Below are 57,671 nucleotides of genomic sequence, written 5' to 3' on the forward strand. Positions count from 1 at the left end.
ACGTCCACGGCCGGATGTGCACCGCTCTCAGGTGGAGGCCTGATCTTCATGGCACGTCTGTTGTACCGACTCGGCGCCGGCGCCCACCGTCGCCGGCGCCTCGTCCTCGCGCTCTGGCTGGTCGTCCTGGCCCTCGGGGGCATCGGCGCCGTGACGCTGTCCGGACCCACGTCGGACACGTTCACGATCTCCGGCCAGGAGTCCAGCGACGCCCTCGCGGTGATCGAGCGCGACTTCGGCAGCGCGGCCGGCTCGGGCGCCAGCGCCCAGGTCGTCGTCCAGGCACCCGACGGGCAGACGCTGACCACCGGCGAGAACGCCGCCACCGTCACCACCCTCGTGGACTCCCTCGGCGGACTCACCGGTGTCACCTCGGCGACGAACCCCCTGGATGCGGCGAACCCGACGGTGAACGCCGACCAGACCACCGGGTACAGCACCGTCACCTACTCCACCGCCCCGGAGGACGTCACGCCGGAGCAGAAGGACCAGCTGCTCGACGCGGTGGACACCGCCCGGGACGCCGGGCTGACCGTGGAGATCGACGGCACGGCGTACAGCGCCGAGCCCCACACCCCCATCGGCGAGGTCGTCGGGGTCGTCCTGGCCCTGGTCGTGCTCACCTTCACGTTCGGGTCCCTGCTCGTCGCCGGGATGAACCTGGTGACCGCGCTCGTCGGGGTCGGCGTCGGCGTCGTGGGCATCACGATCGCCAGCGGCTTCACCGACCTGAGCTCCACCACTTCGGTGCTGGCGATCATGCTCGGCCTGGCCGTCGGCATCGACTACGCCCTGTTCATCATCACCAGGTTCCGCCAGGAGCTCCGGCGCACAGGTGACGTGGCGACCTCCGTGGCGACCGCGGTGGGCACGGCCGGCTCGGCCGTCGTCGTCGCCGGACTCACCGTCGTCATCGCCCTGGCCGGGCTGTCGGTCGTGGGCATCTCGTTCCTCACCGAGATGGGCCTGGGTGCCGCGTTCACCATCGTGGTCGCCGTGCTCGTCTCGCTCACCCTGGTGCCGGCCGTCCTCGGGTTCCTCGGCCGACGCGCACTGCCGGTCAAGGAGCGGGCGGCCTTCGACCACGCCGACAGCGGATCCCTCACCGGGACACCGACCGAGACCGACCCCATCGACACCTCCGCGGCAACGTCGACCGGACGGCTCGACCGGTGGGTCCACACCACCACCCGGCATCGCGTGCCGACGCTGGTCGTGGGAGTCGCGGCCCTCGGCGTGCTGGCCATCCCCGCGTTGTCCATGCAGACCACGCTCGTGGTCAGCCCCGAGGACGGCACCACCCAGGCAGCCGCGCAGGACCTGCTCGCCGACGGGTTCGGCCCGGGCTTCAACGGCCCGTTGACCGTCCTGTTTACCGGTGCCGACGCGGCGGCCGCGCTGACGGAGATCAGCCCGGCGGTCACCGCCCTGGACGACGTCGTCACCGTCACGGCGCCGGTCCCCGATGCCACCGGTGACGCAGCCCTGATGACGATCATCCCGGCGTCCGGACCCACGAGTGAGGCCACGGAGCAGCTGGTCGGCGATGTCCGGGCGCTGTTCGACAGCTCCACCAGCGGCGTGGAGACCTACGTGACCGGCACGACCGCGGTCAGCGTGGACGTGTCGGCCGGGTTGGACGACGCGTTGCCGGTCTACCTGGCTCTCGTGGTCGGCCTCGCCTTCGTGTTGCTGGTGCTGGTCTTCCGGTCGCTGCTCGTGCCGCTCGTGGGCGTGCTGGGCTTCCTGCTGACCGTCATCGCCGCCCTGGGTGCGACCGTGGCCGTCTTCCAGTGGGGTTGGCTGGCTGGCCTCATCGGGTTGTCGACGACCGGACCGATCGTGGCCATCGCCCCGATCCTGATGATCGGCATCCTGTTCGGCCTGGCCATGGACTACCAGGTCTTCCTGGTGTCCCGGATGCACGAGGCGCACGGGAGGGGTTCATCGGCCCTGGAGGCGGTGCACCTGGGCTTCAAGGGCGCGGCGAGCGTCGTCGTCGCGGCCGCCGCCATCATGTTCGCCGTGTTCGCCGGCTTCATCCCCGGTGGTGAGGCGGTCATCAAGTCCATCGGCTTCGCCCTCGCCATCGGTGTCCTCATCGACGCCTTCGTCGTCCGGCTGGTCCTCGTGCCCGCCGCGCTGGCGCTGCTGGGAGAGCGCGCCTGGTGGCTCCCCCGCTGGCTGCAGTGGCTGCCGCACCTCGACGTCGAGGGCACGTCGGTGGCCGACACCCCGGCAGCCGCGTCCGACGACCACGACGCCGAGCACCCGGCGGTCCCGGCCGGCGTCTGACGCGCAGGCACGAGGACGGCCCCGGGCACCGGCCCGGGGCCGTCCTCGTGTCGGTCAGGCGTTGTCGTCGCCGACGACCGGGACCACCGCGTCCAGCTGCTGGGCCAGGCCGGCGATGCACACGTCCACCTCGAAGCCCCACTGCCCCGGGTCGATGCCCGGCTCGTCGATCGCAGCCAGCCGGCGGAGCGCCGGGAAGTCGTCGGCCGCCTGCCGCAGCACCGCGACCTGGGCCCGGCTCGCGGACACCCCCGGGTCCCGCGAACCGGTCCCGGTCGCCTCCCGGAGAGCGTCCCTCCCCGATGCGGTGGCCTGGGAGGAGATCGACCGGAGGCACCGGGCGACGGTCCGCACCGGGAAGCCGCTGTCCAGGAGCACCTGGATGAGGTCGTCCACCGGGCGCAGCGTGGCACCCAGCGACGCATGCTGGAGGTGGAAGTGCGGCGCCAACGGACCCATCTGCAGCACGGCAGCACGCACACCGTCCGCGTAGACCCGGACGGCCTCCTGCCAGGTGCCGGCGCGGGCGACGTCCAACCGGGCCATCACCTCCGCGAAGACGTCGGCGGCGACCAGCTCCAGCAGCCCGTCGCGGTCGCTGACGTGGTAGTTCAGGGTCTTGCGGTCCACGCCGAGGGCGTCGGCGACCACCTGCATGGTGAGTGTCTCGGCCGGGATGGCGCGTGCTGCCGCGACGATGCGAGCCCGGTCGACGAGCGGTGGTCGACCGCGTCGGCGGGGTTCGTCGGTCACGCCGCACCCCCCGGTCGGTCCAGCGCGGCCCGGCGGGCGGCGACCTGCTCGGCGAGGACGGTGAGCACGCCGGGACCGGCCCCGGTGGGCGACGGGGAGACTTCGGGCTCGTGGTCGACCGGCCCGCCGTGTCCCAGCGCAGCCAGGGCACCGTCGACATCCCGCCGGTCCACCACCCGGCCGGCCACGCCGACCCGGCCCAGCAGGGTCAGAGCCGTGAGGTCGCGCAGTCCCGCGCCGAGTGCGTCCAGCTCAGCGGCCTGAGCGTCCGTGAGGTCGTCGTCGTCGGGGACCAGTTGCCGGCGGGTGAGCACGGCGGTGCGCTGCACCTCGAGCCCTCGCTCCCGGTCCGAGGAATTGCCCTCCACCGACGTGCTGAGCACCGCGGCCGTTGCGGCCACGGCGTCGCTCACCCGCTCGGACAGCGGTCGACCCCGGACACCGGGGATCACGGCGAAGCCCAGGACGACCCCGATGAGCACGGCGATCAGGGAGAGGACGACGTACTCGACCAACGTGGCTGCGGGATCGAGGTCACGCAGAGACGAGTTCAGCCCGACGCTCATGCACAGCAGACCGGCGTAGCCGATGACCGGGCGGGCGGTGAGGTACCAGAGGGCGACGACCAACGAGACCAGCGCCACCGGGAGGAGGACGCCCTCGGGGACCAGGAAGACGATGCCCACGGCCAGGACCACACCGACGACGAGTCCGGTGATCCGGGGACGGGCCTTGGCCAGCGTCGCCGTCCAGCTCGTCTGCAGGATGCCGAAGGTGGTCAGCAACAGCGTCGGCACGAGGGGGTCGCCAGCATCCAGTCGGGTGGACAGCAGGAGCGCGAGCAGCACGCCCACGGCCGTCCGGGCGGCGTGCCGCAGCTGGATCGACCGGAAGCCCACGCCGGCGCCGAGCGCGATCTGGGCGCGTGCGCCGCGGGTGACCTCGTCGGAGAGCTCGACGCGCGTGTCGTCCCGGCCGCGCGTCGCCGCCTCGGCGGTGTCCAACGCAGCCCTGCACTCCTCCACCAACCGGGACAACGCCTGGGGCAGTGCGTACTCGTCGGACGATGAGGCGGAGGGCACGTCGGCGCCCCCTGTCGCGGGCTCCTTGGCCCGGACGGCCTCGGACAGGCGGCCCACCCGCTCGGTCAGGTCGGTGCCGGCCCGGTCGAACGCCGCACGTCCGGCGGCCGGGACGGTGCCTGCCAGAGCGTCCAGTGACCGTCGGGCGAGCCGGTAGCGGACCGCTCCCCCGAGCACGTCCATGGTCCAGCGACGCGGGTCGGCCAACCAGCTGTCCAAGGCTGCGGTGACATCGGGCTCGGAGTCGTCCAGCACGGCGGCAACCGCCGTCCGGGTGGCCTTGCCCGGATCGCCGATCCCCATGAGGAGCCGCAGCACGACGGCGACGACCAGGCCGGCGAGGGCGCCGATCACCAGCTGCGTCAGGGTCACGGCTCCGGTCAGCGGGATGCTGTAGGCCATCAGAGGCAGCATCCCGACACCCAGACCCGCCGTCCGGAAGCGCGGTCCCCGCAGCGGCAGCAACGCCGCCACGACGACCAGCACGACGATGACGGCGATGGCGGCCGGTCGGGAGACCTCGGCCAGCGCGCGGGGAGCGACGGCGGCCACCACGAGCAGCGGGGCGAAGAGCGCCATGCTGCGCAGGTCGGACCACAGCGGACCCGTCGCGCAGATCAACAGCCCGAACAGGGCGACGAAGGCACCGATGAGAGCGGCCGGCCCCGCCCCGGTCAGCGTGCCCAGCACCATGGCCGGGGCCAGAGCCATGATCAGCAGCACCAGCAGCTGGGGGCTCCCCTTCGGCGCGGCGCCGGTCGTCTGGACGGGCGTGGTCACGACGTCTCCCCCTGTGCGATCACGTGGACATGGTGGACCAGACGGCGGACTGCCGTCGGCTCAGCCGGTGAATCGGGCGAGCTCGGGCCGGAGGACCTCGACCCAGGCGGCGTAGCCGGCGCCGTTGAGGTGGATGCGGTCGGCGGACAGGTCCTGCCGGAGATCCCCGGCGTCGTCCACGAGCGCGTGGGTCAGGTCGAGGAACGTCACGTGGGTCGTCTCCTCGGCCAGGGCGCGGTAGGCGCGGTTGAGCACCCCGATGTCGGCCCGGTACCGGTGGGTGCGCGGCATGACGCTCTGCAGCACGACCGGCGTCCCCGGCGCACGGTCCTCGATCGCCGCCAGGAGCGCACGGACGTTGGCGACGATGTCCTGCAGTGCGACGCCGATGGTCAGGTCGTTGGTCCCGATCAGCAGAAACACGGCCACCGGATCGTGCACCGCCGTGTCCACCCGGGCGAGCAGGTCGGCGGAGGTGTCACCGCTGATCCCCCGGTTCAGCACCGGGCGCCCCGCGAACCACTCCTCCCAGACCCCGAGCTGGGTGATGCTGTCGCCGAGCATGACGACGTGACCGGCGGGTGTGGGCAGCTGCGCGAACTGCGAGGCGCGCATTGCCTTCGACGGGCCCACCAAGCGCTCGGTCAGCGCTCGCGCGATCGGGGTCACGGCCCTGCGGATGCGTCCGGGGCGGAAGCCCGGGGTCTGGTCGGGCACGGGGAGGTCCTCCTGGTCGGTGGGTGGGCGAGATGCTGTTGAGCCGGCCGGGGTGCACGGAACACCCCGGCCGGCTCACCCCGTGAGGATGGACGGGCCTCCGCGCCGGGGCGGTCAGCGCGTCGCGGTCACCTCGACCCCGGAGAAGAAGCTCCGCTCGCTCGAGCGGAGCTCGGTGCGCTCGCCGGTCACGGCGAACGAGCCGGTCAGCGGGAGGTCCTCCGAGGACGTCCCGACGAACACCTCGGTACGACCGGGGTCGACCGAGAAGCCGCCCTGGGCGTTGGTGTGGCCGAGCTGACTGGCCGCGAGCGAGAAGACCACCCGTCGACTCTCACCGGGCTGCAGCTCGACCCGGGAGAACCCGGCCAGCGTCTGGGCGGCGCGGGTCACGCCACTCGTCCGGATGCCCAGGTAGAGCTGCACGACCTCGGCACCGGACCGCGCACCCGTGTTGGTCACGGTGGCGGCGACCGTCGTCCCGCCCGTGGTGTCGATCGACTCCGCACCGATCTCGAGGTCGGTGAGGTCGAAGGTCGTGTAGCTCAGCCCGTGGCCGAAGGGGTACAGCGGGGTGGCCGGGCCGTCGATGTAGTGCTGACCGAACGGCGTGTGGCTGCGGTACCCGCTCGCGCTGCGCTGGTGGTGGAAGACGGGCAGCTGCCCCTGGTGCCGGGGCAGCGTGAAGGGCAGCTTCCCGCCGGGGTTGAGCTCGCCGACCAGGACCCGACTCATCGCCACCAGCCCGCCGACCCCGTTGTAGGAGGCCGACACGATCGCCCGGGCGTCGAGCAGGGCCGGGGGCAGCACGTAGGGGCGCCCCTGCACGAGCACCACGACCGTGGGCTTCCCCAGCGCGGTGACGGCGTCGACCAGCCGCCGCTGCACCTCGGGCAGCTCGATGCTCAGCGAGTCGCTCGCCTCGCCCTCGGTGCGGTCACCGACGAACCAGGCACTGGCACCACCCACGGCCAGGACGACCACGTCGGCCGCGCGGGCCGCGGACACCGCCCGCTCGAATGCCTCCTCGCCGAGGTCGGCCACGATGCCGGTCCCCGCCTCGGCGACCACGGTGAGGCCGCGGTCGCCGAGCTCCTCGGCCAGTCCGCGGACGCCGTAGTGGTCCCGGACCCACTCCTCCTGGGTCAGCGGCTTGGCGGTCGAGGTGTCGGCCGTCGGGAGGTAGTCCTCCATGCCGACCATGTTGTTGAAGCCGCCCTGGGCCATGAACAGGCCCACAGACCGGGCTGCCGGGAACGAGTAGGCGCCGTACTGCAGCGCGGCGGCGTCGGCGTGCGGGCCCACGACGGCCACGGAACCCGCGTCGGGGCCCAGCGGGAGGAGGCCGTCGTTCTTCAGCAGGGTGACCGAGCGGTCGGCCATCTCCTGCGCCAGCTCGCGCCCCTCGGCAGCGACGGCAGCGAGGTCGATGGACTCCTGCGCGTAGGGCTGCTCGAAGAGGCCGAGCTCGAACTTCGCGGTGAGCAGCCGCAGGACCGAGGGGTCCAGCAGGTCCTCGGCGATCCGGCCGGCGTGCACCTCGGCCGCGAGCGTCGACCCGTAGGACCACGGGGAGGGCAGCTCGAGGTCCAGGCCGGCTTCGAGACCGAGCCGGGCGGCCTCGGCGGCATCGACCGCGGCCAGCGCCCGGTCCACGACGTGCTGGAAGGAGATGTAGTCCGAGGAGACGTATCCCTGGAACTCGAGGGTGGTGCGGAGGAGATCGGTCAGCAGCTCGCGGGAGATGGCGGCCGGCACGCCGTCGACCTCGGAGTAGGTGTTCATGACCGAGCGCAGACCGCCCAGCTGGATGGCCGCCTCGAAGGGCAGCGCGAAGACGTCGCGGATGCGCCGGGAGCCCGCCTCGACGTTGGCCGAGTTGAGACCTCCCTCGGAGGCGCCGTAGCCCAGGAAGTGCTTGCCGGTGGCCACCACGCCGTCGGACAGACCGGCGCCCTGCAGGCCGGTCACGTACGCGGTGCCGAAGGCCGCGACGAGGTAGGGGTCCTCGCCGTAGGTCTCGTGCACCCGGCCCCAGCGAGGCTCCAGCGAGACGTCGAAGACCGGCCCGAGTGCCTGGCTCATCCCCAGCCGGCGCATCTGCTGCCGGACCACGTCGCCCATCTGCTGGCTCAGCTCGGGGCTCCACGTGGCCGCGACCCCCGACTGGGTCGGGAAGACGACGTGCCCGGGTGCCTGCAGGCCGGCGATGGCCTCGTTGTGGAAGACCGCCGGCACGCCGAGCCGGGTGTTCTCGACCAGGTGGCGCTGGATCAGGTTGATCTCGTCGGCGATGCGCTGCGGCGTCGTCCCACCGGTCGACGTCAGCGGGGCCACCTGGCCGATGCCGTGACCCAGCACCTGCTCGACGGTGTCGGCGCGGAGGCCGTCAGGGCCGAGCACGGACGGCGGCATGATGCAGGTCAACTGCTGCGCCTTCTCCTCGACGGTCATCTCCTCGAGCAGCGCCTGGGCGCGCTCGTGCGCGGACAGCGAGGCGTCTCGGAAGCGGGTCAGGTCGGACATTCGGGACTCCTTCGTCGCGGCGGGCTCAATTTCCCCCGTGCGTGGAAAAGTACGGCCCGTGCCAGGATCGTGCAAGGTCCTGCACCCGCGGGTCGCCGTCCCACCGAACGCCCGACACCCGCCGCCTACGATGCTCGGGGCGTCGGCAGCTGTCCGACCGCGGTGCCCAGGACCGCATGATCGAGACGAGGTCCGGTGGCTGCTCAGCACGGGGAAGGCACCCCGCGGACCGCGGGTGACGGCACCCCCCGTCGAGGCCGTGGTCGCCCCCCGCGGGTGTCCCGCGCCTCGATCATCGAAGCCGCCCGCGGCGTACCGGCCGAGGACCTGTCGGTCCAGGCGGTCGCCACCCGGCTGGGCGTGGACCGGTCCACCATCACCTACCACTTCGCCGACCGGGACGAGCTCTTCGCGACGCTCGCCTCCGTCGTCCTGGGCTCCGAGCTCGCCGCCCTGACCCCGCCGACGAGCGACCGGTGGCAGGACTGGGTGGCGAGCTACGCCACCGGCGTCTACGACGCCCTGGTCCGGCACTCGGCCGTCGCCGTCTACGTGCGCATGCCCCTGGGCATCGACGCCGCGTCGCTGACCCCGGTGGAGAGCCTGGTGCAGAAGCTGGCCGCGGCCGGGTTCCCCGACGAGACCATCGGGCACGCGGTGGCGTACATCAGCGAGGTCGTGCACGCCGTCGCCCAGAACCAGGTCCTGGTCGCCCGCGGGCGGCACCCGCAGGAGGCAGAGCTCACCCGGTACCTCGACGGCCAGGGCGAGGACGTCGCCCCCGGCCTGCGCCGACTGGCCCGAGGCGACCTCCTGGGTCGCCCGGACCACGTGGACTTCGCCATCCGCGCCCTCGTGGCCGGCCTGGAAGCGCAGCTCTCACACCGGTCCTGACGCCCGTCGGGGACGACGACGGCAGCGAGCAGGCGCGGTCGGGGAGTGGCCGTCGCACGGGCGGACCGGACGAGTCTCCCGGCGTGCCCCTTGCTGTCCAGGTGAGACATCCCCTACTTTCCCCACACGCGTGGGAAAAGAGTGGAGCAGGCCGTCCAGGCCCGGACTCCCGGTCCTCCCCCGCCCCTCAGAGCCCTCGGACACCGGAGTTCACCCCTGATGGACGTCACCGCCCCCACTACAGCCCTCGCCCCGCCGCCCCCCGCCCGGACGCCGCGCGGGTACGTGCCCACGTTCGCGCTGTCGGGTTTCGGCATCTACGTCGCCGTCCTGGCACCGCTGTACGGCGGCCTGTCGGTCAAGGTCCAGGACCTGGTCGGCCTCGACCAGGCCCCCCAGCTGCTGGGCCTGCTCACCGGGTCCGGAGCGCTGTTCTCCCTGGTCGTCCAGCCACTGGCCGGCCGGCTCTCGGACCGGTCGATGTCCCGGTTCGGCATCCGCCGACCGTTCATCCTGGGCGGCGTCCTGGGCATGGTGCTGTCGCTGGTCGTCTGCGGCCTGGCACCCAACTTCCCCCTGCTGCTGGTCGCCTGGTGCGCCGGGCAGCTGTTCATCAACCTCGCGCTGGCCGCCCAGCACGCCACGCTGGCCGACCAGGTGCCCGAGGAGAAGCGGGGCGGGGTCTCCGGCATCGTCGGCGCCGCCACGCCGGCAGCGATCCTGGGCGGGTCGCTGTTCCTGGCCATCGCGCCCAACGACTTCCTCCGGTTCGCCCTCCCGGCACTGTTCGCCCTCGTCGTCACGATCATGTTCGTCCTCGTGCTCAAGGACCCGGTCCGCAAAGAGCGACCGACCACGACCCTGGGCCTGCGCACGCTGCTCACCTCGTTCGTCTTCAGCCCGAAGAAGAACCCCGACTTCGCCTGGGCCTGGCTCAGCAAGCTGCTGATCCTGCTCGGGTACGGCAGCGTCGCCACCTACCTGACCCTCTTCCTCGGATCCAGCTACGGGATGACCACCGACGAACAGCTGAGCTTCAACGCCAAGGCCCAGATCTTCGGGGTGGGGACGCTGATCGTCTTCAGCCTCGCCGGCGGGTTCATCTCCGACCGCGTCGGTCGACGCCGGCCGTTCGTGGTGGCGTCCGGGCTGGCCATCGCCGTGGGTGTGGTCCTGGTGGGCATCTCCCCGGTGTTCGGTCAGAGCGGAGGCCTGACGATGATCATCGTGGCCCAGGTCGTGATGGGCATGGGTGCCGGCACGTTCTTCGCCGTGGACCAGGCGCTGTGCATCTCCCTGCTGCCCGACCCGGAGGAGATGGCGAAGGACCTGGGCATCCTGAACCTCGCCCAGGTGCTGGCCAGCGCGGTCTCTCCCGTGCTCGCCGGGCTGGTCTTCATCCCGCTGGGCGGCCTGCTCTTCGGCGCCGGCTACGTCACCTGGTTCATGGTCGCTGCGGGCATCGCGGTCCTCGGCTCCGCGGCGGTCCTGAAGGTCAATGCCCGCTGACCCCTGCCGGGCCGGCTCCGAGAGTTGACGGCGCCCGGACTCGGACATAGTTTCCCGGTCGGGAAAGAGACCGCGGCGCACCTGCGTCCGTGACCGGCGACGCAGCAGGAGGGGACGACGGTGCTCCGAACGTCTTTCGATCGTGACTGGTACGTGGCGAGCGAGGGGGGCCAGCGAGCTGGTCGCGTGGGCCCGCTGACCCTGCCGCACGACGCGATGCTCACCGAGGAGCGGGACCCCGAGACCAGTAACGGCGGCAACACGGGCTTCTACCCGGGAGGCGTCTACCGCTACTCCAAGACGTTCCACGCCCCCGCCGACTGGGCCCACATGAGCGTGGTGCTCGAGTTCGAGGGGGTGTACCAGAACTCGCAGGTGTTCCTGAACGGTGTCCGGGTCGGAGGACGCCCGTCGGGCTACGCCCTCTTCCACGTCCCGCTGGACGAGCACCTGCGGCTCGGGGAGGACAACACCGTCGAGGTCCTCGCCGACAACAGCTCCGAGCCCAACAGCCGCTGGTACACCGGCAGCGGCATCTACCGGCCGGTCCACCTGTTGGTCTCCGAGCAGGTGCACATCACCCCGACCGGTCTCCGGCTCTCGACCGTCGACCTGACGGGCACGACCGCCGTGGTCGCCGTCGTCACGACCGTCGTGAACCAGGGCGCGGACGTGGCGGCGGTGACCGTCTCGGCGCAGCTGGCCCGGCCCGACGGGGCGGTGCTCGCACCGGAGACCAGCGACGTCGTCGTCCCCCCGGGCGAGGAGCGCGTTGTTCGGCAGCAGGTGGTCGTCGGCGACGCGGACCTGTGGTCACCGACCACCCCCCAGCTGCACACCGCGACCGTGACGATCCTGGACGGACCCGAGGTGCAGGACGTCGCCAGCGACGAGTTCGGCATCCGCACCGTCACCGCCGACGCCCGGCACGGTCTGCGGATCAACGGGGTACCGGTCAAGCTCCGCGGGTCGGCGGTGCACCACGACGCGGGTGTCATCGGGGCCCACACCCTGGACGCCGCCGAGGACCGTCGCATCCGGCTGATGAAGGAAGCCGGCTACAACGCGGTGCGCAGCGCACACAACCCGGCTTCGCGGGCACTGCTGCGGGCCTGCGACCGGCACGGCTTCCTGGTCATGGACGAGCTCACCGACGCCTGGTTCCGACCGAAGGTGACGCACGACTACAGCGAGCTCTTCGTGCAGTGGTGGCAGCGCGACCTCGAGGCCCTCGTCGCCAACGCGCACAACCACCCGTCCGTGATCATGTACTCCATCGGCAACGAGATCGCCGAGACCTCGACCCGACTGGGCATCGACACCAACCGCATGCTGGCGCGGGCGACCCGCGAGCTAGACCCCACCCGCTTGGTCACCAACGGCATCAACGGCTTCCTCAACCTGATCGCGCCGCAGGACGACGAGAAGGTCGCGGCCAAGACCGCCGCGGCCAAGAACAGCGACGAGAACCCCAACCGCAACCTCATCCGCGTGCTCAACCTGCTGCTGGGCGTGCTGGACGCGATGCTCGACCGGATCGTCCGACTGCCCGCCGTCGACCGGCGCACCCGGGATACCTTCTCCGACCTGGACGTGGCCGGCTACAACTACATGGTCGGGCGTTACGAGCTCGACGGGCGACTGCACCCCCACCGGGTGATCGTGGGGAGCGAGACCCGGGCCGCCCTGACCGCGGACGTCTGGCCCGAGGTCGAGTTCCGTCCCCACGTGATCGGTGACTTCAGCTGGACCGGCTGGGACTACATCGGCGAGGCCGGTCTTGCCGCCAAGGTCTACGGGACGAAGAAGCGGCAGATCTACTACCCCTACCCGGCTTTGCTGGCCGGCGAGCCGGTCATCGACATCACCGGCTTCCGGCAGACCCAGGCCTACCTCAACGAGATCGCCTGGCACCTCTCGTCGGGACCGCACATCGCGGTGGAGCCGGTCACCCGGTCCGGCGAGGTCAGCGTGAAGAAGGGCTGGCGCGCCACGGACTCGGTGGCCAGCTGGAGCTGGGCCGGCTGCGAGGGCCAGGACGCCGTGGTCGAGGTCTACACCGATGCGCCGAAGGTCGAGCTCTTCCTGAACGGCACCTCCGTCGGACAGGCCGACGGTGGGCGGGACGGGACCCACCTGACCCGCTTTCGGCTCCCCTACCAGCCCGGGGAGCTGCTGGCCGTCGCCAGCACGAAGGCGGGCGCCGAGGTCGGACGCCGGGTGCTGCGGACCGCGGGCGACGAGCTGGTGCTCACCGCCGTCCCGGAGACCACCTCACTGCGGGCGGATGGCGCGGATCTGGTCTACCTCCCCGTGCTGCTGACCGACGCCGCCGGGGAGCTGAAGCCCGGGGCCGACCGCAGCGTGACGGTCACCGTCGAGGGTCCGGCCACCCTGCTGGGCCTCGGGAGCGGCGAACCGATCACCGAGGAGGGGTTCGCCTCCGACACCCACCGGACCTACTTCGGGAGGGCACTGGCCGTCCTGCGCTCGACGCACGAGAGCGGTGAGGTCGCGGTGACGGTGTCCGCTCCCGGGTGCGCACCGGTGATGGTGCACCTCGACGCCGTGGCTGCACCCGGAGCCTGAGGCGGGCCGGGGCATGGCTTTCCCGCCGGGGAAAGCTATGCTCCGGCTGCCGGAGAGCCCGACACAGCAGCTGGGAGCCGCACGTGACGACCGACCAGGGAACCGCGTCGAGCAGCAAGGGGCGACGTCGCGGCGGGCCGCTGCGCATCGACCGGATCAAGATCGTAGAAGCCGCCCGCCGGCTGGACCCACAGGTCATGACGATGCAGGCGGTCGCCGACGAGCTCGGGGTGGACCGCAAGGCGCTGAACTACCACGTCACCGACCGGGAGGGTCTCCTCCGCCTCGTCGCCGCCGACGTCTTCGAGTCCGGCTTCTCGGCCCTCTTCACATCAGCGCTGGCCCGCGCCGACCAGCGGATCCCCGAGGCCTGGCAGTCCGGTCTGCACGCCTGGGCGGTGGCCGTGCGGGACAGCATGGTCTCCACCGGCGTGCTGGCCGCCTACTACGAGATCGACGGCACCACCCTCGCCGTCTTCGAGCCCGTGGAGATGGTCCTGCAGCGGATGCTCGACGCCGGCTTCGACCTCACGACTGCTGGGCGGGGTCTCATCACCATCACCCGGACGGCCATGGGACTGGGCCGCGATGCCGTGCTCGCACAGCAGTCCGGCGAGCACCCGCAGTTCCGAGAGGTCAGCCGGGTGCTCTCCCGCGCGACCGGTGACGACGAGTACCCGGCGCTGCGGGGCATGGCAGCCGCCGGACTGAACTCCCCTGCCGACGCGACAGCACAGTTCGACTTCGAGGTCGGCCTGGTGCTCGACGCACTTGGTCGCCTGGCGCCCTAGCGCACTCGAGGATCGCCGCCGCCGCGGTCCTTGACGCAGGTCACACCCCGCTCTATCTTTCCCGCACGGGAAACACTTTCCCCTGCGGGAAACGAGCTGAGGCTCGCCGCACCCCAGGCCGGAGCGCCTGTCGGACAGAGGAGTCCAGGGATGTCGGAGCACACCAGTGCGGGGACGACGGCCACAGCCGAGGACCCATCGCCCGAGACCATCGCGCCGCGGTCCCCCAAGGGCTACGTGCCCACAGCAGCGCTGGCGGGTTTCGGCCTCTACACCGCCCTGCTGACGCCGATCTTCGGCGGTCTCTCGGTCAAGATCCAGGACATGGTCGGGCTCGCCGACGCCCCGGCCCTGCTGGGGATCGTCACCGGCGCGGGTGCGGTCGTGTCCTCGGTGGTGCAGCCGATCGCCGGACGGCTGTCCGACCGGTCGACATCGCGGTTCGGCATGCGCCGACCGTTCATCCTCTTCGGGGCCATCGGGGTCTTCTTCGCCCTCATCGGGGTCGCTCTGGCGTCGAACTTCGTCACGCTGCTCCTGGCCTGGTGCCTGACCCAGGCTGCGGCGAACTTCGCCCTGGCCGCCAACCACACGACCCTGGCCGATCAGGTGCCCGAGGCACGCCGAGGAGGCGTCAGCGGGATCATCGGGGCGACGACTCCGGCCGCCATCCTCGGCGGCGCGCTGGTGCTCGCCGTGGCACCCAACGACTTCCTCCGGTTCGTGCTCCCGGCCGCCTTCGGTCTCCTCACGTCGATCATCTTCGTCATCGTCCTGAAGGACCGGGTCAGGACCGAGCCGCCGACCACCCCCCTCGGGATCAAGCAGATCTTCGGTTCGTTCCTCTTCGACCCGCGCAAGGCCCCCGACTTCGGCTGGGCCTGGCTCAGCAAGGCGCTCATCCTGCTCGGCTACGGAGGTGTCTCCACCTACCTGACGCTGTTCCTCGGCTCCTCCTTCGGCATGGACACCGACGAGCAGCTGCAGTTCAACGCCATCGCGCAGGTCGTCGGCATCGCGACCCTCGTCGTCTTCAGCGTCGTCGGGGGCTACCTCTCGGACAAGCTCGGTCGCCGCAAGCCCTTCGTCCTGGCCTCCGGGCTCGTCATCGCCGCCGGCGTGCTCCTGTCTGCTGCTTCCCCTTCCTTCGGCGGGGGCGGGCTGGCCGTGCTACTGGTCGCGCAGGCGGTCATCGGCGCCGGCGCCGGGACGTTCTTCGCGGTGGACCAGGCGCTCTGCATCTCGTTGCTGCCCAATCCCGAGGAGATGGGCAAGGACCTGGGCATCCTCAACCTGGCCGGCACGATCCCGGGTTCCATCGCCCCCCTGCTCGCCGGGGTGCTGTTCATCCCGCTGGGCAACGCGCTCTTCGGCGGGGGTTACACCCTCTGGTTCAGCATCGCCGCAGCCATCGCCGTGATCGGCTCCCTGCTGGTGCTCAAGATCAAGGCTGGTCGCTGACCGGCCCGCCGGTCACCAGTCCACGACGTACGACGACGAAGGGCCCACCCATGAGCGCAGCGACCACCCGCTTCCCGTACCAGGACCCGCAGCTGACCACGGACCAGCGGGTCGAGGACCTGCTGGCACGCATGTCCGTGGCGGACAAGTGCGCGCTGATGTTCCACCCGATCCTCCCCTTCGGTGACTTCGACGCCCCGGGCATCTTCGGCCTGCCCTCGGGACGGGTGCTCATCGACCGGGGGATCACCCACTTCAACCTGCTGCAGGCCCCGTCTGCCCGAGAGATCGCCCAGTGGACGAACGCCGTCCAGGAGGAGGTCCGGCGCACCCCGCTGCAGATCCCGGTGACGTTCTCGACCGACCCTCGGCACGCCTTCAGCGACAACCCCGCCACCTCCCTGCTCGCCGGCCCGTTCTCCCAGTGGCCCGAGATGCTCGGGTTCGGCGCGCTGGACGACCCGGAGCTCGTCGAGCGGTTCGCCGACACCGTTCGCCGCGAGTACCTCGCCGTCGGGATCCGGACCGCCCTCCACCCGCAGGTCGACATCGCCACCGAGCCCCGCTGGTCACGCGCCAGCACGACCTTCGGATCGAGCGCCGACGTCGTCGGCCGACTGGGTGCGGCCTACGTGCGCGGACTCCAGGGCGCCGAGGTCGGCGCGGCGTCCGTCTCGGGCATGGCCAAGCACTTCCCCGGTGGTGGGCCCCAGAAGGACGGCGAGGACCCGCACTTCTCCTACGGCCGGGAGCAGGTCTACCCCGGCGGCAACTTCGACTACCACCTCGAGCCGTTCCGCAAGCTGATCGCCGCCGGCGTCTCGCAGATGATGCCGTACTACGGCATGCCGGTCGGCACGGAGTTCGAAGAGGTCGGGTTCAACTTCAACAAGGTCGTGCTCACCGACATCCTGCGGGACCAGCTGGGCTTCCAGGGGATCATCTGCACCGACTGGGGCATCGTCTCGCGCCAGTTCTGGGGGGTCGAGGACCTCACCGAGGACGAGCGGATGGTCAAGTCCATCGACGCCGGGGTCGACCAGTTCGGCGGGGAGACCGAACCCGCCCGCCTCGAGCGCCTCGTGCAGGACGGGCATGTGACCGAGGCGCGGCTGGACCAGTCCGTACGGCGGCTCCTGCGGGAGAAGTTCCGGCTCGGGCTCTTCGACGACCCGTTCGTGGACGTCGAGGCCGCCGCGACGATCGTCGGATCGCCCGAGGCGCGACGCCAGGGTGTCGAGACCCAGGCGCACGCCCAGACGCTGCTCACGAACCACGACGGAGCGGCCCGCCTGCCGCTGGCGCCGAACACCCGGGTCTACGCAGAGGGCATCGACGCCGTGGTGCTGCGGCGCTGGGCGACGGTCGTCGCCACGCCCGAGGAGGCCGACGTCGCGGTCCTGCGGACGGTCGCGCCGTGGGAGAACCGTGGCAAGCCCGGCGAGCTGGAGAACTTCTTCCACGCCGGCTCGCTGGACTTCCACCCTGGAGAGCTCGCGCACATCCGCGAGATCGCAGCGGTGGTGCCCACCGTCGTCGACGTGTACCTCGACCGGCCGGCGATCGTCGCGCCGTTCGTCGACGACGTCGCCACGCTGATCGTGAACTTCGGTTCGCACGACGAGGCCTTCGTGCGGGTCCTGTTCGGTGAGCTCGAGCCCCGGGGGCGGCTCCCCTTCGAGCTGCCCTCCTCGATGGCTGCCGTCGAGGCCGGTCACTCCGACGTCCCCGACGACACCCAGGACCCGACGTTCGCCGTCGGCTCCGGCCTGCGGTACGTCGACTGGGCCCCTGCCACGCCGCCGCACCGCGACCCCGCTGCTGCCGAGCAGGCCTCCACCACCCGGTGGGACCTGGACCGCTCCCCCGTCGGCGACGTGCTCGCCGATCCCGAGAGCCACGAGGTCATCGCCCGCCACATCCCCGAACTGGTGAGCAACCCGATGGTCTCCATGGCCCACTCCTTGTCGGTCAACGCCCTGCTGGGCATGGCCGCCGCCTCGGTCGACGAGGCCGTCCTGGCCGATTTGCGCCGCGACCTCTCTGCTCTCCCCCCTGTCGATCGGAGCACCTCGTGAGTGGACACACCGGACCTGACGTCGTGGTCGTCGATGACGGGGTCGTCGCCGGACGGGGCGGGGAGATCCCCGTCCGGGACTACCGCCCGGCGTCACCGGCCGCCCGCACCGCCCTGCTGTGGGTGCACGGCGGAGGGTTCACCAGCGGAGGTCTGGACCAGCAGGAGTCCGACGCGCCGGCCCGCTTCCTCGCCGCTGCCGGCACCCCGGTGCGCACCGTGGACTACCGGCTGGCCCCGCGGGCGCTGCCCTGGCGGGACCCCGACCTCACCCCGCACCCCGGCCGCTACCCCGCCGGCCTGGACGACGTCGTCGACGTGGCCAGGGCACTGATCGAGGCCAGTGGTGGTCCCATCGCGATCGGCGGCGGGAGCGCCGGCGCCAACCTCGCCGCCGCCACCGTCCTGCGGCTCCGGGACGAGGGTCTGCCCCTCCCCCGCTCCGCGGTCCTCGCGTACGGCACCTTCCACGCGGTCCTCCCCGAGGACGAGCAGGTCGAGTCCGAGCTCAGCGGCATCCTCGCCAAGTGGGCCTTCAACCCGACGATGACCCGGCGGATGAACCTCAACTACGTCGGCGAACCGGGCGCGCTCGCACCCGGCTACCCGTTCCCCGGCGGGGCCGACCTCCGCGACTTCCCACCCACCCTCCTCGTCGACGCCCGCAACGACCGGCTGCGGAAGTCGGGCCACACCTTCGCGGCCGAGCTCCGGGCAGCAGGCTCAGAGGTGCGGGAGACGGTGGTCGAGGCGCAGCACGGGTTCCTGAACAAGCCGCGCAAGCCCGCCTTCGCCACCGGCATGCGGGACATCGCGGCCTGGCTGACCGCGCACGACTGATCGAGCACGGGCGACCGGTCCGGGCGGAACGACCCGTCTGGCACGATCGCTGCTGATGAGCGTCGGGGAGGGTCGGTCGTCCATCCGCGACCAGCAGCGCCTGTTCACCAGGTCCCGTCTGCTGGAGTCCGGGGCTGCGGTGTTCAGCGACGTCGGCTATGCCAGCGCGACCGTGGATGACATCGCTGCCCGGGCCGGTGCAGGCCGGGCGACCTTCTACCTCCACTTCTCCGGCAAGAAGGACCTCCTCGAGGTGCTGTACCTCGGCCTGGGACCCGAGGTCGAGGCGTTCTACGGCGACCTGGACGCAACGCTCGAGTCGGGTTCCCGAGCGGAGATGCACGCCTGGGTGACCCGCGCCGTGCGGTGGACCCTCGAGCACAAGGCGGTCATCTCGGCCGCCACCGTCGCCCAGGTGGTCGAGGGCGAGTTGCTGCAGCACCCCCTCAGCCCGGTCGTGCAGGACATGCCCCTGCTGCGGGAACGCTGGCCGACAGGTGATCAGGACGGCCTGGCGCTGCGCATCTCCCTGCTGATGGTGAACCTGCGGGGCGCGCTGGTCCTCCTGTCCCGGGAGTGGGAAGAGGACCCGACCCACCTGGTCGACGTGCTCACCGACGTGTGGCTCGTGGCCCTGACCCCGCCCACGGCAGACGAGCGCCCGACCGCCTGACCCCCTCAGGTCGCAGGCTGTCTGCTCGGCCGGTACTTGAGCAGGGTGACGTCGGCACCGGGGACGTCGACGAACACCGGATCCAGCGACATCCCGATGTGCAGGTCGGTGCCCTCGACGTCCACCAGCTCGGTGGTCAGCCGGGGTCCCTCCGCCAGCTCGACGATGGCCAGGTGCTGTGGCGACCGGCCGGCCCAGGGCGGCGCGGTGGCCCGGGTGGCCACGGTAAAGCTGTAGAGGTGGCCGGCGCCGCTGATCTCCCGCCACTCCAGGTCGTCGGCCAGGGTGCCCGGAGCCAGGAGCCGCGGGTAGAACACCCACTGCCCGGAGGACGGCGAGTACTGGATGCGGACCCGGTGCTCGCGGAGCGCGGCCCAGTAGGGCGCACTCACCGGGGTGGGCACCGGGACCGGCAGTCCGTCGACGTACCTCATCAGGCCCCCCTCAGGACGAGCCCGACCTGCTCGCTCATGATCCCGCCGTTGCCACTGACGAAGGCCACGTCGGCCCCGGCCACCTGCGCGGCACCGGCACGACCGGAGACCTGGCGGACGCCGTCGCACACGTGGTGCATCCCGCCGGCGATGCCGGCCTGGCCGTACCCCAGCTGACCCCCGGCGGTGTTGAGCGGGAAGTCTCCTGCGTACGTGAGGTCGTGGTCGCGGACGAAGGCCGCACCGGACCCCCGGGGGCAGAAGCCGGCGTCCTCGAGGCTCATGAGGACCGTGATCGTGTAGCAGTCGTAGATCGAGGCGACGTCGACGTCGCCGCGGGTGACACCGGCCATGGCGAACGCCCGTGCTGCTGCGTGCTCCAACGGGCTGGTCAGGAGGTCCCGGGCGTACGTCGGCGTCTTGTGCGCCACACGCTCGCCGAACCCGGCGACGACGACCGGCCGGTGCGCGGCCCGGCGGACGACGTCCCTCCCCGCCACCACGACCGCAGCTCCCCCCTCGCAGGGCATCACGATCTCCAGGAGGTGGATGGGGTCGGCGATCATCGGGCTGTCCAGCACGTCCTGCGTGGTGATCGGCTTGCCGTGGAACACCGCTCCGGGGGTGGCGCAGGCGTTGGTGCGCTGGTCGGCCGAGATCTTCGCCAGGGCTGCGGCGTCCCAGCCGTGTTCGTGGGCGTACCGACGGGCGATCTGCGCGTAGGGCGCGTTCTGACCCAGGTTGCCGTAGGGGATGTCGAACTCGGCCTGGGGGAGCCGTAGCGGCCACTGGAGGCACCCAACCACGGTTCCGAGCTCGTCTCGAAGTGCGGCGACTGCGGTCGCCGCAACCCACCTGGTGCCACCGCCAGGACGACGTCGCAGATGCCCAGCTCCACGGCTGCGGCCGCTCGCCACACCATTCCGGCGGCGGTGGCCCCGCCCAGGTCGACCGACTCCCCCAGGCTCACCTCCATACCGAGGTACTCGGCCAGGGTCGAGGGACCGAAGTAGGCCGTCTCGGCCAGCTGGCCCATGACCAGGCCGTCGACCCGGTCGGCCTCGATGCCTGCGTCGGCCAGGGCCAGCCGGGCCAGGTCGGCCCACTCCTCGAGGGAGAACGCCCCGGGTCCCTCGATCCTGCGGCGCGCCGGCAGCTCCACCATCCCGACGATCGCGGCCTCACCTCGCAGCCCGGTCATCTCCGTCCCCCCACGAGCACGTCCTAGAACCGGGTGATGACGCCGCGCAGGTTGCGCCCGGCGAGGAGGTCGTCGTAGCCGACGTTGACGTCGTCCAGGCTGTACCGGTTGGTGATCAGCTCGTCCAGCTTGAGCTGCCCCTCGCGGTACAGGTCCATCAACCGAGGCAGGTCGCTGAGGTAGTTGCAGGCACCGAACATGGAGCCCCGGATCTGCTTGCCGTAGCCCAGCAGGATGTTGCCGCTCGTCTTGACCTGGTCGTCCTTCATCGCGCCGACCGCGGTCACCGTGATGACCCCGCCCTTGCCGACGATGCTGATGGCCTGGCTGGTCGCCTCCTCGGTGTTCACCCCCACCGTGATGATGGAGTGGTCGGCGAGCCGACCCCAGGTCACCTGGCGGACGAAGTCGAAGGCCTCGTCGTGCGTGGCGAAGGTGTGGGTCGCCCCGAACTCCATCGCCCGCTCGCGCTTCATCTCCACCGGGTCCACGACGACGACCCTGGACGCCCCCGACATCGCGGCCCCCTGGACGGCGTTGACCCCGATCCCACCGCAGCCGTAGACCACGACGACGTCGCCGGACCGCACGCCGGCCACGTTGACGGCGCTGCCCCATCCGGTCGGTACGCCGCACCCCAGGATCGCGCCGAGCTCGAAGGAGATGTCGTCGGGCAGCGGGACGCAGGAGTTCTCGGAGATGACCAGTCGCTCCGAGAAGGTGCCGGTGGCGCAGAACCCACCGAGGTCCTGGTCGCCGGAGTGGAACCGGTAGGTCTCGTCCAGCATCATCCCGGTCCCGGCGTGCAGTCCCTTGTCGCAGAGGTACTGGCGGCCCGTCGAGCAGTAGCGGCAGGTGCCGCACACCGGGATGTAGGCCACGACGACCCGGTCGCCCACCCGGGTGCGGGTGACCTTGCTGCCGACCTTCTCGACCACGCCGGCCCCTTCGTGCCCCCCCACGATGGGCAGTCGCACGGTGGAGTCACCGGTACGGATGTGGTCGTCGGAGTGGCACATCCCGGCGGCCTCGATGCGCACCAGGACCTCGAAGTCCTTCGGGTCGTCCAGCACCAGGTCGACGATCTCCCAGGGCTTCCCGCTCTCCCACATGACGGCTGCTCGGGTGTGGTTGCGCATGGTCTGTCTCCTGTGTCCGGGTGGATGGGGGTCAGCGGTAGGCGGCGATGTCGAACCAGAACGGTGCCGAGCTCGCGAGGACGGTGCCGTCTGCGCGCAGCTGCTCGATCTCCTCGGGGGCGAGCCCGGTCTCCCGCAGCACGACCTCGGTGTGCTCGCCGAGTCCGCAGAACGTGAGCTCGTGGTCGCGCTCGGTCCGGCTGAAGCGGGCCCGCTTCCCGGGCAGGACGAAGCGCTTGCCGTCGCTGCGGACGACGGACTCGAGGTGGGCCGAGGCCAGGAGGGCGGGGTCGTTCGCGAGGTCCGCCGACGTCCGGGCGCGGACGCCGTGCCCGCCGGCGCCGTGCAGCGCGCGGACGACCGCGTCGCAGGACAGCGCGGAGACCGCCGCGGCGACCTCGCCGGCCAGCGCCTCCGCCGGCAGGCCCGGGTCGGTCAGCAGGCCGGCACGAACCAGGACGGCGGCGTCGGCCGCGTGGACGCGGACCCAGCCGTCGGACGCCGCGTAGAACCGGGAGAGCGGGTCGGGGCCGGGGTGGTCCCGACCGCCGCGCGGCACCGGGCCGCGCCCCTCGTAGGCCACCAGCTCGCCACAGAGCATGTAGGCCGAGACCGCAGCCAGCGAGGTCGACACCTGCTGGCCGATCCCGGACGTGGCGCGAGCCAGGAGCGCCGCGCACACCGCGAGCGTCGTGGCGACACCGGCCGACAGGTCGTTCGCCGCCACGGTGTGGAAGACCGGTTCGGCCGCTCCGCCCTGCAGGCTCATCATCCCCGACATCGCCTGCAGGACCGGGTCGAAGCCCGGGTTGCCACCGATGGGACCGACGGTGCCGAACCCGGTGATGGAGGCCGAGATGACCGCCGGGTTGCGCAGTTCGAGCGAGGCGTGGTCGATGCCCAGCTTCTCGCGCACCCCGGGGCGGAAGTTGTCCAGCACCACGTCGGCGTGCTCGACCATCCGCAGGAGAGTCTCCCTGCCCGCATCGCTGCGCAGGTCGATCGCGATGGCCCGGTGGCCGCGGTTGTAGAGCGCGCCCATCGGGCGGAACGGGTCACCGTCGAGCGGCTCGACCTTGATCACGTCCGCGCCGAGATCGGCCAGCAGGCTGCCGGCGAACGGACCGGCCACGACCGTGCCCAGGTCGAGGACCCGGACCCCGGCGAGGGGGCCGGAGCCGGTCACCGGGGCCACGGCCGCGCCGGTCGCCTCGTCCGCGGCCGCGACCTCCCGGCCGGGTCCGTGCCAGCCGTCGAAGGAGGGGGCCAGCTCGCGTGCGACCGGTGCCGGCGGCAGGCTGCGGGAGAAGGTCACCGGGACCCCGGGCATCGTCGCCGGCCCGACCTCCGGGTCGGTGACCTCGACGTGTTGCCCGATGGCCACCATCTGCGGGTGCTGGAGCCAGTCCTCCACCTCGCCCACCGGCCCGCAGGGCACGCCGGCAGCGGTGAGCGCCCCGAGCCAGTGCTCCCGGGACCCGGTGCGGAAGGCAGCCGCGATCCGCGCCCGCACCCAGTGCTGGTTGTCGGGGTGGAAGAACCGGGAGCCGTCACCGGCGATGCGCGGGTCGTCCATGACCTCCGGGATGCCCAGCACGGCGAAGGCCGCCCGTTGGAACTTCGGGGACAGCGCGGCCAGGAACGTCCAGTGCCCGTCGGAGCACAGGTACGGCGCGTAGTTCGGCGTCGGACCGTGCGGACCCACGGCGGTGTTCGAGGCCGGCGCGGCGGGGTCCAGCAGCAACGTCGTCGTGGCGGCCGCCAGGGCACCGTGCCGGGCGTCGACCAGCACGTGCTGACCGAGACCGGACCTGTCCCGCTCGACCAGGGCGGCCGCTGCTGCCGTGGCCGCCCAGATGCCCTGCATGTAGCTGGCGAAGGGGACCACGACGTCCACCGGGGCACCCGAGTGGGAGGACTGACGGCCGGCCACGCCCATCTCGGCGAGCAGCATGGCCTCATAGGCCCGGGGTCCAGCCGTCACCGAGGCCAGCACGGGGGGCATCTCCAGGTGGACGAGGCGGGGCCCGCAGGAGCCCGGGTCCACGAGTTCGCCGGTCTCCTCCGCCGTGGTCACGAGCACGTCGCATCCCGCGAGCGCAGCGGTGAACGCCCTCTGGCTGGGGGGGACGACCCGCTTGTTGCGGTCCCACATGACCTCACCCGGGGCGAGGAGCTCGGGCTCCGCCCACCGGACCACCTCGGCACCGAGGTCCCCGAGGAGCATGGTGGCCGTCATCCCGGCGACCGTCGTGGTGGCGTCCAGGACCCGGACCCCGGCCAGGGGCGCCGCCGCGTTCACCGGCCCGCCAGCTCGGCGAGCAGGTCGTCGCGGGTGGGGACGCCTTCGGCGTCGTAGGTGGTGGGCTGCGCGCTGTTCATCCACACGACCTCGCGACCGATCTGGTCGGCGGTGAACTCGAGCACGATGACCAAGGGGGTGACGGCGACCGTGGCGGTCGGACCGGCACGGCCGGTCACCGCGTGCATCCGGCCGTCGCCCATCAGCACATCGCCCTCGAGGACCAGGTGGTCCCAGTCGACCCAGGACATCGCGCCGGCGGCGGTGGAGGACTGCATGATGCCGAGGAACCTCTCCCGGTCCAGGGTCATGGGCGGAGAGCCCACCACGGTGCTGGCGAGCTCGAACCCGGGCGCCGTGCCTGCCTCGATCAGACCGAGGTCGCCGACCAGCTCACCGACCAGGCGTTCGCGCAGCAAGCGCCACCGGGAGAGCCGTTCGGTGTCGGTGTCCCGGGCGATCCGCTGGTCGAGTGCCGCCAGGCACCCCAGGGCCGTGGGCGAGGGCGTCTCGTTCGTCATCGGGCTGCCTCCGTGTCGGTGTGGGTGTCGCTGTTCACGTCGATGTCGGTGCCGAACGACGGGGGGACCCCGATCGCCTTGACCTCGGTGTAGGAGGCGAATGCCTCGGTGCCCATCTCCCGGCCGATGCCGCTGGACTTGAAGCCACCGAAGGGCGCGGAGAGCCCGGCGGAGGCCCCGTTGATGCTCATCCCACCGGTCCGGACACCGCGGGCGACCCGCATCGCCCGGTCCAGGTCGGCGGTCATCACGGCACCGCTCAACCCGTAGACGGAGTCGTTGGCCAACCGGACCGCCTCGCTCTCGTCACGGAAGGGGGTGACCGTGAGGACGGGGCCGAAGACCTCTTCCTGGGCCACCCGCGACGCGTTGTCCACCCCGGCCAGCAGGGTCGGCTCGACCCAGGCACCGACCTCGAACCCCGCAGGGATCCCGCCACCGCGGACGAGCCTGGCGCCTTCGCGCTGACCGATCGCGAGGTAGTCCAGGACGCGGTCGCGTTGGCGCACGGAGACGACGGGACCCATCTCCGTGGCCGGGTCCCGGGGGTCGCCGAGCACGACCGCGTCCATCAAGGCCACCAGCCGCTCGACGACGTCGTCGTACACCTCGTCCTGCACCAGGAACCGGGTCTTGTTGCTGCAGACCTGGCCGGTGTTCAGCAGGGAGCCCATGCGGGCGCCAGCCACGGCGGCGTCGAGATCGGCGTCGGCGAAGACGATGGCGGCCGACTTGCCGCCCAGCTCCAACGTGACCCGCCGGAGGTCGTTGCCGCACAGGCTCGCGATCCGTCGTCCGGCGGCGGTGGACCCGGTGAAGGCCACCTTGTCGACCGAGGGGTGCGAGACCAGGTACTCGCTCACGTCGCGGTCGGCGGGGACGACGTTCACGACCCCCGGCGGCACCCCGACCTCCTCGAGCATCTCGGCGAAGAGCATCGCGTCGAGCGCGGTCTCGGGGGCCGGCTTGAGCACCACGGTGCAGCCGCTGATGAGCGCCGGAGGGATCTTGAACATCGCACTGGCCTGCGGTGAGTTCCACGGGATCACCGCGGCGACGACCCCCACCGGCTCCTTCACGACGAGCCCCGTCCCCGTCGCCGTCCGCCGGACCTCCTCGAAGGCGAACTCGCGGGACAGCTCCAGGTAGGCCTCGATCTGCATGACCGGCGTGCCGGCCTGCATCCACCGCGAGACGCTGATCGGACACCCCATCTCGTCGGTGATGAGGGAGGCGAACTCCTCGGCCCGGCGCCGGTAGCCGTCGGCGATCCGGCGCAGGACCTCGCGCCGGTCCTCCACCGGTGCGGTGGCCCACCCGGAGTCGAACGCCCGGCGGGCGGCGGCGACGGCTCGGTCCACGTCACCGGTCGATGCAGCCGGCACGCTGCCGATCACCTGGCCCGTCGCCGGGTTGACGACGTCGATGGTCCGGTCGGAGTCCGGCGCCACCCACTCACCGCCGATGAAGAGCCTGTCGTAGGTCGCTGTCGTGGCTACGGGCATGACGTCCTCTCACCTGCGTCAGGAAGACCTGTGCGCGGTCGGTCGATCAGGGTGCCGAGGTGGTGCCGGTCGACGCCTGAGCAGCGCGACAACGCCAACGACGGGTGACGGGTTCGTGCGTGGCGAAGATCACCGACGGCTGTAGGCTGACACACTGTCTAGTCAATCGTCAATGCGTCAGCGGGACTCGATCCGCGCACCGGGAGGCACCACCATGGCCGTCATCTACACCGCTCTCGCCACCACGACCGGAGACGGCCGCAAGGGCCACACCCGGTCCTCGGACGGCTTCCTGGATCACCAGCTGGCGATCCCGGCAGAGATGGGCGGACCGGGTGGCGCCACCAACCCGGAGCAGCTGTTCGCCGCCGGCTACTCGGCCTGCTTCCTGTCCGCGGTGAAGATGGTCGCCCGTCAGCAGGACGCCACGATCTCCGATGCCAGCGTCACCGCCGAGGTCGGAGTGGACACGAACGGCAAGGGTGGGTTCGACCTCGTCGTCGCCCTGCACGTCGAGCTCGGCGGCCTCGACCAGTCCGCGGCCGACGCGATCGTCGAGGCCGCCCACCAGGTCTGCCCCTACTCCAACGCCACCCGCGGCAACGTGCCGGTCACCCTGACGACCACCGTGGCCTGACCGCCCTCGGCCGGCCCGGGTCACCCCTCGCACAGCCTGCTCAGCGCGGCGAGCACGTTCCGGTCGTGGGCGGTGCTGACCCGGGCCGTGGGCACCATGGTGAACCCGTGGTAGCAGCCGGGGTACACGTGCAGCTCGGTCGGGACGCCCGCACGGATCAGCCGCCGGGCGAACTCGACGTCCTCCTCGAGGAACAGGTCCAGCGCCCCCACGGCCAGGAACGTAGGCGGGAGGCCGGTGACGTCGGGAGCCCTGGCAGCCGCTGCGTAGGGCGAGGTGTCGGGGCCACCGGGCGGGCGCCCGAGGAGGGCGGCCCACCCGAACCGGTTGTCCCGGGCGGTCCAGACGAACTCGCCCGCGTGGGCGGGCGGCTCGATCGACGACGCCGTGCGGTCGTCCAGCATGGGGTAGACCAGGAGCTGGAGGGCGAGGGGGATCTCGCCGCGGTCACGGGCCAGCACGGCCACCGCGGCCGCCACCCCGCCACCGGCACTCGCACCCCCGACGGCCAGCCGGGCCGGGTGCACCCCGAGCTGCTCGGCGTGCCCCGCCAGCCAGGCCAGCGCGGCGTAGCCGTCCATCACCGGCCCGGGTGCGACGGTCTCGGGGGCCAGTCGGTAGTCGACCGAGACCACGACCGCTCCGGTCTCGGCGGCCAACCGGGAGCACATGAGGTCGTCGTCGGCGGCGGTGCCCATCACGAACCCACCGCCGTGGAACCACACCAGACCGGCGGTGGGCGTGGCCGACGTGCCCGTCCGGTAGAGCCGCACCGGGACGTCGGGCCCGCCGTCGACCCCCCTCACCCGTTCCTCCGTGCGGAGCACCGCCGGGAACAGCTCCCGGGGGTCGGGCCTGCCCGCTTGCAGGGCAGCCATGCCCCGGCGGACCGCCGGCAGGCTCTCGGCGGTCAGGTCGAACGGCGGGAACGAGTCCAGCGGATCCGCGATCTCGGGGTCGACGAGGTGGCGAGTGCCGGTGCGGCGGGGAGCGGGGTCCATGGGTGCCTCCAGGGTCAGGTAGGGAGCGTCAGACGACCGCCGGCACTGGGACCGGCGGCGCGACGGGGACGACGGATCCGTCGGCCCGCTGCAGCACGAAGCCCGGGTAGCCGGCCGCGGCCACCTGGTCGCAGGTGGCCCGGTACCGGCCCATGCCACCCACGTAGGGCATGAAGACCCGGGGCTTGCCGGGCACGTTCGCGCCCAGGTACCACGAGGCCGCCTTGCGGAACAGCGTGGTCGCGGCGAGCTCCCCCACGTGCTCGACCCAGGCGTCCTGCTCGCTCGCCTGCGCCTCGATCGAGACCACGCCGGAGGCCCGCGTGTACCGGACGAGCTCGGTGACCCAGTCGACGTGCTGCTCGATGGACACGACCATGTTGACCAGGACCGAGGGGCTCCCCGGACCGGTGAGCATGAACAGGTTGGGGAACCCCGCGGTCGCGACGCCCAGGTAGGTGCGCGGTCCTGCAGCCCATTCATCCCGGAGCGAGCGCCCTGCCCGGCCCCGGACGGAGATCGCGTTCAGCGGCCCGGTCATCGCGTCGTACCCGGTGGCGAAGACGATGTCGTCGACCTCGTGCTCGACACCGCCGACGAGCAGCCCCGTCCCGGTGACCGCCTCGATCGGGGTGTCCCGGACGCTGACCAGGCTCACACCCGGCCGGTTGTAGGTCGTGAAGTAGTCGGTGTCCAGGCAGATCCGCTTGGCCCCGATCGGGTGCGTGCGCGGCGTCAGGAGCTCGGCCGTCGCCGGGTCCGTCACCATCTCGTGGATCCTGTCCCGGACGAAGCCGGCCGGGACCTCGTTGGCCCGCTCGTCCCGGGCGGTGTCGGTGAAGGTGGCCAGGAACGCCGCGCCGCCGTCCTCCCACCGGCGGGCGAGCTCGGCCGTCTGCTCGCTGGGGGTGAAGTCCGTGGTGGATCCGACGGGTGGCCGGAGGCGGGTCCCCGAGGGCGCCACGGCGTTGTCGGCGCGCAGCCTGCGGTAGGAGGCCTTGGTGTCGGCCACCTCCTCCGGTCCCAGTGGCCGGTTGCGGGCGGGGAGCGACCAGCTGGGGGTCCGCTGGAAGACCGTCAGGTGCTCGGCCTGCCCGGCGAGCTGCGGGATGACCTGGATCCCGGAGGACCCGGTGCCCACCACGGCCACCCGCCGTCCGGTGAAGTCCACCCCCTCGTGCGGCCACCGGCCGGTGTGCAGGACCCGCCCGGTGAACTCGTCCAGGCCCGGGATGTCGGGGATCATGGAGGCGGACAGGCACCCGACCGCGGTGACGAGGTAGGTCGCCGTGTACTCGCGACCGTCGTCGGTGGCGACGGTCCACCGGTGGGTCGCCTCGACGAAGGTGGCGGACTCGACGACGGTGCCGAACGCGATGTCCCGGCGGAGGTCGAACCGGGTCGCCACGTGCTCGGCGTAGGCCAGCAGCTCCGGCTGGGCCGGGTAGAGCTCGGTCCACTCCCACTCCTGTTCGAGCTGCTCGTCGAAGGAGTAGGAGTAGGACATCGACTCGACGTCGCAGCGGGCTCCCGGGTAGCGGTTCCAGTACCAGGTGCCGCCGACCCCCGTCCCGCGCTCGACCACCTGCACCTCGAGGCCCAGGTCGTCGCGCAGCCGGTGCAGGGCGTACATGCCGGCGAACCCGGCCCCGATGACGATCGCATCCAGGTCGGTGCGGCCGGCGGTCGAGCTGGTCATGTCGGGCTCCTCGAGTGCGTGGTGGGTCCCCCCGACGGTGCCCCCGTGCGTGATCGCCGTCACCGGTCAGGTGGCGCGACCTGTGCGCCACCTGGCTCGCCGGTCAGCCCACCCGGTGCGAGGCCAGCAACCGGTGCAGGCTGAGGGTGAGCAGCAACCGGGCCCGGCCGAACGGCTCCGTGCAGCCGAAGCCCAGTGCGCGCTCGGCCCGCCGCACCCGGTGGGCGACCGAGTTGTGGTGCACGTGCAGGTCGCGGGCGGCCTGGCGGAGTGAGTCCGTCGAGGCCACCGCGAGCAGGGTGCGCAGCATCTCCGGGCCGCACTCCTCGACGAGGTGCTCCAGGCAGCGGACGTCGGGGATCTGCGCGATCCGCTCGGGGGAGAGCTGCTCGGCCAGGACGGCGTAGGGACCCAGCCGGTCGCCCTCCACCACCACGGACGAGGCGATCGAGGGCGGATGCACCGACTGGGTGCTCGGCAGCGCGAAGCGCAGTGCAGCCCGTGCCTGCCGCCAGGCCGCGGGCAGACCGGCGGGGGCGACTGCTGGACCCGTCCCGCAGGCGACGCCGACGGGCACCGGCCGGCCGACCCAGTCCACCACCCCGCGGGCGAGCACCAGGTGCGCCCCGTCGTCCGTCGGTCGGTGCACGCAGGACCCCGCCGACCGGGCCCGGCCCAGGAACTCCTCGACCGCCGCCACCGGTCCGCGCACCGCTGCCACGGTCATCGGTGCCGTCCCGCCGAACCCCAGCCGGCGCAGGACCGCGGTCCGTTCCTCCAGCGGGACACCCGGGTCGACGGCGGCGCCCGGGTCGACGACGGTTCCGCCCACCGGACGGCAGCACCGGACGGCGATGCCCAACCGGCGCAGCAGCACGTCCGCGGCGTCCGGACCGGTGCCACCGTCGGCTCCTGCACCGGGCCACCACACCGGCACGGGATCGCCCGGGGCCAGCCACACCTCGATCCCGTCGGCCAGGCACCGCACCCGGCGGTCCAGCGGCGCCGCGATGCCCGGTGGGGCGGCCACCTCCGTGCCGTCGCCGAGGACGGCGCCCACCCGGCACCCGGACCGCGCTGCCACCAGGGTGAGGACGGCACCCAGGTCCAGCCCCCGCTCGAGGGCATCGTCCAGCTGGTCCAGCACAGCCGCGAGCCCCGGCCGGTCGTCGGCAGCCGTCACGGTGGGCTCCTCCGTCCCGGATGGTCGGGGTCAGTCGGTCAGGACCAGCTCGAGCAGGCCGGGCTCAGTCGAGCTGGCCGGCCACCGACCGGGCAGCCCAGTACCCACCGTCGACCTGCAGGTCGATGCCGTTGACGTAGGAGGCCGCGTCGCTGCCCAGGAACAGGATCGGCCCCACCTGCTCGGCCGGGGTCGAGCGACGACCGATGGGATGGGTGACCGCGTCGATCATCTCGGCCGGGAAGGTCGCGGCGATGGCGTCGAGCATCGGGGTCTGCACCGCGCCGGGGCTGACCGCGTTGATCCGGATCCCCCGGCCGATCAGGACAGCCGACTGCTGCATGGTCCAGACGTCGAGCGCCTCCTTGCCGAAGGAGTAGCTGTGCCCAGCCTGCTCCTGGTGCTCCCAGTACCACTCGACACCCGCGTCGAAGGTCGGCAGACCGACGAACTCGGTGAGCAGCGCCCGCTTCTGCCGCCAGCCGAAACCACCGTCGGAGGACACGTTGACGATCGCGCTGCCCTCGGTCATCAGCGGGACGAGGCTCTCGGTAAACAGCCGGGTGCCCAGAAAGTTGATCTTGAGCAGCTCGACCGGGTCGATCAGCGGGGTGGCCCCGGCGCAGTTGAACAGGGCGTCGACGGGTCCGCCGATGGCGTCGGCGGCCGCGGTGATGGACGCCGGGTCGGCCAAGTCCACGACCGTGAAGGACGCCAGCCCGTCGGCCGACCCCTGCAGCGCGGCGCCGTGCACCTGTGCACCCGCCTCGCTCAGGGCCCCGGCGACCGCCGCGCCGATGCCCGAGGAGCTGCCCGTCACGACGACGCGCTTGCCCCGGTAGTCCGTGTGCTCCATGGTGCTGGTCCTCTTCCGTCGGTGGGTTCAGGTCGGTTCGGGCGGGTCAGGTGGCGGTGCCGGTCACCACGACCGGGAGGTGGCTGAAGCCCCACTGGAAGCTGGAGGGCTTGCGGACGGCGGCGTCGACGTCGACGTCGACCTCGTAGTCGGTCACCCGGGTGAGGAACTCCTCGAGCAGGATGCGCTCCTCGAGGCGGGCGACGTGGATGCCGACGCAGAAGTGCTGGCCGCGGCCGAAGGCCAACGTCCGCGGGATGCTCCGGTTCCAGACGAAGTCGTCGGGCCGGTCGAACTCGCGCGGGTCGCGGTTGGCGGACTGGGTCAGGTAGACCACCCGCTGACCCGGCCGCACCACCTGGCCGGCGACCGTCGTCTCCACCCGGGCGGTGCGGCCGAACCACTGGGCCGGGCCGCAGTAGCGGTTCATCTCCTCCGCGGCCGCCGCGCAGTTGCCGGCCAGGTCCGAGCGGACCTCGGCGAGCTGGTCGGGGTGCCGGGCGAGCTCCAGGAGACCGTGCCCGACGACCTTGGGCAACGTCTCGCTGCCGCCCACCAGCACGCAGGTGAGCTGGACGGCGATCTCGAGGTCGGTCAGCTCGCGGCCGTCGATCCGGAACTCGAGCATCCCGTCGACGAGTGGCCAGCTGCCGTCGGCACCCTCGGCACGCCGCTCGGTGACCCGTTCCTGGAGGAACCCGACCATCTTCCCCTGCAGCTCCGGCACGTCCACGAAGCCCTGCCCGTCCGCGCTGGTGGCGGTGACCCCGTTGATCGTGTCCAGCACCTCGCCGGCCCTTTCCAGCGGGATGTGGAACAGGTGGCAGATGGTCGACACCGCGGTGATGCCGCCGAACTCGTGCACCAGGTCGAACCGTCCGCGGGGCACCAGCTCGTCCAGCCGGGAGCGGACCATCCCCCTGATGAACGGCTCGAGCTTGCGCACCGAACCCGGGCGCAGCTGCTTGCCGTGCGCCTGGCGCACCAGCTCGTAGACCGGCGCCCCGAACCGCAGGTGCGAGGGCAGGAAGGGCGAGGTCGCCTCGTCCGCCGTGGGCCCGTCGTTGTGCCGCAGCAGGTCGGCCCGGTTGAACACGCTGCCCTCGTTGGTCACGAAGGTGTTGTCGGTCTGGTCCAGGAAGTCCCAGGCGTCCTGGAACCGGGAGAGGAAGAAGGTGTCGTAGGCCTCGACGTAGTACACCGGGTGGTGCTCGCGCAGCACCTCGTAGAACGGCATCGGGTCCCGCATGACCTCCGGGGAGAACGGGTCGTACACGAACTCGTCGACGGTGACGCTCACGGTCGCTGCTCCTGGGGGGTGCGGGCCGGCGGGCCGGCGGGGGTGGGTGGGGCTGCCGCGCGCGCCGGGAGGCGGTAGGCGAGGGCGAGGACGTCGTCGTCGGTGTAGGTGCCGGACAGCCGGGGGTGGCGCTGGTCCAGGTGCCGGTTGGCCGCGACCACGAGCTCGGCTTCGTCTGCGCCGACCAGCTCCTGCCCGCAGGGGCAGCGGAGGCCGATCACGACGGGTCCGGGCGGAGCGGGGGCGGTGGCATCGGCTCTCCTCGGGGCGGCGACCGCGTGGTCGTGGCCCGGGCGGGTGGGGGTGCGTACCGGGACACCTTGTGACCGGTGCCACGTCCCGGTCCAACAACCACGACCATCGCCGATGGCTATCGAGGACGCCGAGCCATAACCGCCCGGAATGCGACCGGGTATTGGCCCGGGCTGTGGCCCCGACCACAGACTCGGGATCGCCGCCGGCAATGAGGCCGCGGCCCCGGCCCTCCGGGAACCCGTGGACGGGGAACGCATGAACGTGATCCAGGCAGCGATGGCCGAGGGCCGACCGACCTACGGACTGTGGGGCGCCGGACCCTCGTCCGCCTCCGCCGAGGCACTCGGGCGGGGCGGCCTGGACTGGGTGCTGCTGGACATGCAGCACGGTGCGACGTCGGCCGGGGACCTGCTGCCGCTCATCCAGGCCGTGGAGCTCGGCGGCAGCAGCGTGGTGGTGCGGGTGACCGAGAACGACCCCGGGCTGATCATGCGCGCCCTCGACCTGGGTGCGATCGGCGTGGTGGTGCCCATGGTGTCCACCCCCGAGCAGGCCCGTGCGGCCGCGGAGGCGACCCGGTACCCGCCGCACGGCACCCGCTCGTTCGGCCCGGTGCGCCGCTATTACGAGGCGGTGTCGGGTCAGGCGCCGCCCACCTGCCTGGTGATGATCGAGACCGCCGAGGCGCTGGACGCGGTGGACGCCATCGCCGCCACCCCCGGTGTGGACGGCCTGTTCGTCGGCCCGGTCGACCTGGGTCTGGCGCTGGGCAGGGGGCTGGCCGCCTCGGCGCGCGGGGACGCCGTCGACGCAGAGATCGACCTGGTGGTCGCCGCCGCGCAGCGGCACGGGCTGATCGCCGGTGTGGCCGGCCTGGGGCCCGACCACGCCGAGTCGCTGCTGGCCCGGGGTGCCCGCCTGGTCACCGTCGGCAGCGACGTCGGCTACGTGGTCGCAGGCCTCGCTCGGGATGCCCGCCGCACGGCCGACTGGACCACCCGCTTCGCCCGGCCCCCGGGCGACCACGACTCCGCAGCCACCCCGGCTGCGGCACCGACCGACGGAGGCGATGCGCGATGAAGGTGACAGTCGACTGGGACCTGTGCGACGGCAACGGAGTGTGCGCCGTCGAGGCGCCCGAGCACTTCGAGATGACCGACGACGACGAGCTCCTGGTGCTCAAGGACGACGTGTCCGACGGCGAGCGGGCCGAGGTCTCCTCCGCCGTCCGGGTGTGCCCCAAGCGGGCCCTGGCCCTCCACGACTGACCGGACCGAGGAGACCCCCGATGAACACCGTCGACACCGTCCGCGGCCCCGTGCCGATCGCCGACCTCGGCCGCACCCTGGTGCACGAGCACCTGATCTCGATCTCGGCCGAGTTCGCCCGGGACTACCCCGAGCTGGCCTGGTCCGGGCAGCGGCAGGAGCGGGTGGACAGCGTCACCGCCGCGCTGCAGGCCCTCCGGGACCGCGGCGTCACCACCATCCTGGACTGCACCGCGTTCTTCCACGGCCGGGACATGGACTTCGTCCGGGAGGTGAACGACCGGGTCGACATGAACATCGTGGTGTCCACCGGCATCTACACCTTCGACTTCCTGCCCTACCACCTCTCCCACCGGGCACCGGGCCCGGTGGCCGACGACGTGCTCACCCAGATGTTCCTGCGCGACATCACGGTGGGGATCGGTGACTCCGGGGTGAAGGCGCAGTCCATCAAGGTCGCCACCGACACCGCGGGGATCACCCCGAACAACGAGCGCATCCTGCGGGCGGCGGGCTACGCCTCGGCGCAGACCGGCGCCCCGATCACCGCGCACACCCACCCGGCCGACGCCAACGGCGGCCGGATCCTGGAGATCTTCGCCGAGGAGGGAGCCGCCACGGCCACCGTGGTCGTGGCGCACTCCGGGGACTCCACCGATCTGGACTATCTCCGGGGCATCGCCGCCTCCGGTGCGGTCATCGGCCACGACCGGTTCGGGCTCTACCAGCCCGGGACGGCGACCCTGGAGGAGCGGGTGTCGATGATCGCGACCCTGTGCCAGGAGGGGTACGCCGACCGGATCGCGCTGTCCCACGACACGGTGCTGTACTCCGACTGGGGTCCTCCCGGCCGGGCCCAGCAGTTCTTCCCGACCTGGGTCCCCACCCACATCCCCGACGTCGTCCTGCCCGCGCTGAGCGCCGCCGGGGTCAGCGACGCCGACATCGACACCATGCTGGTCACCACCCCGGCGTCGCTGTTCAGCAGGTTGTCGGCGTGAGCCCCCCGGTGGGTCCGATCGCCGTCGTGGGGGCCTCGCTGGCCGGCCTCACCGCCGTGCAGACCCTGGTCGAGTCGCCGGCGGTCACCTCGGTGACCGTCATCGGGGCCGAGGCGCAGCTCCCCTACGACCGCCCGCCGCTGTCCAAGGAGGTGCTGCGCGGGGTCTGGGACCCGGAGCGGGTGGCACTGGAGACCGTCGAGGACCCCCGGGTCCGCTGGACCGTGGGCGTGAGCGCGACCGGACTGGCGACCGGTGACCCCGGTGGGCCCCGGGTGACCTGCTCCGACGGGTCCACCCAGGCCTTCCCGGGCGGGGTGGTCATCGCCACCGGCGCCGCCCCCCGCACGCTCGCCGGCGCGGATCTCCCCGGGGTGCACGTGCTGCGGTCCCTGGACGACGCCCTCGCCCTCCGCGCCGACCTGGACGAGACCCCGGCGCACGTGGTCGTCGTCGGCGGTGGGTTCATCGGCGCCGAGGTGGCCGCGGCCTGCGTCGAACGCGGGCTGCAGGTGACCGTGCTGGAGGTGCAGGACGCCCCGTTCGAGCGGGTGCTCGGCGCTGAGGTGGGAGAGGCGGTCATGCACGAGCACCGCACCCGCGGGGTCCGGGTCCGCACCGGTACGGCGGTGGCCGGGCTGCACGGCACGGGCCGGGTGGAGTCGGTGGAGCTCGCCGACGGCACGAGCGTGCCCGCCGACCTGGTCGTCCTGGGCCTCGGCGTCGTCCCGAACACCGGGTGGCTGGCCGGCAGCGGGCTGGCGGTGGACAACGGCGTCGAGTGCGACGCGAGCCTGCTGGCTGCGCCGGGCATCGTCGCCGCCGGTGACGTGGCCCGGTGGCCGAACCACCGGTTCGGGGAGTTCCGCCGGGTCGAGCACTGGGACAACGCGATCAGGCAGGGCCGGCACGCAGCCCTGCGGCTGCTGGCCGAGCACGGGTACGGCGAGGTCACCGACTTCAGCACCGTGCCCTGGGTGTGGTCGGACCAGTACCAGCACAAGTTGCAGGTCGTGGGCTCCACCGTGGACTTCGACGAGGTGGTCGTCGCGCACGGCTCGACCCAGGCGCAGAAGTTCCTCGCTCTGTACCGCCGCGGCGACCACCTGGTCGCCGCTGTCGGGTTCAACCAGGCCAAGCTCGTCTCCCGCTACCGCCGGCTGCTGGCCCGCCCGGTCGGCTGGGACGACGCCCTGGCCCAGCTCGACATCCCCTCCACACCCCCGACCGCTGCCTCGGCCGCGGTCTGACCCGACGGAGACCAGACATGTGGGCGCAGATGCTCAGCGGACCGTTCGCCTTCGACCAGGCCGAGGTCCCCGCTCCCCAGGCCGGCTCACTGACCGCCGGCCAGGTCCTCCTCGCCACCCGCGCAGGGGCGATCTGCGGGAGCGACCTCCCCAACTTCCGCGGCGCCCCCTTCCCCATGGGGGACGCCGACGACGGGGTGTGGGCGACCCGCACCCCGGGCTTCCCGCTGCACGAGATCGTCGGTGAGGTGCTGGCCAGCGAGCACCCCGAGCACGCCGTCGGTGACCTGGTCGTCGGCTGGGCCTCGGCCTTCAACGGCATCGCCGAGCTGGTGGTGAGCGACGGCGCCGGGTTGGCCCGCTACGACCGGGCCCTGCCCCCCTCGACCGCCGTCATGCTGCAGCCGTTGGCCTGCGTGCTGTACGCGGTGGAGCAGATGGGCGACGTGCGGGGGAAGACGGCCGCGGTCATCGGGCAGGGGCCGATCGGGCTGCTGTTCAGCCACGTGCTGAAGTCCCGCGGGGCGGCACACGTCATCGGGGTCGACCGGATCGACCGCACGGACGCAGGGTCGCTGTTCGGCGTCGACGAGGTCGTGCCGGCCGCGGCCGAGCGCTGGGCGGCCTCGCTGCCCGACATCGGCGGCCCGGACCTGGTCGTGGAGGCGGTGGGCCACCAGGTGTCGACCATGAAGGCGAGTCTGCAGGCGGTGGCCTTCGGCGGCGAGGTGTTCTACTTCGGCATCCCCGACGACTGGGTGTACCCCTTCGACATCATGACCTTCCTCCGGAAGAACCTCACCCTGCGCTCCGGGGTGACCCTGGAGCGGCGCCGGGTCCTTGAGGACGCCAACACCCACCTGGCCGCCCACCCCGACCTGCGGGACGGCTACGTCAGCCACGTGTTCCCGGTGACCGACGTGGAGAAGGCGTTCACCGCCGCCGTCCGGCCGGCGGTCGGGCAGTTCAAGATCGCCATCGACATGGCATGACCGAGCTCCTCCCCCGCGCCGGGGCAGCGGCCCCGACCCCGTCCCCGTCCCCGGCGGAGCTGGCCGCCCGGCTGGCTGCCGCCGGTGTCGCCGACGTGCTGGTCGACACCGCCTCCCGTGCCGCGTTCTCCAGCGACGCCTCGCTCTACCGGGTGGTGCCGCAGGCCGTCGTCCGGCCCCGGCACGAGGACGACGTCGCCGCGACGCTGCAGGTGTGCCGCGAGCTCGGGGTGCCGGTCACCGCCCGCGGGGCGGGGACCTCGGTGGCCGGCAACGCGGTGGGCCCGGGCGTGGTGCTCGACCTCGCCCGGCACCTGCACCGTGTGCTGGACGTCGACCCCGCCGCCCGGACCGCCCGCGTGCAGGCCGGCACGGTGCACGCCAGGCTGCAGGCCGCCGCGCGGCCGTACGGGCTGCGGTTCGGTCCGGACCCCTCCACGCACACCCGCTGCACCATCGGCGGGATGATCGGCAACAACGCCTGCGGGTCACGGACCCTGGGCTACGGCCGGACCTCGGACAACACCGCCGGCGTCCGGGCACTGACCGCCGACGGGTCGTGGCTGACCACCGGCCGGGACGGTCGCGGCCGACCGACCGTCGAGGGTCCCGCCGTCCTGCTGGACGGGTTGCACGGGGTGATCGGCAGCAGCCTGGCCGTGGCGCGCACCGAGCTGGGCACCTTCGGCCGGCAGGTCTCCGGGTACGCCGCGCACTCCCTCCTGCCGGAGAACGGCTTCGACGTCACCGGCCTGCTGGTCGGCAGCGAGGGCACCCTGGCCGTGGTCACCGAGGCCACCGTGGACCTGGTCGTGGACCCGGCCCACCGGCTGCTGGTGGTCCTGGGCTACCCCGACTTCGGGGCCGCCGGGGACGCCGTCCCCGCCCTGCTGACCCACTCCCCCACCGCCTGCGAGGGCATCGACTCCCGCATCGTGGCCGTCGTCCGCGGGCGGCGCGGACCGCAGGCCGTGCCCGATCTCCCCGGAGGTGCGGCCTGGTTGTTCGTGGAGATCGCCGACGAGGACCTGGGCGCCGCCCGCGCACGGGCCACCGCGATGCTGGCCGATGCCGGTGCGGTGGACAGCACCGTGGTCGAGGACGTCGCCCGGGCCGCGCAGCTGTGGCGGATCCGAGAGGACGGCGCCGGGCTGGCCGGTCGGGCCCCGTCCGGTCTGCCGGCGCACGCCGGGTGGGAGGACGCCGCCGTCCCGCCGGCCCGGATCGGGGACTACCTGCGGGCCTTCGACGGGCTGGTCGCCGAGCACGGCCTGACCTCGATGCCCTACGGGCACCTGGGCGACGGCTGCGTGCACGTGCGGCTGGACTTCCCGCTGGGGGCCGCCGACGGACCAGCCCGCTTCCGGTCCTTCCTCACCGACGCCGCCGACCTGGTCGTCGGCTTCGGCGGGTCGTTGTCCGGTGAGCACGGCGACGGCCGGGCCCGCAGCGAGCTGCTGCCCCGGATGTACTCACCGGCCGTCCTGGGCCTCTTCCGGTCGATCAAGGGCACCTTCGACCCGGCCGGGTTGCTCAACCCGGGGGTGTTGGTCGACCCCGACCCGGTGGACGTGGGGATCCGGGTCTCCGCGGCCCGCCCGGTGCGGGCACCGCTGGCGCTGGCCTACCACTCCGACGGCGGCGACTTCGGCCAGGCGGTGCACCGCTGCACCGGCGTCGGCAAGTGCCGGGCCGACACCACCGCCACCGGTGGGGTCATGTGCCCCTCCTACCTGGCGACCAAGGAGGAGAAGGACTCCACCCGCGGCCGGGCGCGGGTGCTGCAGGAGATGATCGACGGCGACCTGGTCGACGGGTGGCGCTCCCCTGCGGTGCACGAGGCCCTGGACCTGTGCCTGTCCTGCAAGGGCTGCGCCTCGGACTGCCCCACCGGTGTGGACATGGCCGCCTACAAGGCCGAGGTGCTGCACCAGTCCTACCGCCGTCGGCTCCGCCCCCGGTCGCACTACTCCCTCGGCTGGTTGCCGCGTTGGTCGCGGTTGGCCTCCCGGATGCCGCGGCTGGCCAATCGGGTGATCGGGCTGCCCGGTCTGCGGCAGGTGGCGCTCTTCGTCGCCGGGGTGGATGCCCGGCGTTCCATCCCCTCCTTCGCACCGGAGACCTTCCGGCGCTGGTTCGACCGCACCGCCGCCGACCGGCCGGCCGTCGGCACGCCGGTCCTGCTGTTCGTGGACAGCTTCACCGACCACTTCTCCCCCGAGGTCGGCCGCGCCGCCGTCCAGGTGCTCACCGAGGCCGGGTACGCCCCCGAGCTGACCCCGGAGCCGACCTGCTGCGGGCTCACCTGGATCACCACCGGCCAGCTCGACGGCGCCCGTCGCATCCTGGGCCGCACGGTCGACGCCCTGGGCCCAGCCCTGGACCGCGGCCTGCCCGTGGTGGGCCTGGAGCCCTCCTGCACCGGCGTGCTGCGCAGCGACGTGGTGGAGATCCTGGACACCCCGGCGGCCCGTCGGGTCAGCGCGGCCACCGTCACCCTGGCCGAGCTGCTGACCCGCGACCCCGACTGGTCACCACCGTCGCTGGCCGGTGTCGAGGTGGTCGCCCAACCGCACTGCCACCACCACGCCGTCATGGGCTGGGACGCCGACGCCCGACTGCTGGCCCGCACCGGTGCCACGGTGGAGCGGCTCGGCGGTTGCTGCGGGTTGGCCGGCAACTTCGGGGTCGAACGCGGGCATTACGAGGTCTCCGTCGCGGTGGCCGACCAGCAGCTGCGGCCGGCCCTGGACGCCGCCGGCCCGGGCGCCGTCCTGCTGGCCGACGGGTTCTCCTGCCGCACCCAGGCCGCCGACCTGTCGGCCACCACCGGGGTGCACCTGGCCCAGCTGCTGGCCGACGGCGCCCGCCGGACGGCCGCCACCTGACCGGCCCGCGCCCGGGTCACCGGGCGCGGGCCCACCGGGCGTGGGACGCCGTCAGCTCCTCCACCAGGTCGCGCACCTCGGGACGGGACTCGTCGGCCAACCGCCACACCACGTGGTAGTCGGCCTGGCCGATCCCCCGCATGGGGACGCACCGCACGGCGGGGTGCGGGTGCGCGGCCAGCACCGCGGGGGTGACCACGCAGACGCCCAGCCCCATCGCGATCCCGTGCAGCGTCTCGTCGATGGTGGTCACGTGCTCGACCCTGGCCGCAGCTTCGACCGGCACCGTCCGCAGCCCGGACAGCGAGCGCGCCTCCTGCGGCAGCACGAAGACCGTCTCGCCCGCCAGGTCGGCCGGGACCACCTCGTCCCGGCCGGCGAGCCGGTGGGTGGCGCCGACCCCGAGCACGACATCCTCGACCGCCAGCCGGTGGCTGCGGACCCCGGGCACCGGTTCGTCGTGCGGTGCCTCGACCAGCGCGACGTCTGCCATCCCGCTCAGCACGCCGGCCGCCGCCTCGGTCCAGTCGGCCCGGCGCAGCCGCAACCGGAGGTCCGGATAGCGCCCGGACACCGCCGCCACCGCGGGTGCCAGCACGTCGTTGGCGGGGCTCAGCCAGAACCCGATGGTCAGCTTCGCCGCGTCGCGACCGGCGTCCCGTACGGCGGCCGCCGCCTCACCGGCCAGCTCGACCAGCCGGCGCGCGTAGGGCACCAGCGCCTCCCCGGCCCGGGTCAGGGTCACCCCGGCGGGTCCGCGGTCGAACAGGGAGACACCGAACAGCTTCTCGAGGCTGGCGATCTGCTTGCTGAGGGCCGGCTGGCTGATCGCCAGGGTGGCGGCCGCACGGGTGATGTGCAGCTGGTCGGCGACGGCCAGGAAGTAGGTCAGGTCGCGGGTGTGGACCATGACGGTCACCTCCTGGTGTGCGGTCCGGAGACGGCAGTACCAGCCCAGCATCGCCCACGCGGCCGCCTCGCCGCCGAGCGGGCCGACAGCAGACCCGGTCGACCACGGGCAGGCGCGGACCTGGGCCGGTGGGCGGCCTCCCCACCGATCGGCCTCGCCCTGCATGCTTCGTCGTACGAGCCTGGTCACCTGCCCAGGTCGAGCACCTCGTGGTCCCGACCCAGCGAGGTCCGCCCGAGCACCCGCCATCCGGCCTCGGCGGCCCGCGTCTCCGGGTCGCCGACCGAGCGCGGGGCCGCCCCGGTCCCGGCCAGCACGACCACCGCCTCCTCCGTGGAGGCACCGGTCGGGCCTGACGCCTCCAGCACGTCGGCCCCGGCCTCGCAGGCCTCGGCGAGGAACGTCACCGGGAGGTCGCCGGCCTCGGTGGCGGGCACCGCCAGCGCGGTCGGCGGGGCCACCACCACGGTGTCGGGCAGCCGGCCGGTGTCCCGGCCCGCCCGGGCCAGCACCACGGAGCCCGGGCAGCTCAGTGCTACACGCCCGGCGACGGTCGAGGCCGGCAGGTCCAGCAACCCGGCGGCCACGAAGGCGAAGGCGCCCCCGTGCTCGACCAGATCCCGGTACAGGTCTTCGTCGGCCTGCAGGTCGTGGGCCAGCGGGTGCCCGGTGGTCAGCTCCCAGGCGGGAACTCCGCAGCGCAACACAGGACGGGCCGTCTGGCCCGATCGGTCAGGAGAGGTCGCGGACCTCGCGGTGCAGCCGCTGCATCGTGGAGTCCAGCCGGTCGGCGATGTGCGCGGCCTCGGTGAGCTCGGCGCGCAGCTGGGCCGGCACCGCCTCGTCGTACTTGTAGAAGATCTTGTGCTCGAGGCTGGCCCAGAAGTCCATCGCCACGGTGCGCAGCTGGACCTCGACACGGGCGGTGACGCTGCGGTCGGACATGTGCACCGGGGTGTCCACGATGAGGTGCAGGCTCTTGTAGCCGTTGGCCTTGGGCTCGGCGATGTAGTCCTTGGTGGCGACCAGCTCGACGTCGGGCTGGCGGGTGAGCATGTCGGCGACCAGGTAGACGTCGGAGACGAAGCTGCAGACGATCCGGACGCCGGCGACGTCGTGGATGGCCGAACGCACCTGGTCGACGGTGAACAGCACGCCCTTGCGCTCCACCTTCGCGGCGAGGCTCTCGAAGCTCTTCAGCCGGGAGGTGACGTGCTCGATGGGGCTGTCCTCGCCCATCCGCAGCTCCTCGCGCAGGATGTTGACCTTGGTCAGCATCTCGTCCAGGCCGAACTTGTAGACCATCAGGAACCGCCGGACGTCGGTCCCCGGCCCGGCAAGGAACTCCGCAGCCGCAGCCAGGTCGGAGGACGGCCGACCGTGGCGAATCACGTCGGCGCCTGGTGCGGTCACGTCGTCCACGTCCTCGACTCTATGAGGTCCGGTTGGCGTCACGACCACCCCAGGTTCCCGTAGTGGACTGCACGCTTCGCCCGCCAGACCCCTCGCTGAACTGACTCGATCGCACGCTCAGGCACGGTGGTCGCGGAAGGAGCGACCCCGCCAGCCCAGCTTGGCTCCGTCGATGGCCCCTGCAACGGAGGGCCCTGGAGCATCGGTGGCTGCACAGGATCGAAGAACCCGAGAGTCGTCGTGGAATGTGCCGAAGGTGGGCATGCCGGGAGTCCTTCGACCACGGCAGTGTCCGCCCCCCCTCCGTCACCGTCCTACGCACCTCGGGGTCCTCCCCGCGCCACCTCGGCGCCGACTCCGGTTCACCTCGACCTGGCACCACTCTCTGGCAGACGGATCACTTCACCCCACCAGCCGACACACCTCATGCACTCCGGGTGACATGCCTGCAGGAGGGGCGCCGCCTGTGCAGCTGTGATGACGGTGCACAAGCTCACGGCGGGGTCCGGGTACACCTACCTGACCCGCCAAGTGGCTGCTCACGACGCCACCGATCAGCCGGCCGGCGGCCTGGGCGCGTACTACAGCGAGAAGGGCGAAGCGCCGGGGCGCTGGATGGGCCGCGGCCTCGCCGGCAGATCGGACTTCCCAGTCGGCGACACGGTGACCGAGGCGCACATGGTCGCGCTGTTCGGTCACGGCCGTCATCCGAACGCCGCTCAGATCGAGCAGACGGCTCGAGCCGATGGACGAGATGCACAGGAGATCGACCGGGCGAGCCGTCTCGGCAGGCCCTTCGGTGTCTTCGAGGCGTCGAACGACTTCCGGCAGCGCTGTGCCGTCGAGTTCCGCGAGCTCAACCAAGCGCTCGGTCTGCCTGCCGCCTCGCCGGTCTCAGACGACGAGCGCGCCCGGATCCACACCGAGGTGGCCGGGGCGATGTTCGAGGAGAGGTTCGGTCGCCCCGCCCTCGACGCCCGTGAGCTGTCCGGTCATCTGGCACGCATCTCTCGGCAGCCGACCACCGCCGTCGCCGGCTACGACCTCACCTTCAGCCCAGTCAAGAGCGTCTCGACGCTCTGGGCGATCGCACCGCGGGACGTCGCGGCTGTGATCGAGCGGGCGCACCAGGACGCCGTCGACACGGTGTACGGCGAGCCGTTCTCTAGCTCACCGGCTGGGTACATCCCCGTGGTCGGGATGGGGATGGTCAGCGCCTGCAACGCCTGTGCCGCTAACACCGCAGGATCGACCGCGGGCGGCCCAGCCGGTGGGTCGGCCGACCAGAACGAGAACCCGCTCGTCCCGGGGAACGCTCCGCCCCCGGTGTAGAAGGTGCACAGGTAGACGGCGCCATCGGTGTGACCGCCCCAGACCGGGGACTCGAGCGGGGGCTGCACGGTCATCACCTGCGCGTAGCACTGGAGTCGCTGGACGACGCCCGCGCTTCTCAAGAGTATCGAGAAGGAGGGCATCGCCGAGAAGGAGCTGGCTGTGCTCCTCAACAGCAAGCGCGTCATCCCCGTGACGCACGGGGTCACTTACGAACAGCTTCTCGACGTCAGCCCGATGCTTGCGTCGCACGCCGGCCTCAGCACAAAGGAGTCCTCGCTAGACGATGTCGCCTCCAAGCTGGCTGCGGCTGCGGCAGCCCTTCCGGCCCCCTAGAGCTCGCCGCCCCGGCACTCATGGCCGGGCACCGCCCGCTGGTGTGGACAAGGCACAGCCAGGGCGGCTCCGCCGCCCCTGCCATCCGAGCAGGGCCGGAGGATCACATGGTCGTGCGGACCGGGTCGGCCAGCTTGTCGTCGGCGGGTCAGCGGAGCTGGGTCACCTCGCCCTTGCCGATGTACTCCCCGACCGCGAGGCAGTCCTCGGGCCCGTGCTGCTCGACCCGGTCGCCGTCCCGATGCAGCGTCACCTGGTCGAAGGCGAACCGGGAGCTAAGCACCTCGCGCCCAGGATCGGCGGCCACAGCATCTACACGAAACGTAGAACTGTTAGCCAAGACCCGAGCTAGGTCATCCGCTTGAGACGTGCTGGTCATGGAGGTTCCGAGACGAATCGAGTGGCAGCGGCGTCCGCGATGCAGCTCCTTGACCTCATCAAGACCCGTGATACTGATCTTGATACTGCACGTAGGGCCACTGGGCGCGTCAGACGGTCTGTCAATGCAGAAGGCCCGTGTGCTCGATGGCCCATACCCGCAGCTCAGAGCCCCGCAATGCATCTGGACGCACACCCCGCCTTGTGAGTTCAAGTCCCCCCTCGGACACCACAGACACCCCGTGTTCCCGCAGGTCAGGGACGCGGGGTGTTGCTGTTCCGGGATGTGCATCGGCCCGGTGACCCCGCGCGGGAGGGCTGGCCGGCTGGTTCACTCCGCCCATGGCCGACACCCTGCCCGGACCACTGGACCCCACCGAACCGGTCCCCGACGACCCCGGTGAGCTCATGCCCGACGCCCCGGAGCCGTTGCCCCCGGCGCCGGTGGAGCCCACCCCGGACGACCCGGGCGGCGACCCGGGTGGCGTGCCCGAGCCCGCCTGACCGAAGGCGGCCGCGGAGCCGGGGACGACCTCGCGGCCAGGCCCGTCGGACCCGGTGCGGCAGAGTGCGCCCGTGCTCACCGACTGGCTGCTCGACCACCCGTGGGCCAGCCCGACCGTCCTGGCCGCACTCGTCGCCCTCGGACCACTGGTGGGGTCGTGGTCGGCCGGTCGACGCCGGCTCACCGCCTGGCTGGCCGGCGCAGCCCTGCTGCCGGTGGCCCTGCTGACCCTGCTGCCCGTGGACTCGGGGACCGGGCTGGTGCAGTGCACCGTGCAGTGGGCGCTGCCCACCCTGGGCCGGGTCGAGCTGCTGGCGAACCTGCTCCTCTTCGTGCCCCCGGCACTCCTGGCGACCGTCGCGACCCGCCGTCCGATCGTGGTGCTGGTGGGCGGGAGCCTGCTGTCGGCGGTCGTCGAGGCGTCCCAGGCCCTGGTGGTCGACATCGGCCGGGCCTGCGACACGACCGACTGGCTGTGCAACACCCTGGGCGTGGGCCTCGGTGTGGCGCTGGGGATCGCGGCCCTGGCGCTGCACCGACGAGGCCGGCCCGCACCGCCCGAGCGTCGGCGGCTCAGCCCAGCGGCCCCCGCAGCGCCGCCGGCGCCGGGCCGTACACCCGCGCCTTGATGGCGCCCAGGGTGGGGCCGGCCTTCCCGGTCAGAGCCGCGGCCAGCTCCACCGCGGTGCCCCGGACGGCGATGTCGGCCTCGGGGAGGCACCAGGACCCGCGGTCGGCCCGCATGACCCGGGGCGGTCAGTGGAGCACCGGGCAGGATGGCCGGGTGCCGGGGCACCGAGGCCCCGGCCCGGGGAGAGGCGGCACCGTGGGCGCAGGAGCCAGGCTGGGTGGACTGCTGGTGGACGCGGCGCTGGGGCTGCCGCTGCGGGCCCGGCGGTACACCGTCGACCGCGATGTCGCCGTCCCCATGCCGGACGGGGTGACGCTGTTCGGGGACCACTACCGCCCCGACGTCGAGGACCCCCTCCCGGTGGTGCTGATCCGGCTCCCCTACGGCCGGTCCGGGGTGTTCGCGCACGCGTTCGCGGCGCCGTACGCCCGGCGCGGCTTCCAGGTGTTCGTGCAGTCCACCCGCGGCACCTACGGCTCCGGCGGGCAGTTCCGGCCGTTCACCACCGAGCACGAGGACGGGCTGGCCACGCTGGCCTGGGTCCGCGAGCAGCCCTGGTGCGACGGCCGGGTCGCCATGACCGGGGGCAGCTACTTCGGGCACACCCAGTGGGCGGTCGCGCCCTACGCCGACCCGCCGCTGGTGGCCGTCAGCCCGCACATCACCGCCGCCCGCATCACCAGCGCCTTCTACGACGGCGGCGCCCCGGGCGCGGAGAACGCGCTGCGCTGGTCGGTGCAGATCGGCGCCCAGGAGGCCGGCGGCCTGCCGCTGCCCACCCCGTGGGGCCGGGCGAGGGTCACCCGGGCGCTGCGCAGCCAGCCCCTGCAGGCCGCGGACACGACGGCCGGGGGCGCCCCGGTCCCGTTCTGGCGTGACTTCACCGGGCACGCCGAGCCCGGCGACGGGTTCTGGGCGAGCGCCGACCACCAGGAGGCCGACCTCGCCGCGTTCCCCCCGGCGAACATGGTGACGGGCTGGTGGGACCTCTTCGTCGCCGAGCAGCTGCGCGACGTCGTCCGACTGCAGGCCGCCGGCGTCCCCGTCCGGCTCACCGTGGGCCCGTGGATCCACGGCGAGCCCGGCGAGCTGCGGGAGATCGTGCGCACCGACGTCCGCTGGCTCAACCACCACCTGCGCGGTGGCCGGGCGCCGCGGAGCGCCGCCGTCCGGCTGTACCTGCAGCAGGCCGGCACCTGGCTGGAGTCGCCGTCCTGGCCGCCCCCGGGGGTGCACACCGAGCACCACCACCTGGGTGCCGACGGCAGCCTGGGTGCGTCACCCACCGGGACGTCGAGCACGGTCGTCTTCGACCCGGCCGACCCCACCCCGAGCGTGGGCGGGCCGCTGCTGCAGGGCCCGGGCAAGCAGGCCGACCAGGCCACCGTCGAGGCCCGGGACGACGTGCTGGTCTTCACCGGCCCCGAGCTGCCCGCCGACCTCGACGTGGTCGGGCCCGTGCGGGCCCGGGTGCACCTGCGACCGGAGCTGGAGCACGCCGACCTCGTCGTCCGGCTCTGCGACGTCGACCCGGCCGGGGTGTCCCGCAACGTCGTGGACGGCATCCGGCGGCTCGACCCGCGCACCGTGCCCGCCGAGGACGTCACCGTCGGCCAGGACGGCGTGCTCAGCGTGGACCTCGAGCTGTTCCCCACCGCCTACCGGTTCCGCCGCGGCCACCGACTGCGCGTGCAGGTGGCCGGCGGGGCGTTCCCCCGGTTCGCCCGCAACAGCGGCACCGGGGAGCCCTTCGCCGTCACGACCGGGGGTCGGACCTCCCGGGTCGAGGTGCTGCACGACGCCGGGCACCCCTCGCGCCTGGAACTGCCCGTGCTGCCCGCCCGCTGAGGGAGGCGCGGGGCGGCGCGGGCCGGTCGTCGGCCGAGCCGACGTCGGTCCACCAGTCCCGCACCTCGGGCGGGTCGAGCACGTCGACCCGCTCCCCGGGGCGGGGGACGGCGACCCGCGTCCCGGTGCGGGCCGCCTCGGTCAGCAGGCGCCGCACCGGCTCGGCCCAGGGGTGGAAGGCCAGGTTGAACGTGGCCCAGTGCACCGGGACCAGCACGCCGCCGCCCAGGTCGCCGTGTGCGCGCACCGCCTCCTCGGGGTCCATGTGCACCTCGCGCCACGCCGGGTCGTAGGCCCCGATCGGCAGCAGGGTCAGGTCGAAGGGCCCCAGCCGGGCGCCGATGCCGGCGAAGGCCGGGGTGTAGCCGGTGTCCCCGCCGAAGAAGACCCGGTGCCGGGGGCCGTGCACCGCCCAGGAGCACCACAGGGTGTCGTCGCGGCCGAACCAGCGGCCGGAGAAGTGCCGGGCCTCGGTGCAGGTCAGGGTGAGCCCGGCGACCACCACCGACTGGTCCCAGTCCAGCTCGACCACCCGGTCGGCGGGCACGCCCCAGGCGCGCAGGTGCTGGCCGATGCCCAGCGGGACGACGAAGGGCGCCCGGGTCCGGTGCAGCAGCTCCTGCACGGTGGGCAGGTCGAGGTGGTCGTAGTGGTCGTGGGAGACCAGCACCGCGTCCACCTCGGGCAGGTCGTCGATCGGCCCGGGCGGGGCGTGCAGCCGACGCGGTCCGAACAGCGGGGACGGCGAGACCCGGTCGCCCCACACGGGGTCGACCAGCACCCGCCGACCGTCCACCTCCAGCAGCACCGTCGAGTGGCCCAGCCAGGTGGCGGCCAGCTCGGCGGCCTCGCCGGGGACCTCCGGGCGCACGAGTGGGACGGCCCCGACCGGGCGGCCGCGGTCACGCTCGCGGTGGGTCTGCCGGAGCAGTCCGCTCCGGGCGCTCACGGCCGGGATGACCGGGCCCGGCAGGCGGTTGCGGAAGGTGCCGTCGGCGAACTGGGGCGAGCCGGTCACCTCGGGCAGCGGGCCACGGCGGCTGGCGCCGATGGCGGCGGGCAGCCCCCAGGTGGCGCGGACCACCAGGCCGACGGGGACCCCGACGGCTGCTGCCGCGGCGGCTCGGCGGATGAGGCGGGCGGGGCGGGACGTCACCCCTCCAGCATCCCAACATCAGCGGGCTGGTGCGTCCAGGGCGTGCAACGCCTGGTCGAGCGCGGCCTCCAGCGGCCACGGGTCGTGCAGCGGCTGGCTGAGCACCAGGCCGCCCTGGATGGCCGACAGCACGGAGGCGGCGATCCGCCGGGGGTCGGCATCGCCCGGGACCGCGCCGGCGTCCTGCATCCGCCGCACCCCGGCGACCAACAGGTCGGCCCAGGCGGTGAACGCCCCGGCCACGAACACCGCCAGCTCCGGGTCGCGGGCGGCGGCCTCGGTGGCCAACGAGCCGATCGGGCAGGCCCAGCGCCCCTGCCCGATGTAGTAGTCGACCAGCGCCAGCCGCCAGGACTCCCAGGACTCCCGGGTGGACAGGTCGTGCACGTGCGGCTCCTGGGCGGCCAGCAGCTCGGCACCCTCCCACTCGGCCACTGCGCGCACCAGCTCGGACTTCCCACCGGGGAAGTAGTGGAACAGCTGGGACTTGCTGGTCAGCGTGGCCGCCCGGACGTCGTCCAGGCTGGTGCCGCCGATGCCCGCGGCCAGGATCTGCCGCCCGGTCTCCTCGACGATGCGCTGGCGGGTGCGCCGTCCGCGCTCGGTCAACTCCGCCACGCCCCGAGACTACCGCTCACTGGACCGATCGGTCCAGCTGCTGCTACAACTGGACCATGCAGTCCAACGAGCAGGTCCTGTCCACCCTCCCCCGCGACGACCGGCTGGCCGGCCGCACCGCCTGGGTCACCGGCTCCACCAGCGGCATCGGCGAGGCGGTCGCCCACGTGCTGGCCGCCTCCGGCGCGACCGTGCTCGTCAGTGGTCGCGACCGGTCCCGCGCCGACGCCGTCACCGCCGCGATCACCGCCGCCGGCGGCACCGCGCACACCCTGGTTGCCGACCTCTCTGCGGCCCCGGACGAGCTCCGGGCCACCGCCGCCCGGGCCGTCGAGCTGGCCGGCGGCCGGCTCGACGTGCTGGTCAACAACGCCGGCGTCTACCCCGTGTCGGCCACCGAGGGCCTCGCCGACGAGGACCTCGAGGCGATGCTCGCGGTCAACGTCCGTGCCCCGCACGTGCTGGTCGGTGCGCTGGTGCCGGCGATGGCCGAGCGGGGGGACGGCGTCGTGGTCGACATCGGCTCGTGGATGGCCCGGGTGGGCAGCCCGTTCGGCGCGATGTACACCGCCACCAAGGCGGCGCTGGAGCAGCTGACCCGTTCCTGGGCCGCCGAGTACGGACCCCGCGGCGTGCGGGTCAACACCGTCGCCCCCGGGGTGACCGCGACCCCAGGCAACGCCGCGGCCACCGCCGTCCTGGAGCAGATGACCGCCGCCACGGTCGCCGGTCGGCCGGTCCGCCCGGTCGACGTCGCGTTCGCCGTCCGCTGGCTGTGCACCGAGGAGGCCGCTTTCGTGCACGGCACGACCGTCGACGTCGACGGCGGCATCTCCGCTGCCCGGGTGGGCTGACCGGTGGCACTGCGCACGTTGGGCCGCTCCGGGCTGCTGGTCAGCCCGTTCACCCTCGGCGCCATGACGATGGGCAACGACGCCTGGGGCTCGGACGAGACCGCCTCCGGTGCGGTCCTGGACGCCTACCTCGCGGCAGGCGGGAACGCCGTCGACACCGCCGACGTCTACTCCGGGGGCCGCAGCGAGGAGATCGTCGGCCGGCTGATCGCCGCCCGCGGGGTGCGCGACCGGGTCGTGCTGGCCACCAAGTACGGCTTCAACGCCGGCGGCGGGCCGCTCACCGGCGGCGCCGGGCGGAAGAACGCCGTCCGGGCGCTGGAGGGGTCATTGCGCCGGCTGGGCACCGAGTCGGTCGACCTGTACTGGCTGCACGTCTGGGACGACGTCACCCCCGCCGAGGAGGTGCTGACGACGATGACCGACCTCGTGCGGGCCGGGAAGGTGGCGCACTGGGGGCTCTCCGACGTCCCGGCGTGGTTCGCCACCCAGGTGGCCACCCTCGCCGCCGCCCACGGCGTGCCCGGGCCGGTCGCGCTGCAGCTGGAGTACTCGCTGGTGGCCCGGTCGATCGAGACCGAGCACGTGCGGGCGGCCCGCGAGCTCGGGATGGGCGTCGTGCCGTGGAGCCCGTTGGCCGGCGGGTTCCTGTCGGGCAAGTACTCCTCCGGGACCGGCGGACGGCTGTCCGGGCCCAACCCGTTCGGCAGCAGCAAGGACACCGCGGCCAACCGGGCCGTCGTCGAGGTGGTCCGGGAGGTCGCCGCCGAGCTGGAGCGCACCCCCGCGCAGGTGTCCCTGGCCTGGGTGCTCGGCCGCCCCGGGGTGGACTCCGTCCTGGTCGGCGCCCGCACCCCGGAGCAGGTGGCGGCCAACCTGGTCGCCGCCGACGTCGAGCTGCCCCCCGCCGTCCGCACCCGGCTCGACGAGGTGAGCGCCCCCGACCTGGGCCCCGCCGGGCTGTTCGACCCGGCGATGATGGCCGCGGTGATCACCGGGGGCACGCCCTACCGGCGGCTGCGCTGACTCAGCCGGGTCGACCGCCCGGGCTGCCCGGCGTCGGCCGACACACCAGCACCGGGCAGGGCGCCGAGTGCTGCACCCGGGAGGCCGTCGTCCCCAGCAGGATCGTGGCGGTCAGCCCGCGGCTGCCCGAGGCCAGCGAGATCAGCCCGGCGCCGGTGTCGACGGCGGCCCGGATGATCTCCGAGGCCGGGGAGCCGCTGCGCACCTGGGTGTGGATGGTCGGGCCCCAGCCGTCGAAGACCGCGGCGACGTGCGCGACGGCAGCAGCGGCGTCGTCCTGGAAGCTGAAGTCGGTGGGCTCGGTGTTGCGCCGCTCGGTGAGCTCGTTGGCGAAGGGCACCGCGGCGTAGGGGCTGACCACGGCCACCACGGTGACGTGGGTGATCTCCCGGGAGTCGGCGATCCACTGGAACTGCCGGGCCGCGGCGAGGGAGGCCTGCGAGCCGTCGGTGGCGACGATGACGTGCACGGTCAGTGCTCCTTCGTGGTGGCCGGGGTGGTGCCGGTGCGCTTCTTGTTCGCGTACTGCGCCAGGAACAGCACCACGCCCAGCGCCAGCAGCCCGGCCACCCAGAGCAGCGCACCCGGGTCGTCGTAGAGCGTGTAGACGAGCACGACCAGGTTGCCGAGGATCCCGAACACCAGCAGCGGGGTGTTGGCCCGGTAGGTGTCGGCGGTCTCGTCGCTGCCGCGCAGCTTCAGGCAGGCGACGATCACCAGGGCGTAGATGAAGAGCAGGAAGACCACGGTGATGGTGGCCAGCCGGTCGACCACGTCGAGGTCGGAACCGCTGAGCTGGATCAGCGCGCCGATCACCAGCAGCGCGCCGACGACGGCGGCACCGAACAGCAGCGCCACGTAGGGGCTGCGGCGGGTGGGGTGCACCTTCTCGAACACCGCCGGGACGACGTCCTCGCGGGCCATCCCGTAGAGGATCCGGGACTGGGCGACCACGGTGACCAGCGTGGTGTTGCTGATCGCGACCATGGCGATGAGCCCGAAGACCACGAGCATCACGCCCACCGGGATCGGCAGGAGGTCCTCGCGCACGACCTCCAGCAGGGTGTTGCCCGACAGCACGTCGATCGGCACCGCCAGCGCAGCGGCGATCGACACCAGCACGTAGACGACGCCGGCGGTCATCATGCCGCCGATGAGCGCCCGCGGGAACGCCCGCGAGGGGTCGATGGTCTCCTCGGCGACGTTAGCCGCGTTCTCGAACCCGGTCATCGCGAAGAAGGCCAGCGAGACCCCGGCGACCACCGCGACGGCCTTGCTGCCCTCCCCGCTGAACTGCAGCAGCACCGAGGGGTCCGAGACGCCCTGGAACAGCGCGATCACCCCGATGACCACGATGATCAGCAGCCCGCTGAGCTCGATGAACGTCATCACCACGTTGGCCACGACCGACTCGGTGATGCCGATCAGGTTGACCACCGTGATGACGGCGACGAAGGCCAACGCGATGAGCAGCGCGGGGACCACGGCGTCCTCGCTCATCCCGATCACCCCGGCGAAGTACCGGACGAAGCCCGAGGCCAACGAGCCGACCGCGGCCATGTTCGCCGAGAGCATGCAGATGGTGATGAAGAAGGTGAGGACCGGTTTGCCGAACGCCTTGTTGACGTAGAGGGAGGCCCCGGCGGCCTGCGGGTACTTGGTGACGAGCTCGGCGTAGGCCAGCCCGGTCACGGTGGCGACGGTGACCCCGGCCAGGAAGGCCATCCAGAACGCCCCGCCGACGGCCGCGGCGACCAGGCCGATCAGCACGTAGATGCCGGAGCCGAGGACGTCGCCCACCACGTAGAAGTACAGCTGCTTGGCGGTGATCGAGCGCTTGAGCTCGCTGCGGCCCGCGCTCTGCGCGACGTCCGGTGTGGTCATGCGAGGACGTTAGGGCTGCCCAGGTACCTCACAGGTGACGGTCAGGTCACGATCCGACACCGCTCAGGACCGGGCGAGCCCTTGGCGGAGCTCGGCCAGCGCACGGTCCAGCCCCACCCGCGGCGCCCAGCCCCACCGGCGCGCCCGGTCGGTCACCAGCTGCCCGGTCCACACCGGCTCGTCGGTCCACTCGGGGGTGATGCCGACGGCCTCGCCCACCGCACCCAGGTAGTCCCCCCAGGTGGCCGGTTCGCCCGCGACCAGCACCGGGGTGGTGCCGCCGGGGACCGGGCCCTGCTCGGGGTCGTCGGAGGCGGCGACGGCGCCGACGGCGAGGTCGGCGAGCATCGCGGCGAGGTCCTCGACGTGCACCCAGGACCAGCTCTTCGCCGGGTTCACGCTGCGGTCGCCGTCGACGAAGGCCTGCGGGCGCAGCGTGTTCCACACCGACGTCCCGGCGGCCCCGGCGATCGCCGGCGGGCGCACCAGCACGGTGGTCAGCCCACCCACCTCGGCCAGTGCGACGTCGGCGGCGTTCTTGGTGTCCGGGTAGTCGCCGCTGCCCTCGGGCAGCAGGGCGGCGTCCTCGGCGAGGTCGCCCAGCCCGGCCGAACGGTCGTAGACCCCGGCGGTCGAGACGTGCACCAGCCGCTCGACGCCGGCGTCGCGGGCCGCGCGGGCGAGGCGCGCAGTGCCCTCGACGCCGACCCGGTGCTGCTCGTCGCGGTCCGAGCCCATCGGGTGCACGGTCGTGACCACGGCGTCGGCACCGCCGAGCGCGTCGGCGGCGTCGCCCACGTGCTCGGTGACGCCGTCGAGCACCGGGGCGGTGCCGGGTCGGCGGACGACGGCCCGCACCTGCGCGGACCGCTCGGCCAGCGCCCGGCAGACGGCGGCACCGACGAGTCCGTTGGCACCGGTGACCACGACGACGGGAGAGGAGACGCTCATGCCCCCACCCTGCGCCGCCCCGGCCCTCAGCGCAGCGCGGCCCCGGCGCCGGCGGCGGTGATCCACAGGTCGGTGGCGACGGCCAGGCAGTCCACCCCACGCTCGGCGAACCGGGCCGCGGTCGCCGGGTCTCCCCCGTAGGCGCCCACCGGCACCCCGGCCGCCCGGCCGGCGGCCAGCACCCGGTCCAGCGCGGAGTCCGCCGACCGGTCGTCGAGCAGGCCGTCGACGGTGGTGCCCAGCGAGAGCGACAAGTCGTTGGGTCCGATGAACAGCAGTCCGACACCAGGGACGGCGGCGATGTCCTCGACGCACGCCAGGGCGGCGGCGGACTCGATCATCACCGCGCACAGCGGGTCCGTCGCCCGGGCGGGCTCGCCCCAGGTCGGCGCCAGCGGCCCGGCACTGCGTCGTCCCCGGGGCGGGTACGAGGCGGCCTCGACGGCGGCCCGGGCCTCCTCCGCCGAGTCCACCTGCGGGACGACGACGGCGGCCGCCCCGGCGTCCAACGCCAGCCCGATGCCGGTGAACTCCGACGACGGCACCCGGACGACGAGGGCTGCGGGCACGCCGTGCCAGCCGCGGGCCACCTCGAGCAGCTCGGTGCGGCCGTACACGCCGTGCTGCATGTCCAGGGCCACCCAGTCGAAGCCGGCCAGGCCGAGCCGACGTGCCGTCCCGGGGCCGGCGTCGGAGCACCAGACACCGCGGCTGTGCGGACCGAACCCCTGGCTGCTCGTCATCCCGGCACGCTAGCGTCCCGGCACGTCGACCGAGGAGACAGACCATGGCCCGGACTCCCCCGCCGCAGGTGACGCTGGCCGAGGTGCGCGCCGAGCTGGCTGCCCTCGAGGACCCGCGGATGCGCGCGGTCAACGCCCGGCACGGGGACGACCACGGCGTCAACCTCACCGGGCTGCGCGGGCTGGCGAAGCGGCTGAAGACCCAGCAGCCGCTGGCCCTCGAGCTGTGGGCCACCGGGGACGCCGACGAACGGCTGCTGGCGGTGCTGGTCTGCCGGCCGCGGGACTTCTCGCTCGACGAGCTGGACACGATGCTGCGCGAGGCCCGCCTGCCCAAGGTGCACGGCTGGCTCGTCGACCACGTCGTGGAGAAGAGCCCGCACGTCGAGGAGCTGCGCGGGCGCTGGCTGGCCGACGCCGACCCGGTGGTCGAGAGCGCCGGCTGGGCGCTGACCACCGACCGGGTCGCGAAGGCCCCCGACGGACTGGACCTGCCCGGCCTGCTCGACGAGATCGAGGCCCGGATGGCCGCGGCCCCCGACCGGCTGCAGTGGGCGATGAACCACTGCCTCGCCCAGATCGGCATCGAGCACCCCGCGCACCGGGAGCGGGCCGTCGCGATCGGCGAGCGGCTGCAGGTGCTCGCGGGCTACCCGACCCCCAAGGGCTGCACGTCGCCGTTCGCCCCGCTGTGGATCGCCGAGATGGTCCGCCGGCAGGAGCTCACCCCGGCGCGGTGACCTGCCGGGCCGCCCGGAGGACCAGGTCCCGCAGCCAGCTGTGCTCGGGGTCGCGGGCGTACACCGGGTGCCAGTAGGCCGCTTCCACCAGGTGGCCCAGGTCGACCGGGGCGGGCAGCACCCGCAGCGCGCTGGTGGTCGGCAGCAGCCCGAGCAACCGGCGCTGGAGCACCGCGATGCGGGGCGACCGGGCGACCAGGCCCGGGACGGTCAGGAAGGCCTCGGTCACGACCTGCACGTGCGGGTCGATGCCCTGCATGCGCAGGATCCGGGTGGCCGGGGTCGAGGCGGTCTGCCCGCTGTAGACCGTCACCCAGGGCAGCTCGCGCAGCTGGTCGACGGTGACCGCCTCCCCGACCTCGGGGTTGTCGGCGTCGGCGATGAGCACCCAGTCGTCGGTGAACAGGTCCATCGCCGGCAGGTCGTCGAGGAATCCGCGGGGCAGCAGCAGCAGGTCCGCAGCCAGCAGCGCCTGGTCGGCCCGGGCCACGATGTCCGGGCTGTGCGGCACGAACTTCAACCGCGCCCCCGGGGCCTCCTGACCCAGCAGCTCGGTGAGCGCGCTGCCCAGCACGGCCACGCAGTAGTCCGACAGCAGCAGGGTGAACTCCCGGGTGGAGCTGGCCGGGTCGAAGGCCGGTTGGGCGGTGAAGACCCGGTGCACCGACTGCAGCGCCAGCCGGGACTGCGACTGCAGCTGCTCGGCCAACGGGGTGAGCCGGTTCTCGTTGCCCACCCGCACCAGCAGGTCGTCCCCGAAGTGCCGACGCAGCCGGGCCAGCGCCGCCGACAGCGCGGGTTGGCTCAACCCGACCTGCTGCGCGGCCCGGGTGACGCTGCGCTGGTGCAGCAGGGCGTCGAGGGAGACCAGCAGGTTCAGGTCGAGGTTGGCCACGTTCACGGCGGCAGGCTAGCCCGCCAGGTCATCAGCCGGGTCGATCCGGGCCATCAGTGATGGCGACTTCCCTGATGGTGGTGCGTGCCACATCCTCGTCCCCGTCACCGTCGACAGGAAGGCCCGCCGTGCCCAGCCCGAACCACGCCCACCTGGACCCGCAGGACCCCGAGGGCACCATCGCCGCCGCGGCCGCCCGGGTCTCCAACTGGGGCCGCTGGGGTGCCGACGACGTGCTCGGCACGCTCAACCTGCTCACCCCGGAGAAGCGGGTGCAGGGCGCTGCGCTGGTGCGCCGCGGGGTCACCGTCGACCTGACCCAGCACTTCAACGCCGAGGGCCCGCAGAGCGGCTGGCGCCGCCGGACCAACCCGGTGCACACGATGCTGGACACCGGGACCGACGCCGAGCGCGGCGTGCAGGGCTTCCCGCACGGCATCGGCGGCGCCGACGACATCGTCGCGATGCCGCTGCAGTCCTCGACCCAGTGGGACGGCCTGGGCCACATCTTCGACCACGGACAGGCCTGGAACGGCCGCCGGGCCGGGGACGTCGTCACCAGCGCCGGCGACGCCGTGACCGGCATCGAGACCACCGCCGGCCGGTTCGTCGGCCGCGGCGTGCTGCTCGACGTCGCCCGGCACCTCGAGCCCGCCACCGCCGAGCTGCCCGACGGGTTCGCGATCACCCCCGCGCACCTGGACGCCACCGCCGCCGCGGCCGGCGTCGAGGTCGGCAGCGGCGACCTGCTGCTGGTGCGCACCGGCCGGCTCGCCCGGGCCCGCCGCTCGATCGCCGCCGGCACCGGCTGGGCCGGCTACGCCGGGGGCGACTCCCCCGGGCTGTCGTTCACCGCCCTGGACTGGTTGCGCGAGCACGACGTCGCCGCGGTCGCGACCGACACCTGGGGTGTCGAGGTGCGGCCGAGCGAGTTCGCCGTCCCCACCTTCCAGCCCTTCCACCAGGTGGCCATCCCGCACCTGGGCCTGTTCCTCGGCGAGATGTGGGACCTCGAGGCCCTCGCCGCCGACT

Annotated in this window: 48 protein-coding genes and 3 pseudogenes (1 of these 51 only partly in view); 24 read left to right on the plus strand and 27 right to left on the minus strand. The window is 72.8% G+C overall.

Translation table 11 applies throughout. The features are described from left to right. Positions 1 to 48 precede the first annotated feature (48 nt). Positions 49 to 2,295, plus strand: coding sequence for an MMPL family transporter (locus tag F1C76_21690; GenBank protein QNG38799.1), 2,247 nt, complete (start codon positions 49 to 51; stop codon positions 2,293 to 2,295). Between the two features lie 54 nt (positions 2,296 to 2,349). Here F1C76_21690 and F1C76_21695 read toward each other — a convergent pair whose 3' ends face one another. From F1C76_21695 to F1C76_21710, 4 genes are all read right to left on the minus strand, one after another. Beyond that, positions 2,350 to 3,048, minus strand: a complete 699-nt coding sequence (locus F1C76_21695) for a hypothetical protein (GenBank protein ID QNG38800.1) — start codon at positions 3,046 to 3,048, stop codon at positions 2,350 to 2,352. Beyond that, positions 3,045 to 4,910 (minus strand): hypothetical protein, encoded by a 1,866-nt coding sequence (locus tag F1C76_21700; protein QNG38801.1) that lies wholly within the window; start codon positions 4,908 to 4,910, stop codon positions 3,045 to 3,047. The genes F1C76_21695 and F1C76_21700 overlap by 4 nt, the downstream gene beginning before the upstream one ends. A gap of 60 nt (positions 4,911 to 4,970) precedes the next feature. Then, positions 4,971 to 5,627: a GDSL family lipase gene (locus tag F1C76_21705; GenBank protein QNG38802.1), complete on the minus strand. Its 657-nt coding sequence runs from the start codon at positions 5,625 to 5,627 to the stop codon at positions 4,971 to 4,973. Positions 5,628 to 5,741: 114 nt separating this feature from the next. Further along, positions 5,742 to 8,153: a beta-glucosidase gene (locus F1C76_21710; protein QNG38803.1), complete on the minus strand. Its 2,412-nt coding sequence runs from the start codon at positions 8,151 to 8,153 to the stop codon at positions 5,742 to 5,744. 195 nt (positions 8,154 to 8,348) lie between these two features. On the opposite strand from F1C76_21710, the gene F1C76_21715 reads away from it, so the two are divergent. From F1C76_21715 to F1C76_21750, 8 genes are all read left to right on the plus strand, one after another. Continuing rightward, the gene (locus tag F1C76_21715; GenBank protein ID QNG38804.1) at positions 8,349 to 9,047 is read left to right on the plus strand and encodes a TetR/AcrR family transcriptional regulator; all 699 of its coding nucleotides are present in this window, start codon (positions 8,349 to 8,351) and stop codon (positions 9,045 to 9,047) included. Between the two features lie 219 nt (positions 9,048 to 9,266). Then, positions 9,267 to 10,556 carry an MFS transporter gene (locus F1C76_21720; GenBank protein ID QNG38805.1) on the plus strand — a complete coding sequence of 430 codons (1,290 nt, stop codon included), beginning with the start codon at positions 9,267 to 9,269 and terminating at the stop codon, positions 10,554 to 10,556. A gap of 186 nt (positions 10,557 to 10,742) precedes the next feature. Further along, positions 10,743 to 13,145 carry a glycoside hydrolase family 2 protein gene (locus tag F1C76_21725; protein ID QNG38806.1) on the plus strand — a complete coding sequence of 801 codons (2,403 nt, stop codon included), beginning with the start codon at positions 10,743 to 10,745 and terminating at the stop codon, positions 13,143 to 13,145. Positions 13,146 to 13,228: 83 nt separating this feature from the next. After that, positions 13,229 to 13,936 carry a hypothetical protein gene (locus tag F1C76_21730; protein QNG38807.1) on the plus strand — a complete coding sequence of 236 codons (708 nt, stop codon included), beginning with the start codon at positions 13,229 to 13,231 and terminating at the stop codon, positions 13,934 to 13,936. Between the two features lie 150 nt (positions 13,937 to 14,086). Continuing rightward, positions 14,087 to 15,397, plus strand: a complete 1,311-nt coding sequence (locus F1C76_21735) for an MFS transporter (protein QNG38808.1) — start codon at positions 14,087 to 14,089, stop codon at positions 15,395 to 15,397. Between the two features lie 50 nt (positions 15,398 to 15,447). Then, the gene (locus tag F1C76_21740) at positions 15,448 to 17,475 is read left to right on the plus strand and encodes a glycoside hydrolase family 3 protein (GenBank protein QNG38809.1); all 2,028 of its coding nucleotides are present in this window, start codon (positions 15,448 to 15,450) and stop codon (positions 17,473 to 17,475) included. Then, on the plus strand, positions 17,472 to 18,314 hold the full coding sequence (locus tag F1C76_21745) for an alpha/beta hydrolase (GenBank protein QNG38810.1): 843 nt from the start codon (positions 17,472 to 17,474) through the stop codon (positions 18,312 to 18,314). The genes F1C76_21740 and F1C76_21745 overlap by 4 nt, the downstream gene beginning before the upstream one ends. A gap of 55 nt (positions 18,315 to 18,369) precedes the next feature. After that, positions 18,370 to 18,987, plus strand: a complete 618-nt coding sequence (locus tag F1C76_21750) for a TetR/AcrR family transcriptional regulator (protein ID QNG38811.1) — start codon at positions 18,370 to 18,372, stop codon at positions 18,985 to 18,987. A 5-nt stretch (positions 18,988 to 18,992) separates the two neighbouring features. Here F1C76_21750 and F1C76_21755 read toward each other — a convergent pair whose 3' ends face one another. The 6 genes and pseudogenes from F1C76_21755 to F1C76_21780 form a co-directional block, all read right to left on the minus strand. Further along, on the minus strand, positions 18,993 to 19,421 hold the full coding sequence (locus F1C76_21755) for an acyl dehydratase (protein QNG38812.1): 429 nt from the start codon (positions 19,419 to 19,421) through the stop codon (positions 18,993 to 18,995). Further along, positions 19,421 to 20,622, minus strand: a pseudogene (locus F1C76_21760) (thiolase family protein). Before F1C76_21760 ends, F1C76_21755 begins: the two are co-directional and overlap by 1 nt. A gap of 23 nt (positions 20,623 to 20,645) precedes the next feature. After that, on the minus strand, positions 20,646 to 21,761 hold the full coding sequence (locus tag F1C76_21765; GenBank protein QNG38813.1) for an NDMA-dependent alcohol dehydrogenase: 1,116 nt from the start codon (positions 21,759 to 21,761) through the stop codon (positions 20,646 to 20,648). A 31-nt stretch (positions 21,762 to 21,792) separates the two neighbouring features. Further along, complete coding sequence (locus tag F1C76_21770; protein QNG38814.1) at positions 21,793 to 24,063, minus strand: CoA transferase; 2,271 nt, start codon at positions 24,061 to 24,063, stop codon at positions 21,793 to 21,795. Continuing rightward, positions 24,060 to 24,584, minus strand: a complete 525-nt coding sequence (locus tag F1C76_21775; protein QNG38815.1) for a hypothetical protein — start codon at positions 24,582 to 24,584, stop codon at positions 24,060 to 24,062. The genes F1C76_21770 and F1C76_21775 overlap by 4 nt, the downstream gene beginning before the upstream one ends. Next, the gene (locus tag F1C76_21780; protein ID QNG38816.1) at positions 24,581 to 26,089 is read right to left on the minus strand and encodes an aldehyde dehydrogenase; all 1,509 of its coding nucleotides are present in this window, start codon (positions 26,087 to 26,089) and stop codon (positions 24,581 to 24,583) included. Before F1C76_21780 ends, F1C76_21775 begins: the two co-directional genes overlap by 4 nt. A 214-nt stretch (positions 26,090 to 26,303) precedes the next feature. Between F1C76_21780 and F1C76_21785 the strand changes: the two genes are divergently transcribed. Next, positions 26,304 to 26,726 (plus strand): organic hydroperoxide resistance protein, encoded by a 423-nt coding sequence (locus F1C76_21785; GenBank protein QNG38817.1) that lies wholly within the window; start codon positions 26,304 to 26,306, stop codon positions 26,724 to 26,726. 20 nt (positions 26,727 to 26,746) lie between these two features. Here F1C76_21785 and F1C76_21790 read toward each other — a convergent pair whose 3' ends face one another. From F1C76_21790 to F1C76_21815, 6 genes are all read right to left on the minus strand, one after another. After that, on the minus strand, positions 26,747 to 27,727 hold the full coding sequence (locus F1C76_21790; protein ID QNG38818.1) for an alpha/beta hydrolase: 981 nt from the start codon (positions 27,725 to 27,727) through the stop codon (positions 26,747 to 26,749). A gap of 28 nt (positions 27,728 to 27,755) precedes the next feature. After that, positions 27,756 to 29,426 carry an NAD(P)/FAD-dependent oxidoreductase gene (locus F1C76_21795; protein QNG38819.1) on the minus strand — a complete coding sequence of 557 codons (1,671 nt, stop codon included), beginning with the start codon at positions 29,424 to 29,426 and terminating at the stop codon, positions 27,756 to 27,758. Between the two features lie 103 nt (positions 29,427 to 29,529). After that, positions 29,530 to 30,609 (minus strand): PucR family transcriptional regulator, encoded by a 1,080-nt coding sequence (locus F1C76_21800; protein ID QNG38820.1) that lies wholly within the window; start codon positions 30,607 to 30,609, stop codon positions 29,530 to 29,532. A 64-nt stretch (positions 30,610 to 30,673) separates the two neighbouring features. Next, positions 30,674 to 31,465 carry an SDR family oxidoreductase gene (locus F1C76_21805; protein QNG38821.1) on the minus strand — a complete coding sequence of 264 codons (792 nt, stop codon included), beginning with the start codon at positions 31,463 to 31,465 and terminating at the stop codon, positions 30,674 to 30,676. 46 nt (positions 31,466 to 31,511) lie between these two features. Continuing rightward, positions 31,512 to 32,714 carry a cytochrome P450 gene (locus tag F1C76_21810; protein ID QNG39466.1) on the minus strand — a complete coding sequence of 401 codons (1,203 nt, stop codon included), beginning with the start codon at positions 32,712 to 32,714 and terminating at the stop codon, positions 31,512 to 31,514. Positions 32,715 to 32,761: 47 nt separating this feature from the next. After that, on the minus strand, positions 32,762 to 32,986 hold the full coding sequence (locus tag F1C76_21815) for a hypothetical protein (protein ID QNG38822.1): 225 nt from the start codon (positions 32,984 to 32,986) through the stop codon (positions 32,762 to 32,764). 181 nt (positions 32,987 to 33,167) lie between these two features. Between F1C76_21815 and F1C76_21820 the strand changes: the two genes are divergently transcribed. Genes F1C76_21820 through F1C76_21845 form a run of 6 tightly spaced genes read left to right on the plus strand, consistent with a single transcriptional unit; the run spans position 33,168 to position 40,419 of the window. Beyond that, positions 33,168 to 34,100 (plus strand): hypothetical protein, encoded by a 933-nt coding sequence (locus tag F1C76_21820; protein ID QNG38823.1) that lies wholly within the window; start codon positions 33,168 to 33,170, stop codon positions 34,098 to 34,100. Then, positions 34,097 to 34,288, plus strand: a complete 192-nt coding sequence (locus F1C76_21825) for a ferredoxin (protein ID QNG38824.1) — start codon at positions 34,097 to 34,099, stop codon at positions 34,286 to 34,288. The genes F1C76_21820 and F1C76_21825 overlap by 4 nt, the downstream gene beginning before the upstream one ends. 20 nt (positions 34,289 to 34,308) lie before the next feature. Then, complete coding sequence (locus tag F1C76_21830; GenBank protein QNG38825.1) at positions 34,309 to 35,289, plus strand: phosphotriesterase-related protein; 981 nt, start codon at positions 34,309 to 34,311, stop codon at positions 35,287 to 35,289. After that, a complete protein-coding gene (locus F1C76_21835; GenBank protein QNG38826.1) occupies positions 35,064 to 36,539 on the plus strand; it encodes an oxidoreductase in 1,476 nt (491 codons plus the stop codon). Before F1C76_21830 ends, F1C76_21835 begins: the two co-directional genes overlap by 226 nt. Before the next feature lie 17 nt (positions 36,540 to 36,556). Further along, positions 36,557 to 37,531 carry a zinc-binding dehydrogenase gene (locus tag F1C76_21840; protein ID QNG38827.1) on the plus strand — a complete coding sequence of 325 codons (975 nt, stop codon included), beginning with the start codon at positions 36,557 to 36,559 and terminating at the stop codon, positions 37,529 to 37,531. After that, positions 37,528 to 40,419, plus strand: coding sequence for an FAD-binding protein (locus tag F1C76_21845; protein QNG38828.1), 2,892 nt, complete (start codon positions 37,528 to 37,530; stop codon positions 40,417 to 40,419). The genes F1C76_21840 and F1C76_21845 overlap by 4 nt, the downstream gene beginning before the upstream one ends. 16 nt (positions 40,420 to 40,435) lie before the next feature. Here F1C76_21845 and F1C76_21850 read toward each other — a convergent pair whose 3' ends face one another. Genes F1C76_21850 through F1C76_21860 form a run of 3 tightly spaced genes read right to left on the minus strand, consistent with a single transcriptional unit; the run spans position 40,436 to position 42,634 of the window. Next, complete coding sequence (locus tag F1C76_21850) at positions 40,436 to 41,578, minus strand: LysR family transcriptional regulator (GenBank protein QNG38829.1); 1,143 nt, start codon at positions 41,576 to 41,578, stop codon at positions 40,436 to 40,438. Further along, a complete protein-coding gene (locus F1C76_21855) occupies positions 41,515 to 42,033 on the minus strand; it encodes a hypothetical protein (protein ID QNG38830.1) in 519 nt (172 codons plus the stop codon). The genes F1C76_21850 and F1C76_21855 overlap by 64 nt, the downstream gene beginning before the upstream one ends. Positions 42,034 to 42,061: 28 nt before the next feature. After that, on the minus strand, positions 42,062 to 42,634 hold the full coding sequence (locus F1C76_21860; protein QNG39467.1) for a GTP pyrophosphokinase family protein: 573 nt from the start codon (positions 42,632 to 42,634) through the stop codon (positions 42,062 to 42,064). Between the two features lie 585 nt (positions 42,635 to 43,219). Between F1C76_21860 and F1C76_21865 the strand changes: the two genes are divergently transcribed. From F1C76_21865 to F1C76_21875, 3 genes and pseudogenes are all read left to right on the plus strand, one after another. After that, positions 43,220 to 44,074 carry a relaxase domain-containing protein gene (locus tag F1C76_21865; protein ID QNG38831.1) on the plus strand — a complete coding sequence of 285 codons (855 nt, stop codon included), beginning with the start codon at positions 43,220 to 43,222 and terminating at the stop codon, positions 44,072 to 44,074. A gap of 105 nt (positions 44,075 to 44,179) precedes the next feature. Next, positions 44,180 to 44,410 (plus strand): annotated as a pseudogene (locus tag F1C76_21870) (hypothetical protein). Positions 44,411 to 45,346: 936 nt separating this feature from the next. Next, entirely contained in the window at positions 45,347 to 45,922 is a 576-nt protein-coding gene (locus tag F1C76_21875; GenBank protein ID QNG38832.1) for a VanZ family protein, read from the plus strand. Here the strand turns inward: F1C76_21875 and F1C76_21880 are convergent. Then, positions 45,867 to 46,043: pseudogene (locus F1C76_21880) on the minus strand (enoyl-CoA hydratase/isomerase family protein). The gene F1C76_21875 and the pseudogene F1C76_21880 overlap by 56 nt on opposite strands. Between F1C76_21880 and F1C76_21885 the strand changes: the two are divergent. Further along, positions 46,036 to 47,772: a CocE/NonD family hydrolase gene (locus tag F1C76_21885; protein QNG38833.1), complete on the plus strand. Its 1,737-nt coding sequence runs from the start codon at positions 46,036 to 46,038 to the stop codon at positions 47,770 to 47,772. The pseudogene F1C76_21880 and the gene F1C76_21885 overlap by 8 nt on opposite strands. Here the strand turns inward: F1C76_21885 and F1C76_21890 are convergent. Further along, positions 47,681 to 48,904: a hypothetical protein gene (locus tag F1C76_21890; GenBank protein QNG39468.1), complete on the minus strand. Its 1,224-nt coding sequence runs from the start codon at positions 48,902 to 48,904 to the stop codon at positions 47,681 to 47,683. The two genes, F1C76_21885 and F1C76_21890, sit on opposite strands and share 92 nt — an antisense overlap. 42 nt (positions 48,905 to 48,946) lie before the next feature. After that, positions 48,947 to 49,546 (minus strand): TetR/AcrR family transcriptional regulator, encoded by a 600-nt coding sequence (locus F1C76_21895; protein QNG38834.1) that lies wholly within the window; start codon positions 49,544 to 49,546, stop codon positions 48,947 to 48,949. A gap of 56 nt (positions 49,547 to 49,602) precedes the next feature. On the opposite strand from F1C76_21895, the gene F1C76_21900 reads away from it, so the two are divergent. Continuing rightward, positions 49,603 to 50,400 carry an SDR family oxidoreductase gene (locus tag F1C76_21900; GenBank protein ID QNG38835.1) on the plus strand — a complete coding sequence of 266 codons (798 nt, stop codon included), beginning with the start codon at positions 49,603 to 49,605 and terminating at the stop codon, positions 50,398 to 50,400. Between the two features lie 63 nt (positions 50,401 to 50,463). Then, entirely contained in the window at positions 50,464 to 51,426 is a 963-nt protein-coding gene (locus tag F1C76_21905) for an aldo/keto reductase (protein ID QNG39469.1), read from the plus strand. Between the two features lies 1 nt (position 51,427). On the opposite strand, the gene F1C76_21910 is transcribed toward F1C76_21905, so the two are convergent. From F1C76_21910 to F1C76_21925, 4 genes are all read right to left on the minus strand, one after another. Beyond that, a complete protein-coding gene (locus F1C76_21910) occupies positions 51,428 to 51,895 on the minus strand; it encodes a universal stress protein (GenBank protein ID QNG38836.1) in 468 nt (155 codons plus the stop codon). Between the two features lie 2 nt (positions 51,896 to 51,897). Then, positions 51,898 to 53,310: an APC family permease gene (locus F1C76_21915; GenBank protein ID QNG38837.1), complete on the minus strand. Its 1,413-nt coding sequence runs from the start codon at positions 53,308 to 53,310 to the stop codon at positions 51,898 to 51,900. A 63-nt stretch (positions 53,311 to 53,373) separates the two neighbouring features. After that, the gene (locus tag F1C76_21920) at positions 53,374 to 54,261 is read right to left on the minus strand and encodes an NAD(P)H-binding protein (protein ID QNG38838.1); all 888 of its coding nucleotides are present in this window, start codon (positions 54,259 to 54,261) and stop codon (positions 53,374 to 53,376) included. A 26-nt stretch (positions 54,262 to 54,287) separates the two neighbouring features. After that, positions 54,288 to 55,004 carry a hypothetical protein gene (locus F1C76_21925; protein ID QNG38839.1) on the minus strand — a complete coding sequence of 239 codons (717 nt, stop codon included), beginning with the start codon at positions 55,002 to 55,004 and terminating at the stop codon, positions 54,288 to 54,290. A gap of 44 nt (positions 55,005 to 55,048) precedes the next feature. Between F1C76_21925 and F1C76_21930 the strand changes: the two genes are divergently transcribed. Continuing rightward, the gene (locus tag F1C76_21930; protein ID QNG38840.1) at positions 55,049 to 55,744 is read left to right on the plus strand and encodes a DNA alkylation repair protein; all 696 of its coding nucleotides are present in this window, start codon (positions 55,049 to 55,051) and stop codon (positions 55,742 to 55,744) included. Here the strand turns inward: F1C76_21930 and F1C76_21935 are convergent. Continuing rightward, positions 55,728 to 56,645: a LysR family transcriptional regulator gene (locus tag F1C76_21935; protein ID QNG38841.1), complete on the minus strand. Its 918-nt coding sequence runs from the start codon at positions 56,643 to 56,645 to the stop codon at positions 55,728 to 55,730. The genes F1C76_21930 and F1C76_21935 overlap by 17 nt on opposite strands. A gap of 146 nt (positions 56,646 to 56,791) precedes the next feature. Here F1C76_21935 and F1C76_21940 point away from each other — a divergent pair, with 146 nt between their 5' ends. Then, a protein-coding gene (locus F1C76_21940; GenBank protein ID QNG39470.1) for a cyclase family protein crosses the window boundary here: on the plus strand, positions 56,792 to 57,671 show its 5' portion. The gene runs 98 nt beyond the window's last position; 880 of the gene's 978 nt are visible here — the first part of the coding sequence; it begins with the start codon at positions 56,792 to 56,794; its stop codon lies off the right edge, out of view.

This window comes from Geodermatophilaceae bacterium NBWT11 (assembly GCA_014218215.1).
In the GTDB taxonomy this organism is placed as follows: domain Bacteria; phylum Actinomycetota; class Actinomycetes; order Mycobacteriales; family Geodermatophilaceae; genus Klenkia.

Excerpts from the sequence above, each read along its gene's own strand:
- F1C76_21690 (QNG38799.1), top strand. The coding sequence starts at position 49 with ATGGCACGTCTGTTGTACCGACTCGGCGCCGGCGCCCACCGTCGCCGG.
- F1C76_21710 (QNG38803.1), bottom strand. The coding sequence starts at position 8,153 with ATGTCCGACCTGACCCGCTTCCGAGACGCCTCGCTGTCCGCGCACGAG.
- F1C76_21720 (QNG38805.1), top strand. The coding sequence starts at position 9,267 with ATGGACGTCACCGCCCCCACTACAGCCCTCGCCCCGCCGCCCCCCGCC.
- F1C76_21735 (QNG38808.1), top strand. The coding sequence starts at position 14,087 with ATGTCGGAGCACACCAGTGCGGGGACGACGGCCACAGCCGAGGACCCA.
- F1C76_21740 (QNG38809.1), top strand. The coding sequence starts at position 15,448 with ATGAGCGCAGCGACCACCCGCTTCCCGTACCAGGACCCGCAGCTGACC.
- F1C76_21750 (QNG38811.1), top strand. The coding sequence starts at position 18,370 with ATGAGCGTCGGGGAGGGTCGGTCGTCCATCCGCGACCAGCAGCGCCTG.
- F1C76_21755 (QNG38812.1), bottom strand. The coding sequence starts at position 19,421 with ATGAGGTACGTCGACGGACTGCCGGTCCCGGTGCCCACCCCGGTGAGT.
- F1C76_21765 (QNG38813.1), bottom strand. The coding sequence starts at position 21,761 with ATGCGCAACCACACCCGAGCAGCCGTCATGTGGGAGAGCGGGAAGCCC.
- F1C76_21775 (QNG38815.1), bottom strand. The coding sequence starts at position 24,584 with ATGACGAACGAGACGCCCTCGCCCACGGCCCTGGGGTGCCTGGCGGCA.
- F1C76_21780 (QNG38816.1), bottom strand. The coding sequence starts at position 26,089 with ATGCCCGTAGCCACGACAGCGACCTACGACAGGCTCTTCATCGGCGGT.
- F1C76_21785 (QNG38817.1), top strand. The coding sequence starts at position 26,304 with ATGGCCGTCATCTACACCGCTCTCGCCACCACGACCGGAGACGGCCGC.
- F1C76_21790 (QNG38818.1), bottom strand. The coding sequence starts at position 27,727 with ATGGACCCCGCTCCCCGCCGCACCGGCACTCGCCACCTCGTCGACCCC.
- F1C76_21795 (QNG38819.1), bottom strand. The coding sequence starts at position 29,426 with ATGACCAGCTCGACCGCCGGCCGCACCGACCTGGATGCGATCGTCATC.
- F1C76_21805 (QNG38821.1), bottom strand. The coding sequence starts at position 31,465 with ATGGAGCACACGGACTACCGGGGCAAGCGCGTCGTCGTGACGGGCAGC.
- F1C76_21810 (QNG39466.1), bottom strand. The coding sequence starts at position 32,714 with ATGCGGGACCCGATGCCGTTCTACGAGGTGCTGCGCGAGCACCACCCG.
- F1C76_21820 (QNG38823.1), top strand. The coding sequence starts at position 33,168 with ATGCGACCGGGTATTGGCCCGGGCTGTGGCCCCGACCACAGACTCGGG.
- F1C76_21825 (QNG38824.1), top strand. The coding sequence starts at position 34,097 with ATGAAGGTGACAGTCGACTGGGACCTGTGCGACGGCAACGGAGTGTGC.
- F1C76_21830 (QNG38825.1), top strand. The coding sequence starts at position 34,309 with ATGAACACCGTCGACACCGTCCGCGGCCCCGTGCCGATCGCCGACCTC.
- F1C76_21840 (QNG38827.1), top strand. The coding sequence starts at position 36,557 with ATGTGGGCGCAGATGCTCAGCGGACCGTTCGCCTTCGACCAGGCCGAG.
- F1C76_21845 (QNG38828.1), top strand. The coding sequence starts at position 37,528 with ATGACCGAGCTCCTCCCCCGCGCCGGGGCAGCGGCCCCGACCCCGTCC.
- F1C76_21850 (QNG38829.1), bottom strand. The coding sequence starts at position 41,578 with ATGGCGGGTGCTCGGGCGGACCTCGCTGGGTCGGGACCACGAGGTGCT.
- F1C76_21860 (QNG39467.1), bottom strand. The coding sequence starts at position 42,634 with ATGGTCTACAAGTTCGGCCTGGACGAGATGCTGACCAAGGTCAACATC.
- F1C76_21865 (QNG38831.1), top strand. The coding sequence starts at position 43,220 with ATGACGGTGCACAAGCTCACGGCGGGGTCCGGGTACACCTACCTGACC.
- F1C76_21885 (QNG38833.1), top strand. The coding sequence starts at position 46,036 with ATGACCCGGGGCGGTCAGTGGAGCACCGGGCAGGATGGCCGGGTGCCG.
- F1C76_21900 (QNG38835.1), top strand. The coding sequence starts at position 49,603 with ATGCAGTCCAACGAGCAGGTCCTGTCCACCCTCCCCCGCGACGACCGG.
- F1C76_21905 (QNG39469.1), top strand. The coding sequence starts at position 50,464 with ATGACGATGGGCAACGACGCCTGGGGCTCGGACGAGACCGCCTCCGGT.
- F1C76_21915 (QNG38837.1), bottom strand. The coding sequence starts at position 53,310 with ATGACCACACCGGACGTCGCGCAGAGCGCGGGCCGCAGCGAGCTCAAG.
- F1C76_21920 (QNG38838.1), bottom strand. The coding sequence starts at position 54,261 with ATGAGCGTCTCCTCTCCCGTCGTCGTGGTCACCGGTGCCAACGGACTC.
- F1C76_21925 (QNG38839.1), bottom strand. The coding sequence starts at position 55,004 with ATGACGAGCAGCCAGGGGTTCGGTCCGCACAGCCGCGGTGTCTGGTGC.
- F1C76_21930 (QNG38840.1), top strand. The coding sequence starts at position 55,049 with ATGGCCCGGACTCCCCCGCCGCAGGTGACGCTGGCCGAGGTGCGCGCC.